38 protein-coding genes (2 of these 38 running past the window's edge) are annotated in these 57671 nt (G+C 33.5%); 11 read left to right on the top strand and 27 right to left on the bottom strand.

What is annotated here, in order from left to right; genetic code table 11:
• The 3 genes from QYS47_RS11530 to QYS47_RS11540 form a co-directional block, all read left to right on the top strand.
• On the top strand, positions 1-386 hold the final stretch of the coding sequence (locus tag QYS47_RS11530; RefSeq protein ID WP_322346249.1) for a J domain-containing protein. 511 nt of this gene lie to the left of the window's left edge; 386 of the gene's 897 nt are visible here — the last part of the coding sequence; its start codon lies off the left edge, out of view; the stop codon is at positions 384-386.
• Entirely contained in the window at positions 386-682 is a 297-nt protein-coding gene (locus QYS47_RS11535) for a chaperone modulator CbpM (RefSeq protein WP_302124634.1), read from the top strand. The genes QYS47_RS11530 and QYS47_RS11535 overlap by 1 nt, the downstream gene beginning before the upstream one ends.
• A gap of 299 nt (positions 683-981) precedes the next feature.
• A complete protein-coding gene (locus QYS47_RS11540) occupies positions 982-1563 on the top strand; it encodes a hypothetical protein (protein ID WP_302124632.1) in 582 nt (193 codons plus the stop codon).
• A 366-nt stretch (positions 1564-1929) separates the two neighbouring features.
• Here QYS47_RS11540 and QYS47_RS11545 read toward each other — a convergent pair whose 3' ends face one another.
• A complete protein-coding gene (locus QYS47_RS11545; RefSeq protein WP_322346253.1) occupies positions 1930-2541 on the bottom strand; it encodes a TetR/AcrR family transcriptional regulator in 612 nt (203 codons plus the stop codon).
• A gap of 54 nt (positions 2542-2595) precedes the next feature.
• Between QYS47_RS11545 and QYS47_RS11550 the strand changes: the two genes are divergently transcribed.
• Positions 2596-3720 carry an FAD-dependent monooxygenase gene (locus QYS47_RS11550; protein ID WP_322346255.1) on the top strand — a complete coding sequence of 375 codons (1125 nt, stop codon included), beginning with the start codon at positions 2596-2598 and terminating at the stop codon, positions 3718-3720.
• A 67-nt stretch (positions 3721-3787) separates the two neighbouring features.
• Positions 3788-5776, top strand: a complete 1989-nt coding sequence (locus QYS47_RS11555) for a translation factor GTPase family protein (protein ID WP_322346257.1) — start codon at positions 3788-3790, stop codon at positions 5774-5776.
• 8 nt (positions 5777-5784) lie between these two features.
• Here QYS47_RS11555 and QYS47_RS11560 read toward each other — a convergent pair whose 3' ends face one another.
• From QYS47_RS11560 to QYS47_RS11570, 3 genes are all read right to left on the bottom strand, one after another.
• Complete coding sequence (locus QYS47_RS11560) at positions 5785-6156, bottom strand: hypothetical protein (protein ID WP_302124622.1); 372 nt, start codon at positions 6154-6156, stop codon at positions 5785-5787.
• Between the two features lie 236 nt (positions 6157-6392).
• A complete protein-coding gene (locus tag QYS47_RS11565) occupies positions 6393-6926 on the bottom strand; it encodes a hypothetical protein (protein WP_322346260.1) in 534 nt (177 codons plus the stop codon).
• Between the two features lie 161 nt (positions 6927-7087).
• Positions 7088-11578: an AAA family ATPase gene (locus QYS47_RS11570; protein ID WP_322346262.1), complete on the bottom strand. Its 4491-nt coding sequence runs from the start codon at positions 11576-11578 to the stop codon at positions 7088-7090.
• A 162-nt stretch (positions 11579-11740) separates the two neighbouring features.
• Here QYS47_RS11570 and QYS47_RS11575 point away from each other — a divergent pair, with 162 nt between their 5' ends.
• The 4 genes from QYS47_RS11575 to msrB all read left to right on the top strand — a co-directional run bounded on the left by QYS47_RS11575 (position 11741) and on the right by msrB (position 17108).
• Positions 11741-12802: a flavin monoamine oxidase family protein gene (locus QYS47_RS11575; protein ID WP_322346266.1), complete on the top strand. Its 1062-nt coding sequence runs from the start codon at positions 11741-11743 to the stop codon at positions 12800-12802.
• 161 nt (positions 12803-12963) lie between these two features.
• Entirely contained in the window at positions 12964-15735 is a 2772-nt protein-coding gene (locus QYS47_RS11580; protein ID WP_322346267.1) for a ligand-binding sensor domain-containing protein, read from the top strand.
• A gap of 176 nt (positions 15736-15911) precedes the next feature.
• Positions 15912-16523, top strand: coding sequence for a flavin reductase family protein (locus QYS47_RS11585; RefSeq protein WP_322346269.1), 612 nt, complete (start codon positions 15912-15914; stop codon positions 16521-16523).
• A 69-nt stretch (positions 16524-16592) separates the two neighbouring features.
• Positions 16593-17108 carry a peptide-methionine (R)-S-oxide reductase MsrB gene (gene msrB, locus QYS47_RS11590; RefSeq protein WP_308356479.1) on the top strand — a complete coding sequence of 172 codons (516 nt, stop codon included), beginning with the start codon at positions 16593-16595 and terminating at the stop codon, positions 17106-17108.
• A 2-nt stretch (positions 17109-17110) separates the two neighbouring features.
• Here msrB and QYS47_RS11595 read toward each other — a convergent pair whose 3' ends face one another.
• The 9 genes from QYS47_RS11595 to QYS47_RS11635 all read right to left on the bottom strand — a co-directional run bounded on the left by QYS47_RS11595 (position 17111) and on the right by QYS47_RS11635 (position 29949).
• Positions 17111-17668, bottom strand: coding sequence for a 1-acyl-sn-glycerol-3-phosphate acyltransferase (locus QYS47_RS11595; protein WP_322346272.1), 558 nt, complete (start codon positions 17666-17668; stop codon positions 17111-17113).
• Between the two features lie 55 nt (positions 17669-17723).
• Positions 17724-17921, bottom strand: coding sequence for a hypothetical protein (locus QYS47_RS11600; protein WP_302101044.1), 198 nt, complete (start codon positions 17919-17921; stop codon positions 17724-17726).
• Positions 17922-18200: 279 nt separating this feature from the next.
• Positions 18201-19607 carry a sugar porter family MFS transporter gene (locus QYS47_RS11605; protein ID WP_302124599.1) on the bottom strand — a complete coding sequence of 469 codons (1407 nt, stop codon included), beginning with the start codon at positions 19605-19607 and terminating at the stop codon, positions 18201-18203.
• A 95-nt stretch (positions 19608-19702) separates the two neighbouring features.
• Positions 19703-20521: a glycoside hydrolase family 16 protein gene (locus QYS47_RS11610; protein ID WP_302124598.1), complete on the bottom strand. Its 819-nt coding sequence runs from the start codon at positions 20519-20521 to the stop codon at positions 19703-19705.
• On the bottom strand, positions 20518-22803 hold the full coding sequence (gene bglX, locus QYS47_RS11615) for a beta-glucosidase BglX (RefSeq protein WP_322346275.1): 2286 nt from the start codon (positions 22801-22803) through the stop codon (positions 20518-20520). The genes QYS47_RS11610 and bglX overlap by 4 nt, the downstream gene beginning before the upstream one ends.
• Positions 22804-22841: 38 nt before the next feature.
• A complete protein-coding gene (locus QYS47_RS11620; protein ID WP_322346276.1) occupies positions 22842-23927 on the bottom strand; it encodes a glycoside hydrolase family 16 protein in 1086 nt (361 codons plus the stop codon).
• A gap of 45 nt (positions 23928-23972) precedes the next feature.
• Positions 23973-25325 (bottom strand): PKD domain-containing protein, encoded by a 1353-nt coding sequence (locus QYS47_RS11625; RefSeq protein WP_322346278.1) that lies wholly within the window; start codon positions 25323-25325, stop codon positions 23973-23975.
• A 37-nt stretch (positions 25326-25362) separates the two neighbouring features.
• Complete coding sequence (locus QYS47_RS11630) at positions 25363-26847, bottom strand: RagB/SusD family nutrient uptake outer membrane protein (protein WP_322346280.1); 1485 nt, start codon at positions 26845-26847, stop codon at positions 25363-25365.
• A 12-nt stretch (positions 26848-26859) separates the two neighbouring features.
• Complete coding sequence (locus QYS47_RS11635) at positions 26860-29949, bottom strand: SusC/RagA family TonB-linked outer membrane protein (RefSeq protein WP_322346282.1); 3090 nt, start codon at positions 29947-29949, stop codon at positions 26860-26862.
• 286 nt (positions 29950-30235) lie between these two features.
• Here QYS47_RS11635 and QYS47_RS11640 point away from each other — a divergent pair, with 286 nt between their 5' ends.
• On the top strand, positions 30236-33136 hold the full coding sequence (locus tag QYS47_RS11640) for a triple tyrosine motif-containing protein (RefSeq protein ID WP_322346284.1): 2901 nt from the start codon (positions 30236-30238) through the stop codon (positions 33134-33136).
• A 29-nt stretch (positions 33137-33165) separates the two neighbouring features.
• Here QYS47_RS11640 and QYS47_RS11645 read toward each other — a convergent pair whose 3' ends face one another.
• From QYS47_RS11645 to QYS47_RS11665, 5 genes are all read right to left on the bottom strand, one after another.
• Positions 33166-34131 (bottom strand): deoxyhypusine synthase family protein, encoded by a 966-nt coding sequence (locus tag QYS47_RS11645; protein ID WP_302124575.1) that lies wholly within the window; start codon positions 34129-34131, stop codon positions 33166-33168.
• A gap of 63 nt (positions 34132-34194) precedes the next feature.
• Positions 34195-34833 carry a TetR/AcrR family transcriptional regulator gene (locus QYS47_RS11650; RefSeq protein WP_322346289.1) on the bottom strand — a complete coding sequence of 213 codons (639 nt, stop codon included), beginning with the start codon at positions 34831-34833 and terminating at the stop codon, positions 34195-34197.
• 10 nt (positions 34834-34843) lie between these two features.
• Positions 34844-36436, bottom strand: coding sequence for an OmpA family protein (locus tag QYS47_RS11655; protein ID WP_308356467.1), 1593 nt, complete (start codon positions 36434-36436; stop codon positions 34844-34846).
• Positions 36437-36785: 349 nt separating this feature from the next.
• Entirely contained in the window at positions 36786-37613 is an 828-nt protein-coding gene (locus QYS47_RS11660) for a universal stress protein (protein WP_308356466.1), read from the bottom strand.
• Positions 37614-37655: 42 nt separating this feature from the next.
• Positions 37656-38264, bottom strand: a complete 609-nt coding sequence (locus QYS47_RS11665; protein WP_322346293.1) for a DNA-3-methyladenine glycosylase — start codon at positions 38262-38264, stop codon at positions 37656-37658.
• A 54-nt stretch (positions 38265-38318) separates the two neighbouring features.
• Here QYS47_RS11665 and QYS47_RS11670 point away from each other — a divergent pair, with 54 nt between their 5' ends.
• Positions 38319-39188 (top strand): DUF2911 domain-containing protein, encoded by an 870-nt coding sequence (locus QYS47_RS11670; RefSeq protein ID WP_322346295.1) that lies wholly within the window; start codon positions 38319-38321, stop codon positions 39186-39188.
• A 52-nt stretch (positions 39189-39240) separates the two neighbouring features.
• Here QYS47_RS11670 and QYS47_RS11675 read toward each other — a convergent pair whose 3' ends face one another.
• The 9 genes from QYS47_RS11675 to QYS47_RS11715 form a co-directional block, all read right to left on the bottom strand.
• A complete protein-coding gene (locus tag QYS47_RS11675; RefSeq protein ID WP_322346297.1) occupies positions 39241-40932 on the bottom strand; it encodes an OmpA family protein in 1692 nt (563 codons plus the stop codon).
• A 159-nt stretch (positions 40933-41091) separates the two neighbouring features.
• Positions 41092-42771, bottom strand: a complete 1680-nt coding sequence (locus tag QYS47_RS11680; RefSeq protein ID WP_322346299.1) for a sodium:solute symporter — start codon at positions 42769-42771, stop codon at positions 41092-41094.
• A 214-nt stretch (positions 42772-42985) separates the two neighbouring features.
• Complete coding sequence (locus QYS47_RS11685; protein WP_322346301.1) at positions 42986-44632, bottom strand: alpha-glucosidase; 1647 nt, start codon at positions 44630-44632, stop codon at positions 42986-42988.
• A gap of 25 nt (positions 44633-44657) precedes the next feature.
• The gene (locus tag QYS47_RS11690) at positions 44658-46340 is read right to left on the bottom strand and encodes a sodium:solute symporter (protein WP_308356460.1); all 1683 of its coding nucleotides are present in this window, start codon (positions 46338-46340) and stop codon (positions 44658-44660) included.
• A 68-nt stretch (positions 46341-46408) separates the two neighbouring features.
• A complete protein-coding gene (gene treF, locus QYS47_RS11695; protein ID WP_322346304.1) occupies positions 46409-48025 on the bottom strand; it encodes an alpha,alpha-trehalase TreF in 1617 nt (538 codons plus the stop codon).
• A 1-nt stretch (position 48026) separates the two neighbouring features.
• Complete coding sequence (locus QYS47_RS11700; protein WP_322346306.1) at positions 48027-49364, bottom strand: vanadium-dependent haloperoxidase; 1338 nt, start codon at positions 49362-49364, stop codon at positions 48027-48029.
• A 5-nt stretch (positions 49365-49369) separates the two neighbouring features.
• Positions 49370-52705 (bottom strand): VCBS repeat-containing protein, encoded by a 3336-nt coding sequence (locus QYS47_RS11705; RefSeq protein WP_322346308.1) that lies wholly within the window; start codon positions 52703-52705, stop codon positions 49370-49372.
• Positions 52706-52732: 27 nt separating this feature from the next.
• Complete coding sequence (locus QYS47_RS11710; RefSeq protein ID WP_322346310.1) at positions 52733-56068, bottom strand: VCBS repeat-containing protein; 3336 nt, start codon at positions 56066-56068, stop codon at positions 52733-52735.
• A gap of 89 nt (positions 56069-56157) precedes the next feature.
• Positions 56158-57671 carry the 3' portion of a RagB/SusD family nutrient uptake outer membrane protein gene (locus QYS47_RS11715; protein ID WP_322346312.1) on the bottom strand. The gene runs 16 nt beyond the window's last position, so only the last 1514 of its 1530 coding nucleotides appear in the window; its start codon lies off the right edge, out of view; its stop codon occupies positions 56158-56160.

Below are 57671 nucleotides of genomic sequence, written 5' to 3' on the forward strand. Positions count from 1 at the left end.
GACAGAAAATCAAAATTAAGGGTAAAGGAGGCCAGGGCTATAATGGCGGTCCGAATGGTGATTTGTACATTCAATTTAATATTGCCCCACATCCAAAATTCAAACGAGTGGGTGATAATTTATATCAGGATGTAAAGCTAGATTTATACACTGCTATACTGGGTGGTGAACTTCTGGTAGATACTTTTGATGGACAGGTGAAACTGAAAATCAAAGCCGGCACAGACAATGGATCCAAGGCAAAACTGAAAGGAAAAGGCTTTCCTGTTTACAAAAAAGAAGGACAATTTGGAGATATGATCATCACCTATCATATCAGCATCCCTACCCAACTGTCTGATAAAGAAAAAGCCTTATTTAAAGAACTTCAAAACTTAAGAAGCTGATGAAAACGAAAGAATTAATATCCACTTATACGCTATGCTCTCAATACAATATTGAAATTAGTTTTGTAGATGAGTTAAATAAAATGGGGCTAATTACTATTGAATTAATAGAAGAGAAACCATTTATACACCACGATCAGCTCAATAAATTCGAAAAAATAATGAGATTATATCATGAGTTAGAGTTAAATCTTGAAGGTATTGATGTGGTTTTTCATTTATTGGAAAAGCAAGAAGCACTTAATCAAGAAATTAAAGCACTTCAAAATCGATTAAAGCTTTATGAAGGAGAGTAGAAATTTAAAATCATACTCTTATACATTAGGATTTTAGTCATGTTATAGTGCATTAAAGTCTTTTTCGATTATATGAATCTTTTACACGACAAAGACGGTAATTCAACATTCAAACTCCCCTATTTTTGCACCTACATTATATATTAATTCAATTTTTTTAGAATTAAATGTAACATAAGTTACAATAGGCTTACCGAATAAGCATTTATTTGACTGTCATTAAATAACTAAAAGTCTAAACTAGAAACTAAAATTAATTTTTTATGTACTAATTTTTTAACAACCCAAAATTTAGAAACATGGCACAATTTATCGCATTCAACAAAGATGTTGAAGTAAACAAGCAAACAGTTTTATCCATTGTTAATTCAATGGAAAAAGGCAAAGAAACAAGATTAGGAATTCTAATAAAAAATGGAGTAAATCCTGATCAAAATGAATGGTTCAATCAACAAAACTGGTTAAATGCATTTAAAGATATTGCCGAGAATCTTGGCGATATGAATCTATTTTTAATAGGAAAGGCCATAATTAACAATGCACAATTCCCTCCCATTAAAGATTTAGAAGAAGGTTTAAGATCAATTGATGTTGCTTACCATATGAATCATAGAGTAAATGGTAAAATAATGTTTGATCCTGAAACGGGTAAAATGACTCCTGGAATAGGGTATTACAAGGTCACAAAATTTGATAGCAAAAATAAAGAAGCTGAAATGGTATGTGATAATCCTTACCCTACTAAGTTTGATGAAGGCATTATCACACAGGTAGCTAATAAATTTAAGCCTATGGGTTCACGAGTTTCCGTAGATTTAGATACCACCAAAGAAATGAGGAAGGAAGGGGCAAACAGTGATACTTTTTTAATTAGGTGGTAGTAGTTGGTTTGAGTTCCTTACTTTAAAAAATGAAAAAGCACAAGCTAGAACTTGTGCTTTCTTATTTAATTATCCTTCCTTTAGTATCCCCCCTCCTTCCTAACTGACTTAAGCGCTCATTAAAATGATCGTCCCGCTTTCATCCCACCAAGCTTTGCCTGTTGTAATAGGGCTTTAATGGTGCTAATTGCTGCAAATTCAATTCTAATAACACTTAATAAAGCGTCTGCTACACTTAATTCTTTAACAACCCAATAAGCAATGAGTAGAAATGTTAAATTTCACAATCCTAAAGCTCTTTCTTTTGCATTGAAGAGAAAGTAATGATTTTAGGAATTAAAAATTTACTGAGAACATATTATATTTTTAAGGTATTAATTTAAAATATTGCTTTCTACCTTCTTCCGTTAAATATGGGAAAATGACTTCAAATAGTAATTGGTGATAATATGAAACTAATGAATCTTCTTGTATATTAAACAGGAAAGCAGCATTAATCCAATTGTCGCCCAAAATATTCATTCTTTCATACAGCCTTTCATATTCTCCTTCAAAAGCCTTTTCTCTTATCAGTTTATGTTGGATCATCTGATCAAAAAGTGCCAGATATTGCTGTTTTCTTAAATCTTGCAGTTTAACATAATGTCTTTTAAGCTTGTCATTGGTCTCTAGTACTTTGTATAGGTCCTGAAGTATAAACCGGTAATTATATAAGGTTTGCATGGATATAAGCGAGCTTTTATACAGAAAAGGAAGTATAGCCTGATCCTGCACGATTTTTTCCATTTCTGTATTCATTTCGTCAACAAGCTGATAATATAATTCCGCAATCAAATCGGCTTTCGTTTTATAATGATAGTTAAGATTGCCTTGACTAATTCCTATTTCTAGCGCAATCTGTCTGAGCGTGACATCCTTTACTCCTCTTTTATTAAATAAAGATAAAGCGGTTAATAAAATTTTATTCTTTGTTTTCATATAATTATTATACTTGACCTAATTTAGTATATTTGACCTAAAATTAATGAAATAATGGAAATATCTATCATTGGAGGCGGTATAACTGGTTTAACTACAGCCCTTGCTCTAAGTAAGTTAGGATTACCTGCTAAAGTATATGAGCAAGCAAAATCACTAAATGAAATTGGTGCAGGAATATGGCTACAACCCAATGCTATGAAAGTGCTTCAATGGTTAGGTCTGGAAAAGGAAATAAAGCAGGCAGGATGTACATTAAATAAAATGGAAATTACTTATCCTGATTTAACACCTATAAAGAAAATTAATAAGGCTGTAGTATCAGATTCAGACGGAAACCAGACTATTGCTATTCATCGTGCCAAATTACAATCCATATTATTCGATAAATTAAAGGAAACGAGCCATATAGAGTTAGGTAAATCTTATATTAATCATGAGTTAGTAAATAAGAAAATTGAAATACAATTTAAGGATGAATCAATAAGCTCTGATATTGTGTTGGGGGCAGATGGAATTCACTCAAAGGTTCGCGCTACTATGGGCTTGCCTTCCCAATACAGAAATACGAATCAAATATGTTGTAGAGGGATCGCTACTATTGAGCTTCCAGAACATTTACAGGCAGAAGGAAAAGAAGTTTGGGGACATAAAAAACGTTTTGGTTTTTCACAATTATCGGATGAAAAAGTCTATTATTTTACGGTTCTTAATAAAAATAATTGTCCATCAAATTTAGATCAGAATTCATTCATCGATCAATTTAAAGAATTTGACCCTATCGTTTCTCAAATCATTGCCTCCTCTGAAACTTTTCACGAGACAGAATTATATGATTTAAAAAGATTACCTAATTGGTACAATACTCACAGTTGCCTAATCGGAGACGCAGCTCATGCTACAACGCCTAATATGGGACAAGGAGCTTGCCAAGGTATAGAAGATGCCTACTACATCAGTAATCTATTAAAATCTTCTGAAAAGCCTGCAGATGCGTTCAAACAATTTGAATTAAAAAGAAGAAAGAAAGTTGAATATGTAGTTAATAACTCTTGGAATTTTGGTAAAATGGCTCATAACCCTTTTGGTCAGTTTATCATGAGAACCATAATGAAAATAACCCCAGAAAAGGTAATGAGTAAGCAAATGAATAAGCTTTACGAGGTAGATGGATTATAAAACTTCCAAGTAAATTTCTTTCAATACAAAGCTTAAATTCTTATCAAAATGATAAGTTTGCAGCTTGATGTCTACTAAGAATGTACTCACCATAGGAATTTTAGCGCATGTGGATGCGGGCAAAACATCATTAACTGAATGTTTGCTACATGCTGCGGGTGCTACAGTGCAGGCAGGTAGCGTTGATAAAGGCTCAGCAATCACAGATGCTTTAGCATTAGAAAAAAGCAGAGGCATTTCTATTAAAGCCTCCTCTATAAATTTCAATTGGAAAGACACACAATTTCAATTAGTGGATACTCCTGGCCATATTGATTTTGCTGCTGAGGTTGACCGTTCATTATCAGTTTTAGATGCCGTTATTTTAGTAGTCTCAGCCAAAGAAGGCGTTCAAGCCCACACTTTAAATTTGTGGGAAAGTTTAAAGGAGCGAAATCTACCGGTCATTATTTTCTTTAATAAGATTGATAGAGATGGAGTTTACCCTGAACAAGTATTTAGTGATTTCCAAAAAGAACTACAAGCTCCCCTATTTGCTTTAAATTCACCCAACATAACCGAAGGGCAATATAGTTTAACCGCATTTGAAAAATCCGTCAATTTAGCAGAGAACCCCATTTTAAATCAGTCGATAGAAAATTTAGCAGAACATGATGAAGAATTTTTGGAGCAATATTTAGAGGAGAATCTAGATGATCCAAAAGATATTGTAAAGCAAGCGATTCCACATTTGAAGAAGGGAAACCTTTACCCTGCACTCTTTGGAAGTGCTAAATTAGGAATTGGCATTGAAGCATTGCTGAAAAACATGGAGTTGCTAATTCCTTCAGATCAAAAATACTACTCCACACCATCAGCTAAGGTATTTAAAGTGGAACTCCATGATAAAATGGGAAGGTTGGCCTATATCAAATCCTATGGAAGCACACTTAAAACTAAGGACAGCATCTTATCTCAACAACTGGAGCAGGACATTAAAATAAATCAAATCTACAAAGCTGAAACAACAGGATTCAACCAGGTAAATGAACTCCATGCTGGAGAAATTGGTCTAATCACTACTTCAGAGATTATTCAATCAGGTGACATATTAGGGAATCAAGAACTTGATGATGAATTTACAAAAATCAGTAATGCTGTATTAGCTGTTGAAGTAAAAGCTGTTGAAGACAAAAACTATCAAAAGTTAGGGGAAGCATTAGAAATTCTAAATATGGAAGATCCTATTTTGGATTTTAAATGGTTCAAAGAGGAAAGAGAGTTTCACATCAAAATATTAGGTCCTATTCAAACAGAGGTTTTGAAGGATAGTTTAGAGCAAAGATGGGATATAGAAGCAGAGTTTCTTCCTCCTAAAGTGGTATATAAAGAAACTCCTTCAAAATCTGCAGAAGGCTATGTACGCTATTGGATGCCAAAACCTTGCTGGGCTATCATGACATTCAAAATTGAACCAGGCCCTTCTGGAAGTGGTACACAGTTCACCAATCATGTACGCACTAGTGATATCAGTCAAAAGTATATCAATGAAGTAAAGCGTGCTATACCCTGGACTTTGAAACAAGGAATTCATGGATATGAAGTCACGGATATCCATATCACCCTAATAAAGGGTGAAGAGCATAGCGTTCATTCTAATCCGGGAGACTTTTTATTGGCAACCCCAATGGGCATCATGCGAGGCTTGGAGAATGCAGGGACTGATCTTTTAGAACCCATGTATGCCTTTGAAATTAAAGCTCATCAGGAATTGCTGGGGGCAGTAAGCAGCGATCTCAGTCAGATGCAAGCTCAATTGGAATCTCCGTTTTTTGATGAAGAGTATTTTATCTTAAAAGGCAGAGTTCCTGTAGCTAAATCCATGAACTACCCCATAAAATTCAATGCTACAACTTCGGGTAAAGGTCGATTAAAATTTAAGCTCGATGGTTACGAGAAAACTGCTTTAACAGAGGATAAAGAGAGGGCTTACAGAGGCGTTTCACCATTAGATGAATCACAGTGGATTTTGCATATGCGTGGCGCATTCAAGGCAGATGAAAGAATGATGACCTAATTTTATATTTATTCTACTCCCACTTCCCCTATAACCTCTAGACAAGTAATGTAAACGGGTTTACCTATCATACAAATACTGCCAACATCTTCCGCAGCTTCATACCCTAATCGAACGCGCTGCCCTTCAACATAGGTAAAGTCCCATAAAGGATCTTCTTCTGCTCCTTCAGGTAAAGGAGGTGTGCCGCAAAAGCCCCATCGCCAAACCGGCTCTAAATAATCACCATTATCGAGTTGAAAAACAAAACCACAACCATCGGTTGAAGACATATCGACCACTGTTGCTGTATAAGTACAATCTTTGGAAATTTTTGAGTCTTCTGGTTCGCAAGCAACGATGCTTAGCGTTAGTAAAAGTATGGGGATAAGTCTTTTCATTCTATTAGTTATGATAATTGAAAGACACCATATGGATTTGATAGGTTGGAATTCTCTTTCACAGCCAAACATTATTGGTGTGTTTATTCAAAAGAAATGTAACAATAAATAATATATCTATTTGTTAGAGTTGGATACATCTTAAACATGATCTATTCTACATTTAAAATAGTAACAAAAAAGCCTCAAACAATTTAATTGCTTAAGGCTTTTTTCTTGCAAATAAATTTAATTTACTAATTATTACTTTCTGGTGATACCGTTAGGAGGCCGTAAATATTGAATACCGCATCAAAGTCAACAGGGCCCTCACTGCTAGCTATAACATGAAATGCAAATGGCTCAAAATTTTCAACGTAACCTTCAATCTCTTCTAAAATGGCGTCAGGAATTTCAATATCGGTTTCTGAAGTATAATCTAATGAATTCTCCACTTCGAAAAATGGAGCGCCAGGATTGGCTCCAAAAAAGGTAAGACTTATCGCTATGCTGGTAGGAGCAGAAGCATCTATCCTATCATTTACTTGCAAAGTAAGTCTTTCTAAAGTAAATTCTTTCACTCGGTCCTTATATTCTTGAATCTCCTCAACAGAGGGATCTATAATAACTAGAACTGTAGTATCTTTTGCTTGGTCAGATAAAACCCTTGCAGTTTTCTCAAAGTTTTGAGGAACATCAATATCTAAAATATCATCAAATTCATCACATGCAAAAATAGAAAGTGTAAATAGCGCTATAAGCGATAATTTGAAAGTAGATTTTAACTTCATATTATTTATAATTTTTATGATTAACATTAAAACTACTTTATTAAGTTGATTCAAAAAACCCTTTTTCGTTTAATCGTACCTTTTGAACTATATAGCTATGAATCTATTAGCCAAAGATTAAACAAGGCTATTCTCATAAGTCAAATACAAATAACTTATCCTTACTTCAGCACCACCCCAACCCCAATTTTCTCCAATAAATAAGGGTTATGATCAATTACTACTATATCGTTTCTTCGGCTTAACTTTTCAAGGATATCAAAAAGCAAATCGATATCTTCAAAATGTAAACCTATACTGGGTTCATCCAATACATATAAAGTATTTTCAGTTTGATCTTCTAAGCAGTTCAAGAGCAATAATCTTTGCTTTTCACCTGAAGATAAACTCTTAACTGGCTGGTTTAAAGTCAAGTGATCTAAACCAATGGATGACATCTTGTCTAAAAAGGAAATCTTTTTGCTACTCACTTTATGTTGCGCAAACCAAGAATTTAACTCTGCCAAATTGAAGTCTAATACTTCAGCAATATTGAGTCCATCGACTTTATAATCTAACACATATTGTTGGTATCTGGTCCCCTTACAAACCTCACAAGTTTCTATAGTATTGGCTGCAATATCAAGACTGGTTTCAATTACCCCTCTACCCTTACAATTTGGACATTGCCCTTTCTTATTTTTGTAAGAGAATTCCTGTGTCTTTAAATCAGTATTCTTAGCAAACACCTTGATTACCAAGCTTAACAAATCAAGATAATCTACTACTAAGGTATTATTATATGCTCTCAGTTTTATAGCTTCAAAATATTGAGCTGCTTTATATTTCCTTGGAAAATCTATTTCTGAACAATGAACAGCTGTTCCTATATTTATACTGGGTATTATAATATCCTTCACTAAAGTCGTTTTCCCAATACCGGATTTACCACTGATGGCTGTAATTCCACCAATTGGTACATTTAGTTTTTCCTTTTTTAAGCTGTATCGATTTATGTTTTTAATTTGAATAGCCTGACCCCCTGTTTTAAGACTTAGCTTCTTCCCGGCTGTTTTTAAATAAGGATGACAACAATCTTGCTTTAAGAAAGATTGAGGCGTCCCCTGAAATATAATTTCACCTCCTAATTTACCTGCTTTAGGTCCTAATTCTACCAATTGATCCGCAGCGAGAATGATTTCCTTATTATGCTCAATAACAATCACTGTATTTCCTTTATCGATTAACTCCTTTAATAATTTTATTAAATCCGGAATATTCTCAACCGATAAACCTGCAGAAGGCTCATCCAATAAATAAGTAATTCCTTTTAAAGGAGAATTCAATTGTTTGATGAGCTCGACCCTTTGGTTTTCCCCACCAGATAAGCTTGGTGATTTTCTACTTAATTGTAAATGGTTTATATGCAGCTGTTTTGCTCTTTCTATCGTCTGCTCTAAATAGGGTTTGAATCGATTAATTAATTTGTAATCAATCGTATTCTTTCCTAAAGATTGAGAAAGCCAGTTATCCAGCTCATTAAAGTTCATCTCTTTAACATCTTGAATAGATTTTCCTTCCAACTTATAGTCAAGGCGTTCTTTTTTCAAACCACTGCCAGAGCATTCACCGCAAGTCGCAGGAGAAAATAATGCCTTTAAGTTATCAATATGCTTATTCTTTCTGGTTTTATAATATTCATCCTTGAGGTAATGAAATAGTCCTTCCCACCTCATGCTAACTTGCTGAGTTCCGCTTCTCGTCTTCGTTTTGAATCTCCATTCCGTTTCCCATACTTTATCACCTGCGCCTTCAAATAATAATCTTCTTTGCTCTTCATTAAACTCTTTAAAAGGGGTTTTAGTGCTAAATCCATTCGCTTTGGCAAGCTCCTCAAAAATCGCCATATGCCTACTATCGGGTTCACCGTAATAAGCTAATGCTTTGTTATGAGTAAACAAGCCTTCTGCTATGCTCAAATTTTCATTATGAATAATCTTTTCAAGATCCGGTAGTAACTCCACTCCTACTCCCTCACAAATAGCACATCTTCCTAGTTCATGGTGATTAGAAAAATGACTAGCAGATAATTCATCTCCTTCATATTGTGCCTTTCGGGAAAATGCAAAACGTAATAATTTATCGATTCCAGTTTGCTTGGCTATATCAGAACGTAGATTTTCACTTTTCTCTTTTCGGCTTATGCAAATAGTCGGGCTAAGCCCGGTAATATTCTCTACCTCAAACTGAAAATTAACACCTACTCTAGATTGCTGGTATGAGCTAAATTGCTTGGTCATTTCTTGTAAACCGTATCCATGCAATGTGTCTATCAATAATGATGATTTACCAGAGCCAGAAATTCCGCTTAATACCGATAATTTATTTTTAGGGAATACAATATTTAGATCTTTGAGGTGATGGGTATTTGCCCCTTTTACATGGATGCTTTTTGTATCATCTTGCTTCACTGCAGCTAATTCCCTTTTCTCAAATGGAATTGAATTATCAATCCACTGGTCACATTCATCATGGAATAAAGCATGATTTTCAAAACAGATAATGCCAGCAGTTTGCTTTTTAAGCTGATGCAGAGCTTCTAATAATTGCCTTACATTTTGCTGATGCAAACCAATACTTGGTTCTTCTAAGATTAAAAGGCTATTTCTGGTCGGCTTAGCAAAATGTTTGGTTAGTTTGATTCGCTGAGCTTCACCACCAGAAAGGGTATTCGATGGCTGGCCCAATTTAAGATACCCTAGCCCTAATTGAATCATAAGTTCTAACACTTTAGCTATCGCTTTTTCTTCAGAAAAAAAGTCTAGTGCTTGTTCAACGCTTAAATTATATACATCTGCTATATTTTTATTCTGCCATTCAACTTGTAATACTTCTGGTTTAAATCGCTTGCCATTACAGCTAGGACAAGTCTGATTAATATTGCCCATAACACTCATCGATAAACTGATTACTCCTGCTCCCTCACATGTTTCACATCTGCCCATTTTGTTATTAAAAGAAAAAGCGCCTTTCTTCAAATTAAGCGTTTTTGCTTTTTCTGTTTTAGCGAAAAGGTCTCGTAACTTATCAGCTAAAGCGGTATAAGTAGCAGGATTACTTCTCGGTGTTTTCCCTATCGGCTGATCTGTCACCCTAACCATATTGTAGTCTTTACAATTGGCAAAATCTTTCAACTTGCTCGAAATATCTTCAGTTTTTCTACTGATAACATTTAAGCTACCCGGCTGAAAATTTAAGATTTGCTTTGTATTTTGATTAGGCTTTAATGGTTTATTGTTTACTGACTTTTGAATTTCATTTAAAGTCGGGCTATCAATATTTTTTGAATTAAGAAACTTATCCAGAGAACCATTAAAAATAACATCTCCACCAAATCGTCCTGCTTTAGGACCTAATTCTAGTATCCAGTCTGCCTGCTCTATAAAGTTTAAGTCATGCTCCACCACCATTACGGTATTTCCCTTCTTAATTAAACGCTTCAGCATGTATAATAAATACTCTTGATATGGAGCTGCTAAACCTATTGAAGGCTCATCAAATACATATAATATGCCCTGTAAATTGCTATTAACTTGTTTTATTAATTTTATCCGCTGAGCGTCTCCAGAGGAAATTTCAGTACTAGGAATGCTCATAGAATAATCTTCCATTCCAAGTTGGATCAGATCATTTAATTGGATCAAGATCTTATCAACTAATAGCTTTTCTCCTTCATTAAGTGATTCATCTTTTAACTTCTCAAATAAAGGATTCAAAGGCATTTCCATCCACTCCTGAAAATTGTAGTCTTTCCATTTATATTTAAGATGCTCAGCTTTTATTCTTGCACCCTTGCAACTTGGGCATAATTTTGAACTGACAAACTTTAAAATATTCGGGTTTCGATCTCGTTTAAGAATATCATTCATGATGGGCAGCATTCCTTTATAATAATGCTCCTCTCTCGGTTTAGCCTTGAATCCCTCCCATCTTAACCTTGATTCTAAACTATGCTTACCATAATACACCTTTATACGCTCACTCCCATTCAATATCACATCCTTTTGTTCCTCGCTAAGCTCTTTCCAAGGGATGTCAACATTAAAGCCATGCGCTTCACATACCTTATTTAGCTCTTCAACTGTAACCTGTGAATAAACAATATAGCCACCAGGTAAAGTGGTAGTTATGGCTCCTTCTCTTAGGGTTTTATTCTCGTCTCCAATGAGTTTGTTTAAATCAATAAACTCTGCTTCTCCAATTCCTCTACAAACTTCACAGGCTCCTTTTGGATGATTAAATGAAAAAAGAGATTTACTCATTATGTCTTCACCAGAATAGCGAGCAAATAAAATTCTGAAAATAGCGGTTAATTCTGAAAGGGTTCCAAAAGTAGTATTAATGGATTGAAATCGTTTTGATTGCTCTACTTTAATGACAGGAAGTAAATCATCAATTTCATCTACCTCAGCTGTTGGAATTGCTAAAGCATTTTGCTGGTTATAGGCTGCTAAGCTTTCTAAAAAATATCGATAGCCTTCATTTGCTATAACCCCCATCGCTAAGGATGATTTTCCTGAACCAGAAAGGCCAGTTACGACTATTAGTTGATTTTCAGGTAACTCAAGATTAATATTTTTAAGGTTATTTTGATGGGCATTTTTAAGCTTCATAAAAGAGATTTTCAAATTTCAGAAAACAAAGATATAAAGATTATAGTCGCTAAATTATTTGAGGAAGCTTACTAAAATCTAATTAAAAAGATAAATGTTGTAACAGATATATAAATTTTTAGTTAATGCTTTATTTATCAAAATATTTCAATTTCTAAAAACATGGTCATAATTATTGGGGCAGGATTATCGGGATTACTGACCGCTTATCGCTTACATCAAGAAAACATTCCCTATACAATCTTAGAAGCAAGAAACAGAATAGGTGGGAGAATAAATACTGAACAAGCTGAGGAAAATACGGCTATTGAAATGGGTGCCACATGGTTTGGAAGTCAACATCAAAACTTAATTGAATTATTAAAAGAATTGAATATTCCAGCATTTGAGCAGTATTCAAATGGGAAATCTTTTTATCAGGCAAACCCAAATTCGCCAGCACAGCCAATTGAAATACCGCCACAAGAGCCTACTTATCGAATTTCAGGAGGTTCATCAAATTTGATACATCACATTTATAATCTAATTAGAAAAGATCAAGTTCTGCTTAATCAAAAGGTTACTGAAATAATTTATGATGATAATAAATTCACAATAAAGGCAAATGAAGAATTTCGAGCAGATAATATAGTGATTGCAATTCCACCAAAATTATGGGCCAATAGAATAAAAATCAGTCCAAAACTTCCTGAAGAATTAATGAATGTCGCTAAAGATACTCATACTTGGATGGAAGAATCTATTAAAGTTGGTATTAGTTATAATTCTTCCTTTTGGGTGGAAGATGGATTGTCTGGAACATTGTTTAGCAATAGTGGTCCAATAGTTGAATTTTATGATCATTGTAATCATGAAAGATCAAGATATGCTCTATGTGGTTTTATGAATCCTGCATATGCTCAATTATCCAAATCAGAAAGAGAAAATGCAGTCATAAATCAAATCAAAAATGTATTTGGTGAAAAGGCCTCAGAATATTTGGAGTATAAAGAATGCATTTGGAGTGAAGAGTTGTTTACCTATGATTCATCTGAAAGCCAATTAATTCCACACCAAAATAACGGTCATCCTATTTTCAGGATTAGTCATTTTGATCATAAACTTTACATCTCAAGTACAGAGGCGGCACTACAGTTTCCTGGCTATATGGATGGGGCTGTTCAAGTAGCTAATTCAATTGCGAAGAGAATAATACGACAATTAAAGGAAGATATTATCACATAATATGAAGGTTTAGTAAACAATCCATGTTGTTTAATCGAAAAATCATATCTGAAAAGAGACAAACTATAAATTTTAATTTTATAAACGTTATTTTTATATCAAACTATCAAAATTTAATTCTACAAAAACTTTTTATACAAGGTTTCATTAAAATATATTAAGTGAATGTTCTATTAAATATTGCCATAAAGAATCATAAAACTGTTGTGAAAAGACTGACTGAATTAATCAGAATCATTAACATCTTTCTACTCTTAGGAATTATTCATTCCACAGCATGGTCACAGTTTTATCCGGCTAAGGTGTATTCCATACGTGATGGAATGCCTACAAATGCAATTTTTGATATTACACAAGCCAATGATGGAATAATGTGGTTTATGACTTCAAAAGGAGTTGTAAATTATAATTCCTTAAAATGGCATCTTTTCTCTGATAGTCTTCAATTACCAAATTCCCCTTACTCCTATATAAGAGCCTTGGAAGATGGCTCAGTCTGGACGGCAGGACAGAATAGCAACGATTTTGTAATTAAATATTATAAAAATGAAAACTGGCAATCAGTTAAGCTAGAGGGTATAGAAAAAATTGAGGGTAAATTCACTTTTGATGTCAGGTTAAATAATTCTGGTTACAGTATTATTATTGGGGGTAGAAACACTATTTATTTACATGAAACTAGCAGTTCTACCTTGCAAAAATATCAATTATCCGATAATCCTTATTACAGAATAAACTCGATTAAGTTTCATAATAAAATAGCTTACATTTCCACTTCTGAAGGTCTCTATACACTTAATAATTCCATTTCAAGTCATCCTATTAATCAACATCTAGAAATTAATGATGAGGTTCTACAAATCCATTGGGACAAAAAAGATTTATACCTATTAGGCATAAACTGGCTTGCTTTATATCAGGATGATGAATTTAAATACCTTAGTAATGATACAGGAGTTAATTCATCCAGTAGATTTAATAAACATAATTTAACAGTGGATCGCTTTGGTAGAATTTTTTATAGTAGCATGAGTTCTGCACAATTTTTAGATAGATCAACTGGTTATGGAAAAATTCTTTACATTAATGGTCGTGTATTTAATGCCCAAAGCAACAGAATTTATGTGGATACTGAGAACAATGTTTGGGTAGGTGATCATAGAGGATTATTTAAATTTAATGTTCTTAGATTTCAGAATTACAATGAAAATATAGGCTTAGCAAATGATGAAGTAACTGCGATAACGTACCATGACCAGCAGCTAATTTTAGCAAACCAAAATCAGCTTAATTTTCTTGAAAATGGAAATATTGTTAAAAAACTAAATATTGGCTTTAAAGCTGGCATAAGAATTCTAGATTTAGCAACTAATGGTTCAAATCAGCTTTTTATTGCAGCTAATTCTGCTGGATTAAAATTGTATGATGGTCAGGAAGTCATAAATCTCGATTGGAAGACTAAAAATGAAGATCATGTTGTAACCTCTGTTGAATTTATCAATGATAAATTATACTATTCAACTAATGTAGCTTTATATAGTTATGAAGAAGGTGTAATAAAAAAAGAAGTAAAAGTACCTTATATTCGAAATATAAGTCAATTAAATAAAGATACAATAGCTGCATTAAGCACTTCTGAAGGTTTATTTTTATATAATCCTTCTACTAAAAATATTCAGCAATTCACATCATCATCTCGCATTTACAATAATGTTTACAATGTATGTAAATGGAACGATCAATATTTCATAGGAACTAGCGGAGGTTTAGCTGTTATTAAAAATAAGCAAATCGTACCTTTTTTCACATCTGAAAAACTAAATAGAGTTGCCATTTACAGCCTATTTGTGAGCAAGAATAATAATTTATGGTTGGGGACGAATGAAGGTATCTTTATTTGGGATGGTATGGATATCACCAATTACAATAAAGCACATGGCTTAGTGGGTGATGAAATCAATAGAAATGCATTTCTTCAAATTAACAAAGAGGAAGTCTGGATAGGAACTGAAATGGGAGCATCCGTTTATAATTTTGATGAAGATTTAAGTACGGAATTAATTCCAAATCTTCAACTTAAAAAGGCTGAAACTCTTGAAGGCAGTGTTTTAACTGAAAGTCAAAATATTTTAAAACATGATAATAATACTATTGAATTTCAATTTCTAGGGGTATCCTATTTTGATGAGAATCAAATCAATTACCGTTACAAGCTCAATGGTTTTGATGAAGACTGGCTTTATATCGATAATCCAAATTCAAACTCAGTTCGCTATACTAATTTACCTCCAGGTGACTTTGAGTTTTTAGTAGAGTCTAGCCTGGATAATAATAATTGGAGTGTACCTAAAAGCTTGAGCTTTACTATCGAAAAACCCTTTTACTACACTTATTGGTTTGTTGCTATTTCAATAATAGGAGTTCTCATTCTTCTTTACAGTATTTATAGGATAAGATTCTATTTTATACTTAAAAACCAACAAAAACTAAAAAAAGAGGTCAAACTTCGTACTCAAGAAATTCAAAGAATGAATGATGAAATACAGGCCCAAAATGAGGAATTAATAAGTCAGAGTGAAGAAATAGCCACCAACAATGAAAGATTGGAGGAGATTGTTCAAGACAGAACTCGTAAACTTAGGGAACAAAATGATAGACTTTCAAAGTATGCGTTCATGAATTCACATGAGCTCAGAGGCCCAATTTGCAGAATGATAGGTTTGTTGAATCTTTTAAAATTATCTCAGCAGACTGAATATGAAAAGATATTAAGCCTTATTCAAGAAACTGGAAAGGAATTGGACATCATCACGAGACATATTAATAAGTTATTAGATAATGTAGATCTAAGTGATTTACAAGAAGCAAATAGTATTGAGGTAATAAATGCCAATAACAGAGAGCAAGATCAAATAGATGATAATATTAATTAACTTTTGACTTAAAGTATAGATAGTTTTATAGCCAAGCCTTAGCTAAATTATACTATACTTATTTTAAAGCTTATAATTAATTTCCCGCATAAAGAACACTCATATTTTTTTCTAATAAAGTTAAAACCAAAACAATATCATTAAATATATGTATTTACATCAATAAAATTTATGATATGCTACATATTGATAAAAAGGCAATAGATGAAATGGAAAGTCGGTATAGAGGAAATTTCTTCAATACGATATCAGGCTTCAAAAGCGCTAATTTGATCGGTACAATTGATAAAAATAAGCAAACAAACTTAGCTATATTTAATTCAGTAGTTCACATTGGCGCAAATCCACCCTACCTAGGTTTCATACTTAGACCTACTACAGTTGAAAGACATACGTATTCTAACATTAAAGAAACTGGGTTTTACACCATCAATCATGTACAGGAGGACTTTATTGAAAAAGCGCATCAAACGTCTGCGAAATATGAAAAAGCTGAATCGGAATTTCATAGATGCGGATTTCAAGAAGAGTATCTTCATAGTTTTATCCCTCCCTATGTAAAGCAATCTAATATAAAATTGGGATTAAAATTTGAAGAAGAACATCCAATAAAAGTGAATGGAACAATATTAGTTATTGGTAGCATTCAGCATGCCTATTTAGATGAAAAATACATACAGAATGATGGATCAGTAGATATATCTTTGGCACAAACAGTGGCTGTTTCGGGTTTATATCAATATTTAAAAACTGAGAAATTAGATAAGTTTAAATATGCAAAGCCATAATTGGAAAAATACAAAACCAAATCTTTTTATAACAGTATAATAACACATCAGTAATTAATAATTCAAAAAATGAAACATCTTACGATAAGTCAAATCGGTACAATTATGACCGTAGCCTTCATGTCAATATGTTTTCAAGCCTGTGCACAACACAACAGCAGCTCTGAAACAAAAAAGGAACTGAAAAACCATACATTTGAAGTTCAAAAAACGGAGCAGGAATGGAAAGAAGCCTTAGATCCTATGGCTTACAAAGTACTTAGAGAAGCCGGAACTGAAAGGGCCTTCACTGGAAAATATAATGATTTCAAAAAGGAAGGTGTTTTTGTTTGTAATGGATGTAAAACTAAATTATTTAGTTCTGAAACGAAATATGAAAGTGGTACAGGATGGCCAAGCTTTTTTAAACCTATTAATGATGAAAATGTGCTAGAAGTTGAAGATCGATCTTTAGGCATGGTTCGCACAGAAGTAGTCTGTGCAAAATGCGGAGGACATTTAGGCCACGTATTTGAAGATGGCCCTAAACCTACAGGCTTAAGATATTGTCTGAATTCAGCAGCTTTAGATTTTAAAGAAGAATAAATTTATATAACGCCCTGTTCAGGGTATTTGCCCTGAATAGGTCTATAAAAATCCTTTATCTTTTCAATATTCGCATCCATATCCCCTTTTGCTTCAAAGCTAGGCCCAACGCCTGCAATTTTATTTTTGTAATCTAAATAACCACATAATATAGGAACATTTGCTCCTTCTGCCACCCTATAAAAGCCAGTTTTCCAATTAGGTTGATAGCTTCTAGTACCCTCAGGGGTCACTAAAATCACTAGTTTTTCTCGATCATCGAATAATTTAATCATGGCTTCTGTCATCGATTGCTTTTTACCATTTTTATGAGTTCTATCAATACCAATAGCACCAAAAGCATTCAAGATCCATTTCAATGGACCTTTCAATAATTCTTTTTTAACTGTATAACGAACAGGGATTTTGAGTATGTAAAAAGCCGCTCTTGCCCAAACTAAATCCCAATTAGAGGTATGTGGTGCAGCTATCATAACTGCTTTGTTTATATTTTCAGGTATTTCAGCGGATACTTTCCAACCTCCCAACCAGAGAATAAACTTTGCTAAGTAATACGCCATATTGTAAGCTTTATTTTGGCGTAAAGATAAGTATAATTATAGGGTATATAATGACTTAGTGAGGCAAACTCACAAATGCAGTGTTTCTTTTAGATTGATAAACATCTGCTTCTGTTAAATCAATTGATTTTTCTATACTCGTATTATTCTTAGCTGAATAAGGAGCATCCTTCTGCTTATAGTAATTATTAGAAATTACAAGACTGGTCGCCACGGCCATCAATAACGAAAATGTTGAAAAAAATCTTTTCATATTTATAGTATTCCTATTGTATTGGTATTAATGACACAGCTTGCATGAAAAAGGTTGGCACACTATTTAATATAATTTACATATTATATAATTAATACAATTTTTAGTTTCTAAGATAGAATATGAATAAAAGGTCAAAAAACAGTTCTATCGGTGTATAAGTTACTTTTATACATTTGTACGATTAACACAAACTCTTAGATTAACACAATAAAAAAAGCTTATCTTATATCGAATTAGATCGATATAAGATAAGCTTCACTGCTAAATAGTATTCTATTATGATTTTATCTCACCATACTTTTCAGCCCATATATCTTCTAATTCCTCCAGGCTTCTACCTTTGGTTTCAATTATATATTTTTTAGTAAAGATAATTAGTATAATAATACAGATTCCAAATATTACATAGGGTAATGATTTGTTCCACACTACTTCATTGTGTTCACTATCTGCAATTATTGGGAATGATTGAGAAACTAAATAATTACCTGCCCATTGTATAGCTACTGCTATTGACATTGCAATACTTCGAATTTTATTAGGAAACATTTCGGATAATAAAACCCAGGTAACAGGCCCCATACTCATAGCGAATGATGCAATAAATAATAATACTCCTATTAATGAAATTAACCCTACTTGCTCAAAATACAAAGATCCTCCTAATAGGATAAACCCTAGTAGCATTCCAAATGATCCGATCATGATCAATGGTTTTCTTCCCAATTTATCAACTGTAAACATCGCTACAAAAGTGAAGGTGAAATTGACCGCACCTAGTAATATTTGTTGTGCCAAAACATCATCCTGGGTATATCCTAAAGCTTTTTCAAAAATATCTCCACCATAATACAATACAGCATTGATACCCGTAAATTGTTGGAATAAGGACAATAATGAACCTATGATTATAATTGCAAAAGCCCCCTTCTGGAAAATATTGATGTTGGTTTTTTCTATTTTCCTTTCCTTAGCTAAGGATTGTTTAATCTCAGCTAATTCTCTATCTGCTTCTACACCTTCGTGTAAGGAATCCAAAACTTTTTTAGCCTCTTCATCGCGACCCACCAACAGCAACCATCTTGGGCTCTTAGGTATAAACAATGTCAATACAAGGAATATAATACAAGGAATTAATTCAGACCAAAACATCCATCTCCATCCTTCATCGATTTTACCTTGTTCTGAACTATAGCTTTCACCTATGTAATAGGTTGCTAGGAATACTACAAAGAAACCAGTTACTACTGCCAATTGGTAGAAAGTTACTAATACCCCTCTTTTATCTTTTGGTGAAATTTCGGCAATATAAGTTGGTGCAGCCATTGAGGCTAATCCAATAGCTAAACCACCTATCACTCTAAAAATTACTAATAGGCTGATGCTCTCAGGTAAAAAAGATGGTAATCCAGAACCAGCTGCTGAAATTGTAAATAATAATGCTGAAACAATTAATGTCAATTTTCGACCAATTTTTGTGGTCATTGGTCCTGCTATTAGCGCACCAACTAAACATCCTAATAAAGCGCTGCTGACCACCCAGCCTTTCATGGCAGCACTTAACTCGAAATATTTACTGAAATAATACTGAGTACCATTTATAATACCAGTATCATAACCAAATAGCAAACCACCTAAGGCTGCCACTGATGCAATTAATATTAAAAGTCCTTTTTTCGACATTTTCCCATAGTTTTTTAAAGTGAACAGCTATAATACCAAATAATTTTGGTGTATATACATCAATAGCCAGTAAATTTTATAAATGGATCTTATTTTCAATCGATGGATGCTTGACTGTAATTAGTTTTGGTAGGCTTTTCAGAATAAACTCTAACATAATCAATAACAAACTCCTGAGGAAAACTTTGATCATCCACTCCATATTTCCCTCCCCAATTACCACCAATTGCCAAATTAATTATAAGGTGAAATTTCTTATCAAAAGGCCAAGTTGAATTATCACCACTCTTTTTATAGACCACATGATAGGGATTATCATCTACTAACCATTCGATTTTTTGATCCGTCCAGTGAATAGCATAAGTATGAAAATTTTCATCTGCATCTTCTACTTTTATAGAATCTGTTTTTTCAGTTCCTTTTATATGATTATAACTTTCTGTGTGAATAGTTCCATAAACAGTGCCTGGATTGTAACCCACATATTCCATTATGTCTATTTCACCATCTTTTGGCCATTCAATTCGCTTGTCTAATGTAGGCAACATCCAAATTGCAGGCCATGTACCTCTTGCATCAGGTAGTTTAGCTCTAACTTCTATATATCCATATTGCCATTCCGCCATTTTTTCTGTGGTTAACTTGGCAGAAGTATAAGTTCGATTTTGATTTTTTAATGCTTGAATAATTAATTTACCATTCTCAACTTTTAGATTCTCTTCCAAAGCGGTATAATACTGTAATTCATTATTTCCAAATCCACAAAGTTCTGGGCATCCGTTTCCTTCCACAATATTCCATTTTTCACCTAGCTTCTGTACATCATCAAACTCATCTGACCAGACTAAATTGGTTTCCTTTGAACTACACTGGCTGAATACAATAATTAAGGTTAATAGATAAGCAAATTTCATTTTAATACAATTTCTTCATAATTCTGAACTTGTGAGTGAGGCCCAATAAAAACATGAAAAGCTCCTTTTTCCAGTGTCAACTCTCCATTTGATTTATAATAAGAAAGCATATCATTAGTGATTTTAAATTCCACCTGAACAGTTTCTCCTGCTTTTATATCTACTTTCTTAAATCCTTTTAAGGATTTGACCATAGGAGTTTCCTCCGCTACTAAATCTTGAATGTAGAGTTGAACAATTTCCTTACCATCTACATTAGATATGTTTTTTACATCAATTGATGCTGTAATTTCTTCTGATTCATTCATAGCATTAGCCGATAATTCAATTTCACCATATTCAAATTCAGAATAGCTTAAACCATAACCAAATGGATAAAGAGGTGAATTAACTACATCAGTGTAATGTGAATAAAATACCATTCCAGGAGCCGTAGACGGTCTACCCGTAATTTTATGATTATAATAAATTGGGATTTGACCTAAATGGCGAGGAAAACTCATCGTCAACTTAGCAGAAGGATTATTATCCCCTACTAAAGTAGCTGCAATAGCATCTCCGGCTTTTTGACCTAAGTGCCAAGCTTCTACTATTGCGGGTATATTTTCATCTTCCCAGCTTAAAGAAAGAGGTCTTCCATTCATAAGCACCAATACTATATTCGGATTTACAGAATGAATTTCTATAAGTAATTCTTGTTGAAGACCAGGTAAACCGATATCTGCTCTGCTTCTCGCTTCTCCCGACATATAAGCAGTTTCGCCTAAAGCTAGAATAACAAGATCTGATTGCTTAGCTAGTTGAATAGCTTCTTTAAAACCGGATCTGTCATCCTGATTAATAAGCTGTTCTTCAAAAAAGTTATTAGGGCCTATTGATAGTTTAACTCCTTCTGCGTATTCTATATTAGAATTAGGTAATGCATTTTTAAGCCCGTCTAATAGTGAGCTAGCTGAATTTGACACCGCTTGTGCTCTCCAGTTACCTAAAGGAGTATCTTGATCGTTAGCCAGTGGTCCAATTACTGCAATATTATTGGTGTTTTTTATCGGTAAAAGCTCATTTTCATTTTTCAATAATACAATTGACTCTTTAGCCATTTCCTCGGCTAATTGATAATGAGACTCATGTCCGACAACTTCTTTTTCTCTTTGAATATTAGAATATTTGTAAGGATCATCAAAAAGACCTAATTCATATTTTAATTGTAATACATGACGAACTGCTTTATCAACAATTGATTCCTTAAGCTCTCCACTATTAACCAAATCCACTAAATTTTGAACATAGGCGGTACCTTCCATATCTATTTCACTACCAGCATTAATTGCCTTTTTTGCAGCGTTCTTCAGGTCAGCACTAACGCCATGATTCATCAACTCCCCTATTGAATTCCAATCTGAAACTACAACTCCATTATAATCCCACTTATTTCTTAATATCTCTTGCAACAAATATTCATTTGCCGTGGCAGGAACTCCATTTATATCATTGAATGAATTCATGAAGCTAGCTGCTTCTGCTTCGACAGCAGCTTTAAAGGGAGGTAAAATATGATTATGAAGGATGTAATTATTTATATTAACTGAATTATAATCTTTACCACTTTCAGCATAACCGTAGCCCGCAAAGTGTTTTGCCGTAGCCGCTATCGTTTTATTTGAGGATAAATCAGATCCTTGGAAACCATTTATTCTTGCTTTAGCTATTTCAGATTGTAAAAATGGGTCCTCTCCAGCCCCTTCCATAACTCTGCCCCATCTTGCATCAACCGTAACATCAATCATAGGTGCGAAAGTCCAATGCACTCCTGATGCAGCTGTTTCTGCGGCAGCAGCGGCAGCAGTTTTTTGCATTAAATCTAGATTCCAAGAGCTACTTTCGGCCAAAGGAACTGGAAACATCGTTTTATAACCGTGTATTACATCATATGCAAATAAAAGAGGTATTCCGAGTCTGGTCTCTTCTACTACAAGTTTTTGCATCTTTCTAGTATTTTCAGCACCTAATAGGTTCAATACAGAACCAACTTGACCTGAAATCAGCTGCTGATATCTAATACTATCTTGCCCTTTTTTACTGCTTGGCCCTGTAAATTCACTACCTAAGCTATATTGATTTAACTGCCCAACTTTTTCTTCCAATGTCATTATAGACAGTAATGAGTCTACTTTATAATTATAATCAGAAGATGTGGTCACAGCTGTTTTCTCTGAACTGCATGAGAACAACAATAATACAGACATAGAAAGGCCTGCCAATCTTAAAATGAAGGGTTTCATAGTATTAGAAATTATGGTTTTAGTTTATTTAAATCAGGTTATTGAAAGACTCTAATATAGTCAATCCACAGTTCTTGAGGAAATTTCGTATCATCATTTGGTGACCCTGGCCAATTACCTCCAACTGCTATATTAAATATAAAGAAAAACTTTTCTCTAAATTCTGACAAATGAGAGGGTCTTAAATCTATTTTCCCATATGATTGATTATCAATAAACCATTCAATTTCGTCAGCATTCCAAACTATTGAATAAACATGAAATTGCTCGGCTAAGGTTCTGTCATTTAGCGTTTTTTTATGACCGAAATTTGCGTATCCATCATTACTCTGCCAGTGAACAGTTCCGTGAACAGTATTCTCTCTTCCTTGTCCTCCAATCATTTCCATAATATCAATTTCACCGCAAAATGGCCATCCGACTTCTCTAAAATTGCCACCTAACATCCAAAGAGCAGGCCAAATCCCCTGACCATACGGCATTCTAGCCCTTATATCTATTCTTCCATATTTGAATTCTTTTTTACCTTCAGTTATAATTCTTGATGATGTATACTGTCTACCTCCAAAATTTTCTTTTTTAGCTTGAATTACAAGGAACCCATCTTCTAGCCTGGTATTTTCTTTTTTATAATATTGAAGTTCATTATTACCCCAACCATTACTTCCTGTACCAATTTCAAAAGTATAATCATCAGAAAGTTGATCTGAGTCAAATTCATCCTGCCAGACTAAATTAAAACCTTCGTATTCTAAAGGACTTTCATAACCTTCAAAGGTTTGCTCAGGATCTACTGGTCCAGGTTCATCATCTGGTTTGATTTCTATAATTTCAATTTGTTCTGTTTTACTAATGAAATCTGATTCAGTAGCATGAGCTTGTACTGTAATATCATAATCACCTTCTTTAGAATAAACGAATTCAGCTTTACCATCTTTAGAATCAATAAAGTCATCGTCATCTTCTCCAAAATAAAACCTGTAAAAATTAGTTAAGTCTGCGCTTGCTTCAATTGATACATTTTTAGGATTACTATCAGACTGATTAATTTCTATGGTTAAATTTTCAGGTAATTTAACTACATCATCAATAGGAGCATCCTCGCAGGATGCGAAGATGCTCATTATTATAAAATAAGAAATAAAATTAAACTTAAACATCTATATATGTTATTGCACGTCAATATCGTCAACATAGAAGGTACCTGCATCTGGCACTTCCCAACTTGGGAATAATACTAATCTATCTAAAGATAATCCAGCGCCAGTTGATAAATCAAAGTTAATTTCAACCCACTCTTCAGCTGACTCAACATTAGCATCTACTTCAACAAATTCGCCACTAGAATTCTCTAGTTTGATTCTGAACACACCAGTTACTGGAGCCCATACTTTCATAATCATGGTAGTTCCTTCAGCAATTGAAGGTGCTTCTGAAAGATCAAAGAAAGAACCTGAAAATCCTTGGAATCCTTTTAATAATTGTAAAACATTTCCACTCGTGTTGATTCCGCTTTGATCAGGATTTTCAATTATAGCGGCTTCATTCCCTTCAAAAGACGATAGGTCTGGAGTTTGAGTTTCAAATCCAATAGGCAATTCAGCTTTTTGTGCTCCTTCTGGGTTACTATTAAATCCTTCAGGAACTAATCGGATATACCAGAATTCCTGATCATTTTTCGTATTTCTATACTGTAAAAACAGCTCATTTTCTTCAATATTTACCACTTTATATTCTTGAACACCAGTGTAGAATCCAATAAATGCATCATCAGAAACGGTTAAAATAGTATCTCCTTCTTCTCCTTCGGCAGGAAAGCTTAAACTCCATGATGTAGTTTTAGATTCATATGGTGCTGATAAATCACCTACTCCTGGATCATATGAATCAGGAAATTCATCTCCAAAATCAGATTTAAGATAGACATCACCATTTGTTTCCATTTCAAAACCAAAACCTTCTAAAGAGAAAGTATATCTATCATTATAAAGTCCTGCACCAACTTTTTCATTAACACCTGCGGCATACCACTTTGGATAATCTCCATCATATTCTCCATTATCGATGCTGGGGCCAACTCCAAAATGACCAGCTGAAGCTGAATCAACTGCCCAAGTCTTCATACCGCCATTCTCTATACCCCCTGTTAATAAATTATATAACTCAATATCTAATAATGTTGGGTCAGTTGCAGCAATTACAACTTCCTGTGAACTTGAAGCACTACCACCGTCATTAAATACAGTTAAAGTAACCGTGTAAGTTCCAGCTGTAGGATATGTACCAGTAGCAGTCATTGCATCAGGTGCATTTTCACCATTACCTAAATCCCATACGTATTGATTGAAGCCTTCAACAGAGGCCGTAAATTCAATGATATTATCATTATCCGCAGATGCTTCAAAAGTAAAAGCGGCATCTTCTTCAATTGGAGCTTCTACAATAGTAGGCTCCTCTTCCTCACAACTCATAAACATAAATAGAGCTGCTACAAACATTAGGTTTTTCATTAGTTTCTGCATGATTATTAATTATTATAGTTTAGATAAATTCTTGTTATTAATACCCAGGGTTTTGATTCCAATTTCCTCCAGACAAATCAATTTCAACTTGAGGAATTGGGAATAATTCATTTTTACCAGTTTCAAATCCTGCAATTTCATCAGCTGCTCGACCAGTTCTAACCAAATCCCAAAATCTGTATCCCTCTCCAGCTAATTCAAATCTTCTTTCTTGCCATATTGCTTCTATTAATGATGAACCACTAACTGAAAGTGTTGGCATTCCGACTCTTGTTCTAATTTGATTTAGGTAGGTTAATGCCTGACCGGCATTTCCATTTTGGGCATGTGCTTCAGCAGACATTAAGTAAACATCCGCAAGTCGAACAACTCTATAGTTAACCGGACTTGTAAGATCATTATCTGGAAGACCGAGCTCAGTGTCCCTTTTAATATATTTATTATTATAATACCCAGTATGACCTCCCCCACCTATCGCATAAGTGATATCTTCAGCATTTGGCTGTTGAGAAATGAATTCATCAAGGTTAAGGATAGCAGCATCTCTTCTGATATCATTAGGATCAAAAGCATTGTATAAATCCTGTGATGGAAGGTTATAACTATTACCATCATTATAGATTGGCCCATTGTATTGTCTTATACCGTGAAATCCTACTGCCACATTTCCTTCAAGACATACAAAACAATCATAAGACCCGCCTTCTAATCCTGAGTATTGGATTTCAAATACTGATTCAGAATTCCCTTCTTCTGCTACACTAAATAAAGCAGCAAAATCCTCTGATGTAGTAAAAGTTTGTAAAGCATAAGGACCCTCATTAATAATCCGGTCTAATGCAGTAGCTGCCAAATCATACTTTTCTTGATATAGGTAAGCTTTACCTAACATTGCCAAAGCAGCCCCCTTTGTTATTCTACCTTTTTCTGAACGCATCCAACCTAATACTTCAGCTGCTGCCTGAAAATCACTCTCTATTTGAGCATAAACTTCAGAGGCAGGTGTTCTATCAATAGAAGTAGCTTCCTCAATCCCTATTCTTCTATCTACTATAAGAGGAACATCTCCAAAATACTTAACCAGCTCAAAATAGTAGTAAGCCCTTAAAAAATATGCCTCAGCTAATAATGTTTCTTTCCCTTCGAAATCAATATTATCTTGATTTTCGAAAATATAATTTACTCTAGTAATACCAGCATAATTATATCTTAAAACACTTCTTAATTCATTGTTTACACCTCCATGAGTCATATTCTCAATCTCATGAAGGCCACGTGTATCATTTACACTTTCTCCACCTGCTATTGCATTATCAGAAGCGATCTCTCCTATCCATTGGGTAAGATATGAAGTTTGTAAAAGATCGTATGCACCTACAAGAGCTCTTTGATAATCTTGTTCTGTATTAAAAAATGTTTCTGCATCTTGAGTAAACTGAGGATCAATATCTAAACGATTATCACATCCTCCGATAATCAAGAAAAGGCCTAGTATTATCTTTATTTTAAATATATTTTTCATGATTATTTTAGATTAAAAGTTTAATGAAACACCGCCCATTATTACTCTCGCTTGTGGATAGATACCGTTATCTATACCTGCTGAAAAAGGAGAAGGAGATCCCACATCAGGGTCAAATCCCATGTATTTAGTAATTGTCAATAAATTATTAGCGGATAGATATAATCTAACATTTGATATTTTAGCAGGATTAGTCCATGCTTGAGGTAAAGTATAGCCTAATTGTAAGTTTCTAAGTCTCACGAATGATCCATCCTCAACGAAAAAGTCTGAGAAAACAGTATTTTGAGTTAAGCCAGTAGTCACTCGAGGTACTGTATTTGAACTTCCAGGTCTAGTCCATCTTTCTAGAACATAATCTAACTGATTAGCATAAGGTTGTTGTCTTTCATAATTACGAATTATTTCTTGTCCTAGAGCTGCAAAAACATTAGCTGATATATCAAATCCTTTAAAAGATGTAGATAAGTTAAGTCCCATTGTAAAATCAGGTAGAGGGCTGCCTATTTGAGTTCTATCAGTGTCTCCACCAAAATCAATTACACCATCGCCATCTTGATCTACAAATCTTAAGTCACCTGGCTGAGCATTTCTTTGTTCTGGAGCAGCATCTATTTCTGCCTGATTTTGGAATATGCCATCTGTTTCATAACCAATAAAATAACCTATCGGGAAACCAGGCTCCAAACGTGTGGCTATTCCACCCCCTACACCAAAACTAGCTCCATTTTGAAATTCTAATCCTTCTGGAACAGATAGAACTTCATTTTTCAAATAGGTAACGTTGAAACCGATTCCAAACCTAAAGTCATCCGAAACGTTTTTAGAATAATCTAACTCTAATTCAACACCGCTATTACGTACATCGCCACCATTTATGATGGGGGATTGGCCACCAGCACCGTAAGTTCCTAAAATAGCTGGAGCTGGAGGTTGGAAAAGCAAATCTTTAGTATCTTTGATAAAATAATTTGCAGTTACTTCAAGTGCATTAAAAACACTCATATCAACACCAATATTAGTCTGCTGAGTAGTTTCCCATTTCAAATCAGGATTAGCTGCTCTTCCTATTGCTGCACCATTGACTAAAACATCATTAAAAGCGTAAACACCTTCTCCAGTAAGAAGACCTCTGTATCCAAAAGGAAGTATTTTATCATTTCCAACTATACCAAAACTGGCTCTCAACTTTATGAATTCAATTGCAGAAAAATTATAAAACTCTTCATCTGAAATCACCCATGCACCAGAAATTGATCCGAAATATCCTATTCTATTGTTAGGTCCAAATCTTGTTGAGCCATCTCTTCTTAAAATACCAGAGATTAAATATCTTTTTGAATAATCGTATTCCGCTCTTAGAAACTGAGAGCTAAGCCTTTGAAATCCTTGATCAGACCCAACGTTGTTAAGATATCCATTAGCCGCTAGATTAGTTTTGATATCTGCTAAATCAATATCATTGTTAGGTATATTGAAGGCAGTACCATTAAGAGCACTAAAAGATTCTTCATTATATGATATACCTAAAGTACCCTTTACAGTATGGATTTCATTAAATTTCCTTTCATAATTAACAAAGCCTTCTAATATATAATCAAGATATGTTGTTCTTGCCTCAGTTACACTCGCTCCTCTTTCTAGTTGAATCCCCCCATCTACCTCTCCAACTTGAATAATTACAGGGTCCAAATTTTCATTCGAAGCTGTGTTCGCAAATTTCCCAGGTCCATACCATGTTAAGGGATTAAACCCTTTGAAATCTACAATAGAATAGTTGTATCCTAATCTACCATTTACAGTAAAATGGTCATCTATATCATAAGATATTTCTTGTTTACCTGTAATCTTATTTACGAGAGTTTCATTAAAAGAATTCTCCATTTGAGCTAATGGATTAATGATATCTGCAACTTCTTCTAGGTAAGAGTATCTATCATCAGTAAATAATGGTTCGGTTGGATAAGCATTTACAGTATTGTAGAGAACTGAACCTATTCCATTTTCAGGTAAACCACTACTAATTTCATGAGTAAATAAGAGTACATTAATGAACTTAAGTTTTTCTGTAAAATCAGTAGTAAAATTTAATCTTGCATTATATCGTTCAAAGTTTGCCTTTTCAGCACCAACAATTCCTTGTTGCCCAAAATACGAAGCCCCTATGTTATAAGTTGAATTACTATTCCCACCAGAAACAGATAAATTATAATTTTGAATAGGAGCATCACCAAATACTGCATCTTGCCAATCTGTGCCTTCCCCTAATTGAGAATTTGCAAAAGGTAGACTCTGTCCATTAGCAGTAAATGCTTCATTCTTGATTACAGCATATTCCCTTGCATTAAGTAAATCGAGTTTTTTAGCTGTTTGCTGAACACCGTAATAGCTATCAAATGAAAGTGTTGGTTTCTTATCTTTTGAACCTTGTTTAGTTTCTATCAGCACTACTCCATTTGCAGCCCTCACTCCATAGATACCTGCCGTAGCATCCTTTAAAATATTTACTGATTTAATATCATTTGGATTTAAAGCATTAAGTCCTGCTTGGTCATAAATAACTCCATCTACCAAGATGAGTGGATTATTATCACCATTTGTAGAAATACCACGAATCCTAATATTTGAAGATCCTCCAGGTGAGCCTGAGTTAGTAGAAATATTAACACCTGCTACAGCTCCTTGTAATGCTTGATCTAATCTTGGAACTTTTCTCTCTGTAATTTTTTCTGCTTTTACCTGTGCAGTTGCGCCTGTCAATTCTTTCTTTGTAGAGGTTCCATATCCTACGACAACTACTTCACTAAGGGCCTCAAAATCAGGGATCATTTTAACATTGATTACTGATCTGTTGTTTATCTTCTCAAATATTGGAGAATAACCTATGAAACTAAACCTGAGTTGAGCTTCGCCATCAACTGACAATTTGTAATTACCAGTTAAATCGGTAGTGGTACCAGTTGAAGTACCTACAATCATAATATTCACACCAGGAAGTGGCTCGTTATTTTCATCCGTTACCTTACCGGATATTACCCTATCCTGAGCACTAAGAATAGCACTGTAAAAAAGGATTGTAATTAGGGTTAAAATGTGCTTCATAGTCATTGAGTTTATTCAATTAAATTTTTGTTCGACTTTAATTAAAAAGACATCTCAAATGACAATGAATTTGCTAATGAAGGCAATTAAAATAATACATCATAAATACATCAACATACTAATTTTTACTTCTCAAAACCTATACAAATATTTTTATAATGGCCATTCTAATCATTTTAAAGCACATATTATTTTTAATTTTAAGCTGGTTTATTTCTACACTATATTTGCAATAATTACTACAGAATTATCATTTATTGTTAAATTGTAGTCAAATAATTACCATATGATTCACCCCAATAAAAGGTTTTTCTTAACGTCTATTTTCACCTTAATAGGTGTAGTCTCTATCTATGCTCAATCAATTGGCTATCCTTTTTATAAATACTACTCAAGTCAAGACTATCACGGAGGTATACAGAACTGGAAAATCACACAGAGTACGGATGGTTTACTATATGTAGCTAATAATTTTGGGCTATTAGAGTTTGATGGCACCAATTGGAATAAATATGAGTTAGAAAGCGGTACAAAATGTAGAGATGTATATGTCGATACAGATGGTAAAATATATATAGCATCTCAAGGTGATTTTGGATATTACATTCCAAATGGCAAAGGAAAATTAAGGTTTGTAAGTCTTGCAGATAGTATTCCAGGTGAAAAAAGAGACTTCGATGAAACATGGAAAATTTTCAAACAAAATGATCAGCTATTATTCTGCACCTTTGATGATATCTTTATATTTAACCTTAATGGTCAACTCAAGCAGATAATTGATCCTGATTCAGATCCTGATAACTTTTTCTTTGTTAATCATGAACTGTATTTCAATCAAAATGGTAAAGGCTTATCTGTAATGTCAAATGGCAATATTAAATCTACTGCCTATGGTCATTATTTTAAAAATATGACCATAAGTGGAATTATTGCTATCAATAATAATCAATTATTAATCAGTACACTTAAAAATGGCATTTTCTTAAAGAGTGGTAATCAGATTATAGTATGGCAACCTACAAACCAGGATAAGTTTAAAAATGCCAATATAAATCAAATGAAACGGCTTAAATCTGGTAAAATAGCTATCGGTACACAAAACGAAGGACTTTTCATATTAAGTAAAAACGGTGAAATAGAATTACAATTAAGTAAAGGGAAGGGAATAGAAAATAGAACCGTTTTATCAATTTATGAAGACATACAAGGAAATTTGTGGTTAGGTCACAATAATGGAATCTCGTCAATAGCATTAAACTCACCATTTCAGCATTTAAACGAACAAACAGGCCTGCCAGGTACAGGATATGATGCCTTATTATTTAATGACACTCTTTATCTTGGAACAAATAATGGCCTGTATTATAAAAATATAAAAGCACAAAACACATCTTTCAAAAAGATTGAAAATACAAGCGGTCAAGTTTATAAAGTTCAACAGATCAATAATGAAATTTTGATGGGACACCATGCTGGTACTTTCAGAATAAGAAATGGTAAGGCTAATAAAATAGCAAACATTCAGGGTACCTGGACATTATTAGATTTAGAAAAATACCCTGATTATGTTTTACAGGGTAATTACAAAGGACTATCTCTATTTAAGAAATCGAATGATGGATTAAAATTTATTCGTAAGCTGGATGGATTTGAAGAATCATCTCGAGTTATGGAAGAAGATCAAGATGGAAATATATGGATGACACATGGCTATAAAGGTGTATTTAAAATAAAACTTACGAATGATCTTCAATCAGTAGAAGCAAATTATTATGGAGAAGAAAAGGGGTTACCTGCAAAAATCCTAAATAACGTATGGAATTTAAATGACAATCTAATCTTTTCTACCGTAGCCGGTCTTTATAAATATGATAAAAATAAAGATCGTTTTATAAAGTCTTCGTTCTTATCTAATTATTTTTCTGACAATGTTCAGTTCATAAGTTTTACGGAAGATGCAATAGGAAATATATACTTTGTTAGTACAACTGAAACAGGAGTGTTAGAAAAAACTACGAATGGTAATTACATAAAACACATTGCAGTATTTAATGAGCTCGAAAATTTATTAAATGATGACTTGCAAAATATTATAACTTTAGAGGCTAATAAAGTATTGTATGCAGCAAAAGAAGGTTTTATACAATTTGATAATACCGCTCAAAAAATAAAAGATATAGATTTCAATACCATATTTACTAAAATTGAAATTTCAAATTCCAATGATTCTATTATATCCTATGGAAGATATATTGAAAATGGTAAAGTATCATTTAACTATCAAAATCATGATGTTGAAATCCCTTTTAAAGATAACTCAATTAGATTAGCTTATAGTGCTCCCTACATGAGTGGTAAATTTAAAAACCAATATCAATATTGGTTAGAAAATAGCGAGGAAGAATATAGTAATTGGACTGAAAGAACGGATAAAGAGTATACAAACCTACCAGAAGGAGATTATATTTTTCACGTAAGAGCTAAAAATATTTATGGTCAAGTCAGCAAGCTTGCTTCTTTTCATTTCACCATTTTACCTCCTTGGTATAGAACAAACATAGCCTATGGATTCTATTTTTTTATAGCTTTAATATTAGCAGTAGTAACCTACTATGTTATTGAATTACGCTATAAAAAGAAAACTGAAATACTAACTGAAGAAAAAGAAAAAGAAATCACCAGAATTGATAGTGAATTAAAAACATCAGAAGAAAAGTTTGAGAAACTTAAAAATGAAAAACTCAAATCCGAGATTAAATTAAAAAATAAAGAATTGGCTACTTCTACTATGCACCTAATAAATAAAAATAGCTTTATTAATAGCGTTAAGGCCAATTTAAATAACATCACAAAAAGAAGTAAGAACCAAGAAGTAAAACACGAAATCAATAAAGTAATACAGAATATAGATAAAAATATTGCGGCAGATCAGGATTGGGAACACTTTTCAATCCACTTTGATCAAGTTCATGGAGATTTTATTAAAAGATGGAAGGAAGATTATCCTGATTTAAGCCCACAAGAAATGAAACTTAGTGCTTACCTAAGGATGAATTTAAGTACTAAGGAAATTGCAAACTTACTGAACATCTCTATTCGTGGAGTTGAAATAGCTCGCTATAGACTTAGAAAAAAGCTAGAATTGGAAAGATCAGATAATCTCCAGGAATTTATATTGAAGTATTAAAAAAAGCCTGCAAATGCAGGCTTTCTCATTTATTGTCCTAAAACAATTGCAAAAATTAATGGAGCTACAATAGTAGCGTCAGATTCTACGATAAATTTAGGTGTATCAATATCTAATTTACCCCAAGTGATTTTTTCGTTAGGAACAGCACCTGAATAAGATCCATAACTGGTAGTAGAATCAGATATCTGACAGAAATAGCTCCAAAATGGAACATCTTTATACTCCAAGTCCTGGTATAGCATTGGCACTACACAAATTGGGAAATCTCCTGCAATTCCCCCTCCTATTTGGAAGAAGCCAACACCTTCTGTACCTGCATTATCCTGATACCATTTTGACAAGAAGGTCATGTATTCGATTCCGGATTTCATGGTTGAGGGCTTTAATTCACCCTTCACACAATAACTAGCAAAAATATTTCCTAAGGTACTGTCTTCCCAACCCGGAACTATAATTGGTAAGTTCTTTTCAGCTGCTGCGAGCATCCAACTATTTTTAGGATCTATTTCATAATATTGTTCTAATACTCCAGATCTAATAAGCTTATACATAAACTCATGAGGGAAATATCTTTCCCCTTTTTCTTCTGCATCTTTCCAAATATCAAAAATATGTTGTTGTAATCTTCTGAATGCTTCTTCTTCAGGAATGCAGGTATCTGTCACTCTATTAAGACCCTTCTCAAGCAAATCCCACTCTTGTTGTGGAGTTAAATCTCTATAGTTTGGAACCCTCTCATAATGACTATGAGCTACTAAATTCATCAAGTCTTCCTCTAGATTGGCTCCAGTGCAACTGATGATTTGTACTTTATCTTGTCTGATCATTTCAGCAAAGGAAATACCTAACTCAGCAGTTGACATAGCACCGGCTAAAGTTACCATCATTTTCTTCCCTGACTCAATATGTGTTTTATAAGCCTCGGCTGCATCTATTAGAGCAGCGGCATTAAAATGGCGATAGTTGTGTTTTAAAAATTCTGTAATTTTCATATGAAATTATTTGTTGTAAAAATAATTAAAAATACGGAAGGGCTAAGAAAATTAAAGGAATAATCAGAAGGTTTCAAGAACGGAGTTAATATTCTTTTTAAGCATTCCCTTTACGGGTATTTGTTTCATTTTTGCCACTAAAATAGACCCGTAAGTGGTGGTCAGGAGCATGCTAACCATATCGCTGACGTTTGAGCTCTTGGTAATTTCAGTTTGAAAGATAGCCTCTAAAATATACTTTTCTAATAGCTTATCAAAAGCTAGCACTTCCATATGCTGAACACCCTCATGATTGGGAAAAAGCAAATATTTTTCAGCCTTTTTGATGCTAATTGGTTTTAAAACTGTAGGAGAAACAGCATGATACTTAATTAAATGTAGAATTACAGAACTATAATTTTCACATAGATCACCGTACCGGTCAAAGATATATTTTACAGCTTTAATCCCTTTCGTTTCATTTGAAAGTAACTCCATACTAATTTCAAAAGACCATACCCTCAAAAAATAAAGTAAAAGATCTTCTTTCTGTGGAAAATATCTAAAAAATGTAACTTTTGATATACCTACCTTTTCACATAGGTTAGTAACGTGTAAATCTTGAAAATTGCTTTTTTGTAGTTCTGTTTTGGCGGTCGATAGTATAAGTAACTTTAATTTTGCTGATTTTCGTTCCCTTAAACTGATCTCACTGTTTGCCATTTCCTTTGCATTAGATTTTGATTATAGTAAACTCAACTCTTCTATTTAATTTTCTTGTTGCTTCAGATTTGTTACTAGCAATTGGTCTAGCACCTCCATATCCTTTGCTTTCTAACCTTTTTGAATCTATGCCTTTATCAACAAGATATTGTTTTATTCTATCAGATCTTTCTTGTGATAATTCAATATTCAATTTTGCACTACCTGTATTATCGGTATGCCCTGATAATTCTATCTCTACATTTGGGTTTTTCTTTAACATGCTATACACCCTATCCAATTCTTCAAAGGAACCATCCATGATAGTAGAAGTTCCTCTCTTAAACAAAACACTCTTAAGTTGAATGGTAGTCCCTTTTGTTAAACTTAATAATTCAAGTTTAACCGTCTGATTATCGGATATTGTATCGGTTTTGATGGTCTGAAAGTCATCTAAATAACCTTCTACAGAAATATCTACTGTATAAATTGAATCTTTGTAAAGCTTAGTTTTATAAGTTGAAGTTTTGCTCATTACTATTTCCGAGTAAGAACTCTTGCTCATTTCATTCACCCCTTTAATTAAAAGCTGTGGTTTTAATTCAGCACCCGTGAATCCATCTACCACTTGGAATTTAACTTGAATCTTTTCCCTGGCTGCTTTCTTATTAGACTGGTTTGAATTTGTTGCTATTGCTAAAACAGATTGTGATGAGGCAGTCATGCTCTTTTCAACTTCTGGTTCTACCTCCACTTCAGGAGGAGTATTCATTTGCATAATGTTCCCTAATCCAATACTATTTACTGTATTGACAAGCATTACATCTTGAGAATTATTGAATAATTTAAAATACCAATCCGCCCCTTCCGTATTTACATTTTCAAGATTTTCTGGTTCAGACCAGGTAGTCCAAGTGGCATCCTGCCTTTTACTGTAAAAAACATCTCTACTCCCCTTTCCCCCTTTTCCATTTGAACTAAAGAAAAGTGTTTTATTATCTGGAGCCAAATAAGGTGTTAATTCTTGAGCTTCTGTATTTATATCTACACCTAAATTTCTTAATTCTGTCCATTCATCAATAGACTTTCTAAATGTATAATAAATGTCTTCATTTCCTCTAGTACTAAAACTCTCTAAGCTTAGCACCATAATTTTGCCATCTTTACTTAAGCTCCCTGATAGATGATCTGATTTGTTTTTATAATATGGAATATCAATGGGTTTTGGCTCACTCCAATTATCCCCTATTCGTCTAGAGAAAGATAAACCTCCTTTACGTGGATTGGTATAATTTCCAACTACATACATGATATTATCATCAGGCGTAATTCCGATAACTGCATTATAATTTGAATTATTTACAGGTCCTCGCAAACGCTGAGCCTGAGTCCATTGACCATTAATTTTTCTACTAAACCAAACATCACCTTGATCTCTTTCCCCTCCTGCATTTTCAGGGTGGTTCTTTTTAGTGAAGTAAATTGTATTTTCATCCGCTGACAGTACTGGTGAAATATCATCATATATACTTTCCAGTGAATCTATAACTTGAGGAGTACTTTGTCCTAAGAGAGAAAAAGTGAGAGAGAAAAGCAATATGGTTAACAGTACTTTAAAGCGCATTTTAGGTGGCATTATCACAATACAATATAGTTCAATTGAATAATTCTTACAATCGTGATTGGATGTAAACCTTACACCTAATCTTAGTATATTATCAAAAATAAAACGATAGTATAGAACTTATTCATCGCTAATCTACTATATTTTTTTCTAAAATCAACTTAAAGCTATAAAATAATTATAGAGGTCTTTTAAATTGTATATCAGTTAGTTATAGAATTATCTAATTAGATTATCAAACTGATATAAATATTATTAGAAATAGTTTGACTTTATTACTTGTATTAAAATAGTAGAATTTCAACGGAATTAATTTTGAGATTTAATTACTCTAATACCTTTTTAATTATTAATCCTGTTCTTGATAAATCAATAATGGATGGGTGCTTAAATATGAAATTTCAGTAGAAACGCTGCTGCTTAGTATTTTCTCAAAAAAGTTTCTTTTCCTTTTCAAAAGAACCAATAATTCACCCTTTTGATCACTTACAAATTCTTCTATGCCACTACTAATATCTTTCTTATATTCCTTTAAATAATAGCTAATTTTTTCATATCCTAGAAAGGTCGAAAGCTCAGATTTAAAATCTTCATAGCTTCTTTCACTAAGGAAGTTTTTAGAATGACTTACATGTACAAAATTAATTCTACTTCGAAATGGGTAAATAAAGCTCACCAGCTTTTGCATGGTTATATTATCCTTATCAGAATAATCTGATGCATAGACTACCGAACTCCAGCCTTTAAAATCTGCATCTAGTGGGATAGTTAAAACTGGAACTGCTGCATGCTTTAGTGTCCTGAGGGTTCTGCTTCCAATAATAGTTTTTCTGTTGTAGCCATGACCTTGTGTACCCATTACAATTAAGTCGTAATCGTGTTTATTGGCATAATTACTTATTGTGTTTTCCATATTCCCAATGGATAAAACAAAATCACATTCGAAACCATATTCATTTTCAATTTCTTCAGAAAGGCTTCTTAATTTTTCTTTTGCATGAGTCTTCAGATCATTAAAATCAGATTCCTCACCTTCTATAGCTTGAGTAAACTCTTTTTCAGTAAAAATATGAATAAGCATCATGCTTCCTTTTCGGATTTGAAGAAGCTTAGCAGCATATTCTAATGCATTTAAAGAATAAGCTGAAAAATCAACTGGGCATAAAAATCTATCCATATTACTTATGTTTAATTTACAATTTAAAAAAAAATAGGTTTTCTAAAACTTACTAACGAATTTATTTCCTGATATATAAAATCGCCATGGCAATAATGCATCCTCCTCAGCATAATCAATTCCTATGCGAGTGCTATGAATTACATTTTGAACTTCTATATTCGAATCATATATATACAATTCATTGCTATAGACCATATCAACACCATTATGACCCTTATTAATACCCAATGATTTGGAAAGTTTACCAGGCCCTGAAAATACGGTAGGTTTAAATTTAGAAGTTTTTCTTCTCGCCAACATATAATCAATACCACTGATTGGCTCCACTCCCCTCACCAATACTGCATCTGCAGTTCCTTTTACATTGGTTACAATATTAAATAGATGATGAATGCCATAACATAAATACACATAGGCAGTTCCGCCTGGTTCATACATGGTAGCTGTTCGTTTTGTAAATTTACCCATATGTGCATGGCATGCTTTATCATTTTGACCTGAATAGGCTTCTGTTTCAGTAATAATGGCTTCACTTATAACTCCATTAATATTTGTGCATATCACTTTACCTAAAAGTCTCTGAGCTATTTCTACTACATCAGTATTTTCATAAAAAGACCGAGTTAATCTTTTTTTTGTAACTTTCATCTTAAATATTAGTATCTCTATTTTATCAATTAAAATAACTAAAACATACACATTATGAAAAAATCAATTTTTGTTATGTGTCTATCAGTGCTATTAATTAGTAGCATTGAATTAAAGGCGCAAATTAACATTCCTCAGCCTTCACCAAAGGCTAAAGTTGAAACTACAGTAGGTTTAACTGATGTTTCAATAAGCTATTTCAGACCAAGCCTTAAAGGTCGAAAAATATTTGGAGAAGGTGATGGTTATTTACAACCCTATGGTGTTTTATGGAGAGCAGGTGCCAATTCTGGTTCTATTTTATCATTATCTTCTGAAGCTGTAATAGCAGGAAAAAAAGTTGCTGCGGGAGAATACCTTATCTTCATGACACCAGGAGAAAAAGAATGGGAATTTAAATTATATAGTGATTTATCATTAGGAGGTAACGTTGGTTTATATGATGAGGCTAAAGAAGTAATGTCAGTAATTGTAAATGCTGATGTGTTGGATGAAAAAGTTGAGACTTTAACTTATCAAATTTCAGATATTAGTCCTGATAATACTGCAGCAAATATCCATTTTAGATGGGAAAATGTTAGTGTAAAAGTTCCTTTTGAGGTATCCTATGATGCTCAGGTGATGGCCCAAATAGAACAAAACACAAAAGTAAATCCAAGAAATTTAATTTCTGCTGCAAATTATTATTATACAACCGACAGAGATTTAAAGCAAGCATTACAATGGATTGATACTTATTTAGCAGAAGGAAATAATAGCCAGCAATTCTGGAATCTTCATTTAAAAGCTCAAATTTTAGCTAAAATGGGCGATAAAAAAGCCGCCAAAGCCGTTGCAGAAAAATCTATAGAAATAGCAAAACAAAATAGTTCGGGTGATTTTGGTTATGTAAAAAGAAATCAGGACTTAATTGATTCATTATAAAACCTGAACCCAACACAATAATTTAAAGGCTTGAATAATCTCAAGCCTTTTTTTATTCATAAAATCGAGATAGATCTAGAATTTTCACTTCTGCTTTTCGAGATTTATCCTCAACCATTCCTGTTAACACCCCAAACCCCCTGGCTGCTAATCTATCTTGTTCGATTCCTTGATCTAAGAAGAATTTCAACACTGATTGAGCTCTTTTATTGGATAGCTCATAGTTATACCTAGGATTACCATCTGATGAAGCAAATGCAGAAATTTGAATTCCTAGGTTTTGATGAACTTTTACAAAATTTGCCATATCCTTCAATCTCTCTTCGTGAGATGGTAAAACATCTATAGAATTAACATCAAAATAAACCTGATAAGCAGATATATTTAAAACTGAATCAATCAATTGCTTTATTTTTAATTCTTCATCAGTAACGAAATTATTTTCAGTCTTTTTTAATTCTGCTATTCTTTCTCGAGCAGTGATTCCTAAATCTCCTACATGCTTTACCATATAGATATCTGTAAATCCTAAGCCTTCTTCTCTTACGGAAGCCAAATAACCTCTTTCACCATCTGATGTTGGATGGAAATAAACTTCATCATCTACCGTATTAACTGGATAACCCAAATTTTTTGGGCTAGTCCATTTTTGTGATTTATCATCATATTTAGACGTAAATACATCAAATCCTCCAAAACCTTTATGGCCTCTACTACTGAAATAAATGGTAACACCGTCTTTTGCCATAAAAGGCCCATCTTCGTCTAGCTTCGTATTAATTTCTGGCCCCATATTAAATGGTCGTTTCCATTGTCCATCTTCTTTATAACATCCATATATATCAAATCCTCCATACCCCCCTGGTCTATTTGAAGCAAACATCATGAATTCCCCATCATCAGATACCCAGATGGATTGTTCTGCAAACCCTTGAGAATTGATCCTCCCTTCTAATGGCTTAGGTTTTGACCATTCCTCATTTGCATTTTCAGTAGAATAATAAATATCACCATTGCCTTCATCCGAGTAAATGTATAATGTTTTACCATCGCCACTGAGGAATAAATTAGAATCATGATATAGGGTATTTATATTTTGACCAATATTTTTAGCTTTGCTCCAGGTTACTCCTTTTCTTTTAGAGATGTATATATCTTCAAAATAGAAATTATCTTTATCTACGTTTTCATTCGTATTTTCTTCTTGTCTTCGAGAAGTGAAGATCATGACCGTTTCATCCTTATTTAAAACAGGAGCATAATCAGGCCAAGATGAATTTACATCTTCACCTACATGTTCGATAGTATAAGAAGAAGGCATTCCAATAATCTCCTTTGCATTTTTGCATTCCTCTATTCTATCATTTACATCATAAACAGAAGTTCTATCTCCTCCTCTGTAGCCTCTATTGGCCATTAATCTCTGTTTGTAGGCGTTAAAATATTTCAAAGCTTTCTCAAACTCTAAACCATATTGATACCCCCTTCCTAGTAGGTAGTCAATATTAAATCTATACTTTGGATCAAGTCTTTTTACTCTTTCAAAATATTCCGTTGAATAATCTCTGTTAACAGTTTCCAGATAAAGGATCCCAGCCATATAATTAGCTCTTACATTCATTGTATCAGCCGTTGCTGCTTGAATGTAAATATCTTTTGCAATTTCAATAGCGTCTTTAGCCTCTGCATAAACCTGATCTGCCTGTTCTAAATAGATTTTTGCTAATTCAGGATCCTGTGCCATAGATTTGACAGCGAAGAAACTAAAGAGTGAAAGAAAAAATAATTTAATTTTCAATTCCATAAAGATTAGAAAAATACAACTAGCTAGTTAAACCTCCAAATATAAACTAAAAATAAAATATCTTCTCTCAATTATTATTGAGCAATAAACTGTATTCCCTTACTGCCTATTATTTTTAATATACTGATAGATTAAGCCTACTAAAATTACAATTGCACAGCCTATCACATTAAACCATAGATAGGCCATATCAGTAAAAAAGTAGAAATATAAAACAACAGATTGTGCTACTAATGAGCCTACAAAAACAGCGTTCCCTTTTATATATTTAATAAAGAAGCCTGCTAAGAATATCCCCAAAATTGTTCCATAAAAAATTGACCCTAAGATATTTACAGCTTGAATCAAATTATCTAGTAGTCCAGCAAATGTAGCAAAGAATATAGCCACTAGTCCCCAAAATAGGGTGAACAGCTTAGACGCAATTAAATAATGTTTATCGCTGCCATTCTTATTTATATTTCGCTTATAAATATCAATTATAGTTGTGGATGCCAAAGCATTTAATTCAGATGAAGTGGAGGACATGGCTGCTGAGAAAATTACCGCTAATAATAAACCTATAATTCCTTTAGGCAAATGATCCATTACGAAGGTTATAAAGACATAATCCGTATCCGTAGTTTCAAGATCTTCATTGGTAGCTTTGATTATTCCTTTCGCCTCATCCCTTAATACCTCCTCTCTATTATGGATTTTGCTAAGCTCCGCTTTAATTGGTTCAATTTCATCACCTCTTGCTTCTGATAGCAATTGTACCTGAGCTCGTTTCTCTTTAAATAATTCAGCATACTGCTCCTCTACCACTTGGTATTTCTCCTTTTGCTCTGGATTTAAATACACCTCATCTTTGGCTGCATTATTGAAAAAAACCGGTGACGGATTAAATTGATAAAAAACAAATACTAAAGCTCCTATGAATAAGATTATAAACTGCATAGGAATCTTCAATAAGCCATTAAACATCAAGCCTAGTCTACTTTCTGTTAATGATTTACCTGATAAATACCTGGCTACCTGAGATTGATCGGTTCCAAAATAAGATAAGGCAACGAATAAGCCTCCCAATAAACCCGTCCAAAGTGTATATCTATTGTTGAGATCTAATTCGGTATCAATCAGTTCTAACTTACCCATATGACCTGCAAGGCGCGTAGCTTCTACAATTCCAATGTCATCAGGAAGTAAGTGAATTACAAAAATACCAGCAGTAATCATACCTCCCATCATGATGATCATCTGGTGTTTTTGAGTTTGACTTACAGCTTTGGTTCCACCACTTACTGTATATACAATAACTAAGGAGCCAATAATAACGGTTGTATACACTAATGGCCAACCTAAAATGGTAGATAATATAATAGAAGGAGCATATATGGTAATTCCAGCTGCCAGGCCTCTCTGAACCAAGAATAAGAAAGCTCCTAATATTCTGGTTTTAAGATCAAATCTTGACTCAAGGTACTCATATGCGGTATAAACTTTAAGCTTATAATACATAGGCAAAACCCAGATACTCAAGATGATCATAGCTAAAGGGAGGCCAAAATAGAATTGTATAAAGCCCATTCCACTTTCAAAGGCTTGACCAGGTGTAGATAAAAAGGTAATGGCACTTGCTTGAGTAGCCATAATGGACAAACCTATCGTCCACCATTTCATTGAATTATCCCCTCTGAGATAGGATTCAATATTCTTACTGCCTCTAGTTTTATAAACTCCGTAAGCAACGATTAATAATAGCGTACCGAAAAGGACAATCCAATCAATTAAACTCATTTGAAATATTGGGTTATAGAATAAAACAAAATGATTAGACTAGTCAATACAATGATCAATAGCCAATAGAATCTACTCCACTTTCCTAAAACTGGTGGATGATTGTCCTCAAAGTCTTTTTCGTTTTCCATTGACGGAAATTAGAGCTAATTCATCAAAAACAAAAGATTGGTTTTGTAAACGGTAAAAAAACTTTTCTAAAACCAATATGAAATTACTTTACTTTAAAGATTTTTGATTCCCATGGTCTGAGCTTATTTATTTCATTCGTCTCTTGGTAATTATCTATCAATAACTGGATGTCATTTGGCAAGCTAATTGAAACTGAATTATGCTTATCAGATAAATTTAGCAAAACCCAATAATTATGATGTTCATCCCATCTATTGAAAATAAATAACTCAGGATCCTCCACTAAATAACATTTATAATCACCATGAACTAATGTTGGATTTTTCTTTCTAACGGAAATCATATTCCTGTAGAAATTCAATACAGAATCAGGATCTTCCTCCTGACTCTCAGCATTTATTAATTCAAAGTTATCATTCACTTTCAACCATGGCTTCGCATCACTGAATCCAGCATTCGATTCACTATTCCATTGAAATGGGGTTCTTGCATTATCTCTACTTTGTTGGTGAACCAATTCCATGAATTTTTCAGGATCACTTCCTTTTTCCATTGCATCCCTCCAGCTATTTAAGGTTTCAATATCCTGATAATCATCAATAGATTCGAAGGCCACATTGGTCATTCCAATTTCATCCCCTTGAAAAATATAAGGAGTTCCTCTCATACTTAATAAAAGCGTTGAAAGAAGTTTAGCAGATTTTTTCCAATACTTTCCATCATCCCCGAAACGAGATACAATTCTAGGAAAGTCATGATTCCCTAAAAATATACTTCCCCAGCCTTTATCTTTAAGTTTTTCATCCCATTGGTTAAATACCTTTTTCATATCTACCAAATCATAAGGGATGGGATCATACTTACCCCCTGGTCCATTGTCAATATACATATGACCAAAGTGAAATATCATATTTAATTCACCTCTATCTTTCCCCACATAATTAAGCGCATTATCTAATGTTATACCTGGCCCTTCGCCTACAGTCATGCAATCATAATGTTGCAAAACCTCTTGGTTCATTTCTTTTAAATACTCATGAACTTTAGGTCCGTTTGCATAATAATCTGAGATGATTTCTGTAAACACATTCGATTTTGAACTTGGTAAACCAGGTTTTTTGGAAATGAGACTTACTACATCCATTCTGAAGCCATCTATTCCTTTTTTAAACCAAAAATGCATGATATCATAAATCTCCTGCCTCACTTTAGGGTTTTCCCAATTTAGATCAGGTTGCTTTTTTGAGAACAAATGAAGGTAATAAGCATCTGTCTCTTTACTATATTCCCAAGCATTACCAGAAAAAAAAGACGGCCAATTATTGGGTAGATTACCATCTTCTGATTTTCTCCAAATATAATAGTCACGATATGGATTATCTTCACTTTCGGCAGAAGCTTTGAACCATCTATGCTCGTCAGATGTATGATTAGGGACAATATCCATGATCAATTTCATCCCCCTATCATGTATACCATTAAGGAGCTTGTCAAAGTCTGACATTTCACCAAAATCAGTCATGATTTCTCTATAATCACTTACATCATAACCATTATCATCATTAGGTGATTGATATATGGGGCACAGCCAAACTACATCAACTCCAATAGATTTTATATAATCCAATTTGCTAATGATGCCAGGTAAATCACCTATACCATCATCATTACTGTCTTTAAAACTTCTCGGATAAATTTGATAAACTATAGCTTCTTTCCACCAAGTCATAAATAATTAATTCTTTTTTTAGTTATTACCAGAACCAAATGACAATTGCAGCTGTCACAATAAGTAAAAGCAATGACAATACTCTGTAGTTTTTATACCAAGGCAAGCCTTCAAGCTCTTTTGTTTCGGCTCTAAATATTTGAATTGACCAAACCATATCATCAGTTTTTTCAGCTGCAGGAGGAGCAGTCATTAAACTCACTATGATTTGTATAAGCATTACTGCTAGCATCAATAAAGGTGCTTTATGAAGATAATGAATATCATTTAGTGCAGGCACTAAATCGAACACACTCGATAAAATAATGAAGACCGAAATCATGAATCCTCCTATTAATCCGGCAATAGCTCCATGACCATTTGCACGCTTCCAAAATAAGCCCATTAGGAATACTGCTACTATTGGGGGTGCAATTAATCCTAAAATGATTTGTAAATAATCGAATAAGGAACCAAACCTATCAATCTGAGGTGCCCACAATGCTGCTAATAATACCAAAACCAAAGTGGCAATTTGACCTGTTCTCACTAATTGCTTACTGCTCATATCAGGTTTTATACTTCTTACAAAATCCATTGTGATAAGTGTGGAGGATGAATTAAGTGTAGCACTAATACTAGAGGACATCGCTGCTAATAAACCAGCTATCACTATACCTAATAAGCCAGTAGGTAGTAAGCTGTAGATTAATAATGGATAAGTCATGTTCGGACAATCTGCAAGATTAGTGCATAAAACCTCACCAGCATCGGTCTTCATATAATAATTCAATGGGCTGATATCCATTCCTGAGAAAATAACGATTGCAATAATACCTGGTATTACCATGAAGAATAACACGGGAAGCTTTAATAAACCTGCAAAGATAGCTCCCCACCTACCATGATTAATGTCCTTTGCACTAAGTACACGCTGAACCATAAATTGATTATTCGCCCAAAAATAAAATCCAAGTAGAGGTACACCAAATAACAAACCTGTCCAAGGCATATATTCGCTCTCAAGTGGACGAACTAAGCTCAAAATTTCATCTGGGTTTTTGCCCTGTGGTTGTATGCTTTCCAAACCTGCCATCATACCTGACCAACCCCCCACTTCAGAAAAACAGAAATAGGTCAACACCATTGAACTTGCGAATAACAGTAAAGCTTGAATTACCTCAGTATGAACCACAGAGGATAATCCCCCTGGAATAGTATAAGCAGCTGCCGCAGCCGCCAATATTAAAATAATAATAGTAGAATCTAATTCAGGGAAAATGATTTTCAATATCAAATTACCCGCATATAAACCAGAGGCTGTATCTATAATTACGTTGCCTATAATAGTAATTGAAGAGAAATAATATCGTGATCTACTGTCGTATCTTCTTTCTAAAAATTCAGGCATAGTATATACCTTCGATCTCAAATAAAAAGGCAAGAAGAAAATGGCAAAGAAAACTAGTACTACCGCAGCCATCCATTCATAATTGTAGACAGCCAGATTTGTATTGTAAGCTTCGGATGTTAAACCAATTAATGTATTACTTCCTATATTCGCTGCAAATAATGATATCCCTACTATGGGCCATATCATGTTTCTACCTGCTAAAAAGTAATCTTCTGATGTTTTTTGTTTTCCTTTTTTAATACCATACCAAATGATACCAACTAGATAAACTATTATAATACCACCATCAATAAGGCTTAAACCGATTTCTTTCATCTTTCCATAGATTTAATTAAAATTCATTTCATGCCAATCCCTTCAAATTTTCATCTTTCACTATTTCTTTATTCTACAACTGCTTCCTTTTCTTCCAAAATCTTCTTCATAGCTACAGCAACGCCATTTGTCCATCCAAAACCATCTTGTAAAGGATATTCTCCACCGCCTGCTTGTAAGCTGGTATCAGCTACATTATATTTTTCCATCATCTTTCCAGTCTCTCTGTAAACCTTTTCATTTAAGCTTAACCATCTGTTGATTATATCCAAACCTTCTTCATGCTGACCGTAATTGAAGAAAGAATTTACCCCTATCCATTGCAATGGAGCCCAGGCATTAGGATAATCCCATTGCTGACCTGTTTCATTGGTAGTGCTTACTAATCCTCCATCTAACAATAAGCTATCTTTAACTTGCTTTAATACCATTCTAGCCTTATCCTTTGGAGCAATTTTAGCGAATAACGGATAGGCTGTAGCCATACTCAAAACATCAGTATGCTCGTTATCCTTATAATTATAATCTGCATACCTTTTATTAGATTCATCCCATAATAAACTATTAATCGCCTGTTTTCTGGAATTAGCTTTCTTGAGGTAATAATCAGCACTATCTAATAGCTCATCCCAGTTATAAGCTTGCGCAATTTTAATTTCAAGGAAATATAATAATACATTTAAGTCAACTGGGATAATATCCGTGGTCTGGATAGTACTCATTTGCTGTGGAGAAGCAAACCATCTGCTGCTATAATCCCAACCTGATTCTGCTCCTGCTCTTAAATCACGATAAGCTTTTACCGAATCTAAATTATTATTTTTAACAAGCTCATAATCTTCCTTAAATGATTCGGGTCTAGGCTTTGCATATTCATCGAAATATCGATTTAAAACGATATCATCTTCTAATAAAACAACTCTTTTGGATGCTGGATTTTCGGCAGTTAATTGATTGCTATTTCTCATCCAAAAATTATACTCTTGGGTTAAATAAGGTAAGTAAGAAATAAATTGAGAACGGTTATCGCTAGTAAGTTCATCAACCATCAAAGCAAAAAAAGGTGGTTGACTTCTTCCTGAATAATAAATTCTATTTCCATTTGGAATAAAACCTAAGCTATCAATAAGAAATGCAAAATTATCTAACATATTTATTGCTAGTTCATCCTTCCCAGATGCTTTAAGACCAAGCATAGTAAAATAAGAATCCCAATAATAAATTTCTCTAAACCTTCCTCCTGGTACTATATATGGATTTGGTAATGGTATTAAAGATGATTTATTTACAGAGTCAGCTGGCCTTGTTAAAACTGGCCATAAACTCTCAATATGTTCATACATATCCTTTGAATCATCTGAACTAAAATTTGATTGTGGATTTTCAGGAAGTTCAAAATGCTTCAAAACAAATTTTTCAAGATCAAAATCCTTCCTTTTCTTTTCAGCCATGTAACTGATTCTAATTTTCTTAAAATCAGACTTTGGAGTACAATCAACGAAGGTCTTCGAATCTTCAAATACGCCTTCTAATTGAACTCTTTTAAATAATTCAGAATCATAAAATTCTAGAAAATCTTCTTTTTCATTACTAATCTTAACCTCATTCTCAGGTATTTCATCGCATGAAAAAGTGATTAATAATAGTAAAAATAAAAGACTGAAATAGTTAGGATATTTTTTCATCTTATTTAATTGCTATTGAATTATTTTCTCTAAAAGTTATTTTTTTTCTAATCTCCTGTGCAACTTGCTGACCTTGCCAAATACCTTCTTCAATGGCCTTACGGTAGTGAATTCCTCCATATAATCTACTCATAGCAGCCTCTCTGGAAGCTTCCATAAATGAATCAAATTCTCTAGATGGTAAGCCATATTTTTGTTCAGTACTGTCTACAAAATGAAAATTATCACCATAAACATCAGTCAAAGCATTAGCTGCAGCTGTAGAAATCACACTATGACCACTCGTATATTCAGGAAAAGGGGGAGTTTGTAAAGTTGGGGTCCAATCTTCATCAATTCTTCTATTGATGATGGTCTCAGGCCTTATTAAATTAGACCTATATTTCTCATCCCAACAAGCAATAAAAGCATCTGCAAGAGCAATTGTTGTTTTTGCATAAGCATAACTACTTTCCATTAAATCAGAATCATGTGCTTTAGCTGCTATTTTTGTGATTCCCATCCAATGTCCACCAGGAGTTATTTTTTTAGTCGCGAACATAACATGGCCTGTTACATTCATCACATAAGGATTACAATCCCAAAAAGAAGCAATTTCCTTCTCCTCAGAGTTAGCATTTTTAACTACCTCATACACTTCCATAATCTCTTTATAAAATGGACTACCTTTCTCCATGCTGAATTGATATGGAGGTTGAGGAACAAACTGATCTGCACTATCTAAAACGAATGTCCTAATTTTATTCCAATGCGGTTCAATAGCAGCCATATAAGCAGGCGGTGTAGGCTCCCAATGATTTGGCTTATCACTTAAGGGATGTTTAGCCATTGTTCTAGTTTCTTTATAATTATCTTCATTAGCCCAAGCCTTTATGTGCTCGTGAACTAGCTTACCGTAAGCAATTGACGCTTCCCATTCCGCTTCTGTCAATCCCCTTTCTTTAAGTTTCAACTTCCACTCTGCTAACCATTCTTCTAACATATCCTCGGAAAAAATCAGCATTTTTGAGGTTAAATAATTAGCATATATACTGGCAATATCAATATTAACCTCCTCATTGGTATAATTTGGAATAGGAGTTAAACCATTAAGCTGACCCCCTAAAGATTTATAGCTTGAATCATTAGTAGCCAAAACTTCATAGGTAACTATCGAAGGATAAACATATACTCTGCTCGCTACAGGAGGTGAAAAAATGTCGTGAACAGTAATATCTGTTACTTTTTGCATCAGGGAATGCAAGTCTGCAGCCTCTACCTTTGTTTTTTGATGAGGCTTTTCAGAGCATGAAAAAATTATTCCTGCCGAAATAAGAAAGATTAAAAATATACGCTTCATCACTATTAATTATCAGTTGTTAATTCTATTAATTTAAATTCACTATTGTTTGATGCCACAAGTAGCAAGGTCTTACCCTTAATTTTTATCGACTTGATGTTTCTCACCTGACTATCAAGTTTCAAATCTCTGACACTTTTAATAGTAAAAGTAGAATCCTGAAATGAAAATACAGTACCATACTGAGCATCATACTTTCCCATTTCAATGTTATTCTCATAAAAATTACCAGCACCTAATAGTTCCGGCTTTGTGGATTTTCCTTTACTGACTATCTCTACTGCATTCAAAGTAGAAATCTGAAGTTCCATTGGTAACTTTTTAGCTTCAAAACCTTTATTTCCTTTATTTAAATATAAATAACTTGAAAAGTCATTAGCTGAAAGCTTTTTAGCAGATTCTAACTGATCACTTCCAAATATGCCTTCAAGACTGGCCCTTGAAAAATCCTGTGCATATTTCCATTCTTTTTTCAAATAAGGCAATTGTTTCAATAATTCAGCATGATTAGCAAAGGGGATTTCTTTTCCTTTTAAGAAATAAGTCAAAATAGGATCATTTTGTCCATTCCCATCAAAATCTTTTAAATATAAATTAACAGGCTCTTCCTTGCTTGGCTTAAACCTTGAATTTTCACCTACATTTCCTGCTATAATATCTAGAGTACCATCTCTGTTAAAATCTTCAGCCATTACTGTATTCCACCATCCACTTTCTGAACTTATGGATTTCAATTCAAATCCATTCCCTAAATTGAACATCACTTGAATAGGCTCCCATTCTATTGCTAAAACTATATCCAGTTTACCATCACCATTAACATCAGCTGATGTTGCATCTGTTAGCATTCCAAGGCTGTTTAAAAAGGGAGCAGAATCATCATTTACCAAGCTAAATGTTGCATCTTGATTATTAAAATAGAGTTTAGAACCTGGATTCAAGCCATATCCATAAGGAACAGCTCTCCCTCCAAAAAACACATCTTGAAATCCATCATCATTATAATCACCCACAATAACTGTAGAAGCTGTCATATTACTTCCTTCAAAAGTATATTTTTCAGAGAATACCCCTGAACCATCATTTAAATAAAGTCTTTGAGCAGTATATTCTGAATTGGCTTTGTATTCGTTCCCACCAGAGGCTATTAGTAGATCCTGATCTCCATCATTATCAACATCTGCAAAAACTGCATCAACATCTTCAAATACACTATCATTTTGAATGAAATGCTGATCTGATTTAATGAATTGTCCTGATTCTTGTTGAATCCAAATTTGACTAGGCACTCGCTTCGATGATCCAAAGAAAAAATCCTCTAAACCATCACCATTTATATCGGCAACCGCTAAAGCAGGGCCTTCTGTAGAAACCATATGAGGCATTAAGGGTTCTCTGATAAATTCAACTAATTGATTTTCTTCATGAACTATATCAATCCCTAATGAATCCTGTATTTCTACAGCTCTATAATTATAATTTGATTTTCTGAGCGTAGAAAAATCATAGGAACCTAGCTCATCAGAATAGGATATCTGATGTAAGCTGTTCATTTTTAAGGTACTAATGTCTTGAGATTTACCATTTGGCCAGATCAGTTGAATCTTATTGAGCTGAGTACTATCTCCTATTGCTATATGAAAATCATCCAGTACTGAACTTTGAAAACCTTTTACCGGATAGTACTCATAGCTCAATGTTTTGCCATTTTTTAATCTAACTATAACCCTACTTCCAATTGCATTAATATTACCTTTATAGCCAGTTAATTGCAGCTGCAAATAAGTTCCACTAATCCCTTTTTCAATACTGTTATTCTTATAAATAAAGGGTTTATCTTCTAAATTATTGACAATAATATCTAAATCGCCATCATTATCTAAATCAGCATAAACCGCTCCATTTGAATAAGATGATTTATTATTTGTTACTGATTCACTGATATCATTAAATGTTAAATCAGCATTATTAGAATAAAATCGATTAGGAAGCTTGATTTTAGGCATTTTCTCTACAATCTGAAGATCTTCCTTATCCACCATTCCCATTTGTGTTTTCATCCTTTGATCCTCATTTGAATTCATGAAATTCATATAATCAATATCATTCATTCTTCTAGGAATACCGTTAGAAATGAAAAGATCCTTATCCCCATTATTATCAAAATCCATAAATAAGGGAGCCCAAGACCAATCACTTGCATAAACATCCGCGTATAATGCGATTTCACTGAATGTTCCATTTTGATTATTCAATTGGAGATTATTTCTAGCAAATTGATCATTATAGCCAAAGGTCTTTTTGAATCTATATACATCAAAAGCGTCTTCTCCTAAACTACTTTTCAGGATTTGAGGATCATAAGGAAGCATGTCTAAAGAAATGATGTCATTGTAGGAGTCATTATTAATATCAGCCATGTCTACTCCCATTGAAAATCTACTTGTATGATTTATTTGTTCAGTTAAGCTTTCCTTGAATGTTCCATTTCCTTGGTTAATGTAGAGATAATCATTTTCATGGAAGTCGTTCCCAACGTAGATATCAGGATAGCCATCATTATTAACATCTCCCACTACAACTCCTAATCCATAACCAATTACTGAACTATTAATACCACTTTCTCGAGTTGCATTTACAAATTTCCCATTGTCATTTCTAAAATACTTATCTCCTGCTACATCGCTAATTTCACCTTTAAAGTCAGTCCTTTTGCCGAAAGTACCATTTTGATGAATACTGTGATTCAACTGGAAGAGGTCTAAATCACCATCTTTGTCAAAGTCGGCAAATGCTGCTTGTGTACCAAATCCTGCAAAATCTAAATCATAAGCAATAGCCTCATCTTCAAAAACAGGAATACCATTTTCAATTTTCTTACATATAAATAATTGATTGGTTCCTTTTAATACTTCATGATCACCTACTACATTTACATAAATGTCTAACAATCCATCTTGGTTAATATCAACCACAGAAGCTCCTGTCGACCAATATCCCTCTCCTTTAATTCCAGCTCGATCACTGACATCCTTAAATTTAAAATTGCCTTGGTTTAAGAATAACTTATTCTCACCCATATTAGAGGTGAAAAATACATCTACTAAATTATCGTTATTAAAATCAGCTGCTGCAACACCCCCACCATTGTAGAAATACATATAATCAAAAAAAGAAAACTCAGTAGTTTGCTCTAGATTATTTTCAAAGTTTAATCCTGTTTGATTAGAATCCAATAACTCAAAATAGGAATCATCTGAATTGGAACAAGATGATATAAAAACTAAAAAGAGTAGTGATAGTACAGTATGTAATTTTGAACTTTTGATAAATCTAATCATATGTCTATTTAGATTTTTAATCATTATTTAATTCATTTTGAATAAGATCGAAGTATCATTATTTCTGCCAATGAGTAGATGTTCTTGACCTTGAATTGAAATTAAATTCATATCTCTCACATTCCCATCAATCATTAGACTCTTAAGCTTAGAATTAAGGGCAAAATTACCTTTACCATCACCGAATAAAATTAACCCATCATTCGCATCTAATTTTCCAAATTGTGGTTTAAAATCACTTTCGTTACCTGCTAATATTAAATCAAGATAACCATCCTTATTAATGTCTAAAAGCTGAATAGAATGTATGGCAGAAAATTGAACTTGAGCTGGGAGTTGAGCTTCACTGAAACTACCGCCACCTTTATTGATCAATATTTTAGTTCGGAATGTATTGACTTCTTTATAATCAGCATTTTGAATCACCTCATTACCTAGTAATTCTTGTATAGACTTTTTACTGTAGTCTTCGTATTTCAAATTCTGCTTTTTCAATGCTGGTAATTGACTAATCATTTCACCCTTTTGTTGTATTGGCATATCTCTACCTCCAATAGTCCTAGTCAATATTTTGTCTCGGTCTCCATTTGAGTCAAAATCTTCAAGCCATATTTTTACTGGCAGCTCATTAGTAGCTGAAAAATAGAAATTATCACCTCTGTTCCCCACCACTAGATCCATCAAGCCATCATTATTAAAATCTCCAGTTTTAACTGTATTCCACCAACCTTTAGAATTGGATAGTTCTTTATTTTCAACTTTCTTAATTTGTCTACCTTCAATCTCGAATATTTCAATACCCATCCATTCTCCTACAATTATCAAATTTTGATTTCCATTTTTATTCAAATCAACTAAAACTGCATCAGTAACCATCCCTAAACCATCTAACTCTTTGGCTCTTCTGATGGTCATATCTTTAAAAATTCCATTCCCATCATTTTCGAGTAAATAACTTTTAGGACTTTGTCCATATTCTTGGGGCACGGATCTACTTCCAATAAATAAATCCTGGTCTCCATCTTCATCATAATCAAAACTCAATACTACTGATGTATTATTTCCTGTCTCTGGTATGGAATTTTCTTTGATTTTAAATGATCTAATTGATGACTGAACATATAGTTTATCATGATATACTGGGTAATCCTTTGATTGAAAATTCCCACCATATCCAAAGTATAAATCTAATCTTCCATCTTGATTTGCATCAAAAGCATGAATTGCAGTTACTTCAAATTCATTATCTTCTAAATTTTGCTGTTGAAAACTGCCATTATTACGTTGGAAATATAACTGTGTATTTTGACCTTTTGCACCTCCTATCACTACATCTTCTAAGCCATCACCGTCTAAATCAAGCACTTCATGAACTGGTCCTTCCTTAGAAAGCATTCTCATGATTAAACCTTCATAATAATAATCAACATGCTGATCTTCTTCATGACTTATAAAATCATGATTTACTTGAGTGAAGTATTCTTCAGAATTTATTGACATCTTTCCTGGAACTGCCTGCTCTAGTTTATCTAAGGATTCAAATTGAATATTCAATAGAGTATCAATTGGTGCATTATATATTGCGCTAATTAAATTATTAGGCCAAGTAATTTTAATAGAATCAATCGAATTGATTGAACCTAATCCGAAATGTAAATTATAATCTACTGAAGATTGGAAACCTCTGCTTGGCATCATTTGTCTATAAAATTGATTACCATCAGCATACAGCTGAACCTTTGTTCCTATTCCATCAATATTAGGTTTTTGATAAGCTAGTGCTACTTTCAAAAAATGTGTACTATCAGTTTTGGCATTGCTTTTATAAATACTGGAAAGTTGATTTAAATTATTCACAATAAGGTCAAGGCTGCCATCATTGTTTAAATCTGCATAAGCTGCGCCATTGGAAAATGTTTTTTGGCCAAGGCCCATTTCCTTTTCTCTATCATCAAATTGTAAGTCTCCAGTATTTATGAAAAGTTTATTGATTTGCGCATTACTAGGCATCTTTTTTAGCACATCTTCCATTTTATCCTTTTTGCCTGTAAGGACCATTTTTTGCACTACTTCATTTGCGAAGAAATCCATGAAGTCTGCATCGGTTACATCTTGATATACCCCATTACAAACGAAAATATCATTTAAGCCATCCATGTTTGCGTCAAACATAAGTGCTCCCCAACTCCAATCAGACTGAGCGACATTGGCATACCAAGCAATTTCTTGGAATGATTCACCCGTATTAAGTTGTAGTGCATTATGCATGTACTGGTGATAAAAATCTCTTCTTAATTTAAGTTGGTAAGTATTAAAATCTTCGAATTGCAATTTCTGCTTTATCAACTGGTCTGTTTCAGGAATCATTTCAGTTGTAAATATTTCTGGATAACCATCATTATTAATATCGGCTAAATCAGCTCCCATAGAAGCCAAGCTCATATGCCCCATCCACTTTTTACTATCTTCTGAAAAAGTTCCGTCTCCTTGATTGATGTAGATATAATCTCTTTCAAAAAAGTCATTCGATACATAAATATCCTGCAATTGATCTCCATTAATGTCACCAACCGTTACTCCAAGTCCAAAACCAATTAAAGAACCATAAATTCCCGCCTCTTTACTTACATCAATAAAGTTTCCGTTATCATTTCTTAATAGTTTATCTCCCCCTCCTTTTACAAAGTCTTTTACATTCCAATCTTCAGCATAAAGATCTCTTTTATTACTATTATTTAAAGTATTTACTGGAATAAATGAATTGTTGAGAATATAAACGTCTAAGTCTCCATCTCCATCATAATCAAAAAAAGCAGCGTGGGTAGAATACCCATCATCATCTAATCCATATTCTTTGGCTTTTTCTGTGAAGGTATTATCTCCATTATTGATAAATAATTCATTGAAGGGTTTTTGATCTGCCTCATACCCAGCATTACTGATGTATATATCTTTAAAACCATCTTGATTAATATCAACAATGCTAACACCTGTACTCCAGCCACCATAGCCTTTGATACCTGCTTTATCAGTAATGTCTTCGAATTGAAAATTTCCTTTATTTAAGTATAATCTATTACTTACCTGATTTCCAGTAAATAAAATATCTTGAAGGCCATCATTATTGATATCAATAATGCCAACCCCTCCTCCATTGTAGAAATTACGATAAGAGAAAATGTTAAAGTTATCTTTATTTTCAACCCTGTTTAAAAATGAAATACCAGTATGAGTTGAATCTAGAAGTACAAAAGTGGAATTCGTTTTTGATTGAATTGATTCCTGTTGATTTGAATCATTACAGCCGAAAAAAAGAAAAGTTATGAATAAAGAAGTAATAAAAAATAGATTGATTCTATACATATAATCAGAGGTTTTTTATAACCATAAATGTATAAAAAAAGGATAACGGAAAATAATCCGTTACCCTTTTTACAAATTTATCAAATATATTAATAACCTGGATTTTGCTGTAAATTCGGGTTAGTACTGATTGCTAAATTAGGTATTGGGAATAATACTCTAAATTCTTCAGTATTGTCTTTGTAAGACCAAGTATCCGTAAAGGTTCCGAATCTGATTTGATCTTGTCTTCTCCAGAACTCTATGTAAAGCTCTCTACCTCTTTCTGCTAACATTTCATCAGCATCTAAGCTTGTTAATGGAGAAGCTTCTCTTACTTCTCGGAGATCATTTACAATTTGAAGAGCAGTACCAGTATTACCTTTCCACAATTCAGCTTCAGCCTTCATTAATACTGCATCAGCGTATCTAAATAAAATCTGACGATTAGGGAATGCTCCACCATTCGATGGGTGATATTTCAACATTCTAATACCAGTAGCTTCACCATTACCAGCAAGACCTGGCAATTCAGCAGAGAATACTAAAGGATCACCATTTCTAGTAGTTAATGGATCTCCAGAAAAGTCATACTGTTGACCTACTAAGAAACCAAAACCTAAGCTATCTTCTGGAACATATCCTCTTCTCAACTCTTGACCAGAACCTTCAGCATTACTTTCAGGTCCTTCAAACATAGCATAGAATTCAGCAGTAGTACAGAATCCATTCCATCCACCACCAGCGTTACCTTCGAATTCGTTATGGTTATAATGCAAACCATTCCAGATTCTACCACCAGCATCTCTTTCTAATGTGAAAATTGACTCATTATCTGGAGCTGGATCAAAGATTTCGAAATAATCTTCTTCTAGTGAGAAACCTGCTGCAGTTACAGCATCAACAGCTTCAATTACTCTATCCATATCTGCATTATCAGGTGCAGAACCAGACGGGTTTCCTAAAAAGATATGCTTGTTTAAATAAAACTTAGCTCTAAGAAAATGAGCAGATGCTTTAGATGCTCTCAAAATTTCCGCATCATTACCAGGACCAATATCTGGTAGATTTTCAATAGTAGTATTACTTAAATCTTCTTCAATTAAAGCTACTGCTTCTTCTCTACTTAATACATCAGGTAGTACATCTGGACCATCATTTGCTGCTCTAAATGGAACCTGACCCCATAAATCTAAAATCAACATCACATTTAAAGCTCTTAAAAACTTAGCTTCCGCTAATTGCTGAGGACTTGCATTTGATTCAGGTGCAATAATCTGGTTTAATGTAAATACATTTGAATTCTGATTATTCCATCCATTTAATACAAATTGGTGAGTAGCATCCCATGTGTGTTGGTGCAATGTTCTCCAAACACCATTATCTCCCCAGTCAGTACCTCTAGTAGGAACTAATTGAGCATCAGAAGACACTTCCATTAAAGCATATGTGTTATCTTGGCTACCTAATGAGTTAGCTGTGGCAACATATGCATTTGTTAAGTTAGCCGCTGGATCAACCCCACTAAAGTCTCCAGAAGGTGAATCCACTACAACGGAATCTAATTCCTCAACTTCTAAATCAGTACAGCTAAACGCCACTACTGATAAACCTAATAATAATA

It is taken from the genome of Marivirga arenosa, from assembly GCF_030503875.2.
Taxonomy (GTDB): Bacteria; Bacteroidota; Bacteroidia; order Cytophagales; family Cyclobacteriaceae; genus Marivirga; species Marivirga arenosa.

Excerpts from the sequence above, each read along its gene's own strand:
- QYS47_RS11625 (WP_322346278.1), bottom strand. The coding sequence starts at position 25,325 with ATGCAGAAACTAATGAAAAACCTAATGTTTGTAGCAGCTCTATTTATG.
- QYS47_RS11675 (WP_322346297.1), bottom strand. The coding sequence starts at position 40,932 with ATGGCACAGGATCCTGAATTAGCAAAAATCTATTTAGAACAGGCAGAT.
- QYS47_RS11585 (WP_322346269.1), top strand. The coding sequence starts at position 15,912 with ATGCTACATATTGATAAAAAGGCAATAGATGAAATGGAAAGTCGGTAT.
- QYS47_RS11560 (WP_302124622.1), bottom strand. The coding sequence starts at position 6,156 with ATGAAAAGACTTATCCCCATACTTTTACTAACGCTAAGCATCGTTGCT.
- QYS47_RS11535 (WP_302124634.1), top strand. The coding sequence starts at position 386 with ATGAAAACGAAAGAATTAATATCCACTTATACGCTATGCTCTCAATAC.
- QYS47_RS11620 (WP_322346276.1), bottom strand. The coding sequence starts at position 23,927 with ATGAGCATCTTCGCATCCTGCGAGGATGCTCCTATTGATGATGTAGTT.
- treF (WP_322346304.1), bottom strand. The coding sequence starts at position 48,025 with ATGAAAAAATATCCTAACTATTTCAGTCTTTTATTTTTACTATTATTA.
- QYS47_RS11670 (WP_322346295.1), top strand. The coding sequence starts at position 38,319 with ATGAAAAAATCAATTTTTGTTATGTGTCTATCAGTGCTATTAATTAGT.
- QYS47_RS11640 (WP_322346284.1), top strand. The coding sequence starts at position 30,236 with ATGATTCACCCCAATAAAAGGTTTTTCTTAACGTCTATTTTCACCTTA.
- QYS47_RS11680 (WP_322346299.1), bottom strand. The coding sequence starts at position 42,771 with ATGAGTTTAATTGATTGGATTGTCCTTTTCGGTACGCTATTATTAATC.
- QYS47_RS11650 (WP_322346289.1), bottom strand. The coding sequence starts at position 34,833 with ATGGCAAACAGTGAGATCAGTTTAAGGGAACGAAAATCAGCAAAATTA.
- QYS47_RS11595 (WP_322346272.1), bottom strand. The coding sequence starts at position 17,668 with ATGGCGTATTACTTAGCAAAGTTTATTCTCTGGTTGGGAGGTTGGAAA.
- QYS47_RS11685 (WP_322346301.1), bottom strand. The coding sequence starts at position 44,632 with ATGACTTGGTGGAAAGAAGCTATAGTTTATCAAATTTATCCGAGAAGT.
- QYS47_RS11550 (WP_322346255.1), top strand. The coding sequence starts at position 2,596 with ATGGAAATATCTATCATTGGAGGCGGTATAACTGGTTTAACTACAGCC.
- QYS47_RS11575 (WP_322346266.1), top strand. The coding sequence starts at position 11,741 with ATGGTCATAATTATTGGGGCAGGATTATCGGGATTACTGACCGCTTAT.
- QYS47_RS11700 (WP_322346306.1), bottom strand. The coding sequence starts at position 49,364 with ATGAAGCGTATATTTTTAATCTTTCTTATTTCGGCAGGAATAATTTTT.
- QYS47_RS11605 (WP_302124599.1), bottom strand. The coding sequence starts at position 19,607 with ATGTCGAAAAAAGGACTTTTAATATTAATTGCATCAGTGGCAGCCTTA.
- QYS47_RS11645 (WP_302124575.1), bottom strand. The coding sequence starts at position 34,131 with ATGAAAATTACAGAATTTTTAAAACACAACTATCGCCATTTTAATGCC.
- QYS47_RS11705 (WP_322346308.1), bottom strand. The coding sequence starts at position 52,705 with ATGATTAGATTTATCAAAAGTTCAAAATTACATACTGTACTATCACTA.
- QYS47_RS11555 (WP_322346257.1), top strand. The coding sequence starts at position 3,788 with ATGTCTACTAAGAATGTACTCACCATAGGAATTTTAGCGCATGTGGAT.
- QYS47_RS11665 (WP_322346293.1), bottom strand. The coding sequence starts at position 38,264 with ATGAAAGTTACAAAAAAAAGATTAACTCGGTCTTTTTATGAAAATACT.
- bglX (WP_322346275.1), bottom strand. The coding sequence starts at position 22,803 with ATGAAACCCTTCATTTTAAGATTGGCAGGCCTTTCTATGTCTGTATTA.
- QYS47_RS11690 (WP_308356460.1), bottom strand. The coding sequence starts at position 46,340 with ATGAAAGAAATCGGTTTAAGCCTTATTGATGGTGGTATTATAATAGTT.
- QYS47_RS11545 (WP_322346253.1), bottom strand. The coding sequence starts at position 2,541 with ATGAAAACAAAGAATAAAATTTTATTAACCGCTTTATCTTTATTTAAT.
- QYS47_RS11660 (WP_308356466.1), bottom strand. The coding sequence starts at position 37,613 with ATGGATAGATTTTTATGCCCAGTTGATTTTTCAGCTTATTCTTTAAAT.
- QYS47_RS11540 (WP_302124632.1), top strand. The coding sequence starts at position 982 with ATGGCACAATTTATCGCATTCAACAAAGATGTTGAAGTAAACAAGCAA.
- QYS47_RS11710 (WP_322346310.1), bottom strand. The coding sequence starts at position 56,068 with ATGTATAGAATCAATCTATTTTTTATTACTTCTTTATTCATAACTTTT.
- QYS47_RS11635 (WP_322346282.1), bottom strand. The coding sequence starts at position 29,949 with ATGAAGCACATTTTAACCCTAATTACAATCCTTTTTTACAGTGCTATT.
- QYS47_RS11630 (WP_322346280.1), bottom strand. The coding sequence starts at position 26,847 with ATGAAAAATATATTTAAAATAAAGATAATACTAGGCCTTTTCTTGATT.
- QYS47_RS11610 (WP_302124598.1), bottom strand. The coding sequence starts at position 20,521 with ATGAAATTTGCTTATCTATTAACCTTAATTATTGTATTCAGCCAGTGT.
- QYS47_RS11600 (WP_302101044.1), bottom strand. The coding sequence starts at position 17,921 with ATGAAAAGATTTTTTTCAACATTTTCGTTATTGATGGCCGTGGCGACC.
- QYS47_RS11565 (WP_322346260.1), bottom strand. The coding sequence starts at position 6,926 with ATGAAGTTAAAATCTACTTTCAAATTATCGCTTATAGCGCTATTTACA.
- QYS47_RS11570 (WP_322346262.1), bottom strand. The coding sequence starts at position 11,578 with ATGAAGCTTAAAAATGCCCATCAAAATAACCTTAAAAATATTAATCTT.
- QYS47_RS11655 (WP_308356467.1), bottom strand. The coding sequence starts at position 36,436 with ATGCGCTTTAAAGTACTGTTAACCATATTGCTTTTCTCTCTCACTTTT.
- msrB (WP_308356479.1), top strand. The coding sequence starts at position 16,593 with ATGAAACATCTTACGATAAGTCAAATCGGTACAATTATGACCGTAGCC.